Annotated in this window: 57 protein-coding genes and 1 pseudogene (2 of these 58 only partly in view); 26 read left to right on the forward strand and 32 right to left on the reverse strand. The window is 65.0% G+C overall.

Annotated features, from left to right (window positions below; all coding sequences use genetic code 11):
- A protein-coding gene (locus BSG17_RS04035) for a ferritin family protein (RefSeq protein WP_089821983.1) crosses the window boundary here: on the reverse strand, positions 1–113 show its 5' portion. Its footprint begins 385 nt before the window's first position; the window shows 113 of its 498 coding nt (coding positions 1–113); its start codon is at positions 111–113; the stop codon falls past the left edge of the window.
- Between the two features lie 185 nt (positions 114–298).
- Between BSG17_RS04035 and BSG17_RS04040 the strand changes: the two genes are divergently transcribed.
- On the forward strand, positions 299–664 hold the full coding sequence (locus tag BSG17_RS04040; RefSeq protein WP_089821283.1) for a DUF7979 domain-containing protein: 366 nt from the start codon (positions 299–301) through the stop codon (positions 662–664).
- 73 nt (positions 665–737) lie between these two features.
- Here BSG17_RS04040 and sufD read toward each other — a convergent pair whose 3' ends face one another.
- The 4 genes from sufD to BSG17_RS04060 form a co-directional block, all read right to left on the reverse strand.
- The gene (sufD, locus tag BSG17_RS04045) at positions 738–1,952 is read right to left on the reverse strand and encodes a Fe-S cluster assembly protein SufD (protein ID WP_089821285.1); all 1,215 of its coding nucleotides are present in this window, start codon (positions 1,950–1,952) and stop codon (positions 738–740) included.
- A gap of 1 nt (position 1,953) precedes the next feature.
- Positions 1,954–3,384, reverse strand: a complete 1,431-nt coding sequence (gene sufB, locus BSG17_RS04050; RefSeq protein WP_089821287.1) for a Fe-S cluster assembly protein SufB — start codon at positions 3,382–3,384, stop codon at positions 1,954–1,956.
- A gap of 26 nt (positions 3,385–3,410) precedes the next feature.
- Positions 3,411–4,325, reverse strand: coding sequence for an ABC transporter ATP-binding protein (locus BSG17_RS04055; RefSeq protein ID WP_089821289.1), 915 nt, complete (start codon positions 4,323–4,325; stop codon positions 3,411–3,413).
- Between the two features lie 188 nt (positions 4,326–4,513).
- The gene (locus BSG17_RS04060) at positions 4,514–7,204 is read right to left on the reverse strand and encodes a DNA-directed DNA polymerase (protein ID WP_089821292.1); all 2,691 of its coding nucleotides are present in this window, start codon (positions 7,202–7,204) and stop codon (positions 4,514–4,516) included.
- Positions 7,205–7,347: 143 nt separating this feature from the next.
- Here BSG17_RS04060 and BSG17_RS04065 point away from each other — a divergent pair, with 143 nt between their 5' ends.
- The 4 genes from BSG17_RS04065 (at position 7,348) to BSG17_RS04080 (ending at position 9,242) form a co-directional block, all read left to right on the forward strand.
- Complete coding sequence (locus BSG17_RS04065) at positions 7,348–8,022, forward strand: helix-turn-helix domain-containing protein (protein WP_089821294.1); 675 nt, start codon at positions 7,348–7,350, stop codon at positions 8,020–8,022.
- Between the two features lie 61 nt (positions 8,023–8,083).
- On the forward strand, positions 8,084–8,269 hold the full coding sequence (locus BSG17_RS04070) for a DUF7331 family protein (protein WP_089821297.1): 186 nt from the start codon (positions 8,084–8,086) through the stop codon (positions 8,267–8,269).
- Positions 8,270–8,317: 48 nt separating this feature from the next.
- Positions 8,318–8,794 (forward strand): DUF7322 domain-containing protein, encoded by a 477-nt coding sequence (locus BSG17_RS04075; protein ID WP_089821300.1) that lies wholly within the window; start codon positions 8,318–8,320, stop codon positions 8,792–8,794.
- A 25-nt stretch (positions 8,795–8,819) separates the two neighbouring features.
- Positions 8,820–9,242, forward strand: coding sequence for a DUF7346 family protein (locus BSG17_RS04080; protein WP_089821302.1), 423 nt, complete (start codon positions 8,820–8,822; stop codon positions 9,240–9,242).
- A gap of 24 nt (positions 9,243–9,266) precedes the next feature.
- On the opposite strand, the gene rad50 is transcribed toward BSG17_RS04080, so the two are convergent.
- From rad50 to BSG17_RS04100, 5 genes are all read right to left on the reverse strand, one after another.
- Positions 9,267–11,963, reverse strand: a complete 2,697-nt coding sequence (gene rad50 / locus BSG17_RS04085; protein WP_089821305.1) for a DNA double-strand break repair ATPase Rad50 — start codon at positions 11,961–11,963, stop codon at positions 9,267–9,269.
- Complete coding sequence (gene mre11 / locus BSG17_RS04090; RefSeq protein ID WP_089821306.1) at positions 11,960–13,243, reverse strand: DNA double-strand break repair protein Mre11; 1,284 nt, start codon at positions 13,241–13,243, stop codon at positions 11,960–11,962. Before mre11 ends, rad50 begins: the two co-directional genes overlap by 4 nt.
- Positions 13,240–13,437: a DUF7966 family protein gene (locus BSG17_RS04095; protein WP_089821309.1), complete on the reverse strand. Its 198-nt coding sequence runs from the start codon at positions 13,435–13,437 to the stop codon at positions 13,240–13,242. Before BSG17_RS04095 ends, mre11 begins: the two co-directional genes overlap by 4 nt.
- Positions 13,434–13,583: a DUF7966 family protein gene (locus BSG17_RS26740; protein WP_170864702.1), complete on the reverse strand. Its 150-nt coding sequence runs from the start codon at positions 13,581–13,583 to the stop codon at positions 13,434–13,436. The genes BSG17_RS04095 and BSG17_RS26740 overlap by 4 nt, the downstream gene beginning before the upstream one ends.
- 148 nt (positions 13,584–13,731) lie before the next feature.
- On the reverse strand, positions 13,732–13,992 hold the full coding sequence (locus tag BSG17_RS04100) for a MarR family transcriptional regulator (RefSeq protein WP_089821311.1): 261 nt from the start codon (positions 13,990–13,992) through the stop codon (positions 13,732–13,734).
- Positions 13,993–14,131: 139 nt separating this feature from the next.
- Here BSG17_RS04100 and pan1 point away from each other — a divergent pair, with 139 nt between their 5' ends.
- Positions 14,132–15,349, forward strand: a complete 1,218-nt coding sequence (gene pan1 / locus BSG17_RS04105) for a proteasome-activating nucleotidase Pan1 (RefSeq protein WP_089821313.1) — start codon at positions 14,132–14,134, stop codon at positions 15,347–15,349.
- 58 nt (positions 15,350–15,407) lie between these two features.
- Here pan1 and BSG17_RS26745 read toward each other — a convergent pair whose 3' ends face one another.
- Positions 15,408–15,545, reverse strand: a complete 138-nt coding sequence (locus tag BSG17_RS26745) for a hypothetical protein (protein ID WP_170864703.1) — start codon at positions 15,543–15,545, stop codon at positions 15,408–15,410.
- Between the two features lie 619 nt (positions 15,546–16,164).
- On the opposite strand from BSG17_RS26745, the gene nth reads away from it, so the two are divergent.
- Both nth and BSG17_RS04115 read left to right on the forward strand, forming a co-directional pair.
- Complete coding sequence (gene nth / locus BSG17_RS04110; protein WP_089821314.1) at positions 16,165–16,851, forward strand: endonuclease III; 687 nt, start codon at positions 16,165–16,167, stop codon at positions 16,849–16,851.
- A gap of 70 nt (positions 16,852–16,921) precedes the next feature.
- Complete coding sequence (locus tag BSG17_RS04115; protein WP_089821316.1) at positions 16,922–17,155, forward strand: hypothetical protein; 234 nt, start codon at positions 16,922–16,924, stop codon at positions 17,153–17,155.
- A 33-nt stretch (positions 17,156–17,188) separates the two neighbouring features.
- Here BSG17_RS04115 and BSG17_RS04120 read toward each other — a convergent pair whose 3' ends face one another.
- Positions 17,189–17,668 (reverse strand): DUF7321 family protein, encoded by a 480-nt coding sequence (locus tag BSG17_RS04120; RefSeq protein WP_089821319.1) that lies wholly within the window; start codon positions 17,666–17,668, stop codon positions 17,189–17,191.
- Positions 17,669–17,772: 104 nt separating this feature from the next.
- On the opposite strand from BSG17_RS04120, the gene BSG17_RS04125 reads away from it, so the two are divergent.
- The 7 genes from BSG17_RS04125 (at position 17,773) to BSG17_RS04155 (ending at position 21,905) form a co-directional block, all read left to right on the forward strand.
- Complete coding sequence (locus BSG17_RS04125) at positions 17,773–18,591, forward strand: DUF7319 domain-containing protein (protein WP_089821320.1); 819 nt, start codon at positions 17,773–17,775, stop codon at positions 18,589–18,591.
- A 63-nt stretch (positions 18,592–18,654) separates the two neighbouring features.
- On the forward strand, positions 18,655–19,242 hold the full coding sequence (locus BSG17_RS04130; RefSeq protein WP_089821322.1) for a plastocyanin/azurin family copper-binding protein: 588 nt from the start codon (positions 18,655–18,657) through the stop codon (positions 19,240–19,242).
- Positions 19,243–19,632, forward strand: coding sequence for a DUF7318 family protein (locus BSG17_RS04135; protein WP_089821324.1), 390 nt, complete (start codon positions 19,243–19,245; stop codon positions 19,630–19,632).
- Between the two features lie 3 nt (positions 19,633–19,635).
- Positions 19,636–20,436: a cytochrome b gene (locus tag BSG17_RS04140; RefSeq protein ID WP_089821326.1), complete on the forward strand. Its 801-nt coding sequence runs from the start codon at positions 19,636–19,638 to the stop codon at positions 20,434–20,436.
- A gap of 4 nt (positions 20,437–20,440) precedes the next feature.
- Positions 20,441–21,214 carry a cytochrome b family protein gene (locus BSG17_RS04145; protein WP_089821328.1) on the forward strand — a complete coding sequence of 258 codons (774 nt, stop codon included), beginning with the start codon at positions 20,441–20,443 and terminating at the stop codon, positions 21,212–21,214.
- A gap of 18 nt (positions 21,215–21,232) precedes the next feature.
- On the forward strand, positions 21,233–21,640 hold the full coding sequence (locus BSG17_RS04150; protein WP_089821330.1) for a DUF7315 family membrane protein: 408 nt from the start codon (positions 21,233–21,235) through the stop codon (positions 21,638–21,640).
- Positions 21,633–21,905 (forward strand): DUF7314 family protein, encoded by a 273-nt coding sequence (locus BSG17_RS04155; protein WP_089821332.1) that lies wholly within the window; start codon positions 21,633–21,635, stop codon positions 21,903–21,905. Before BSG17_RS04150 ends, BSG17_RS04155 begins: the two co-directional genes overlap by 8 nt.
- A 37-nt stretch (positions 21,906–21,942) precedes the next feature.
- On the opposite strand, the gene BSG17_RS28435 is transcribed toward BSG17_RS04155, so the two are convergent.
- From BSG17_RS28435 to BSG17_RS04205, 10 genes and pseudogenes are all read right to left on the reverse strand, one after another.
- Positions 21,943–22,152: a heavy-metal-associated domain-containing protein gene (locus BSG17_RS28435; RefSeq protein ID WP_089821334.1), complete on the reverse strand. Its 210-nt coding sequence runs from the start codon at positions 22,150–22,152 to the stop codon at positions 21,943–21,945.
- Between the two features lie 216 nt (positions 22,153–22,368).
- Positions 22,369–22,815: pseudogene (locus tag BSG17_RS04165) on the reverse strand (zinc ribbon domain-containing protein); the annotation flags it as partial.
- 318 nt (positions 22,816–23,133) lie between these two features.
- Positions 23,134–23,577, reverse strand: a complete 444-nt coding sequence (locus BSG17_RS04170; RefSeq protein WP_089821336.1) for a DUF7313 family protein — start codon at positions 23,575–23,577, stop codon at positions 23,134–23,136.
- A 40-nt stretch (positions 23,578–23,617) separates the two neighbouring features.
- Positions 23,618–24,307 carry an NAD(+)/NADH kinase gene (locus tag BSG17_RS04175; RefSeq protein ID WP_089821338.1) on the reverse strand — a complete coding sequence of 230 codons (690 nt, stop codon included), beginning with the start codon at positions 24,305–24,307 and terminating at the stop codon, positions 23,618–23,620.
- Between the two features lie 73 nt (positions 24,308–24,380).
- A complete protein-coding gene (locus tag BSG17_RS04180) occupies positions 24,381–25,685 on the reverse strand; it encodes a M28 family peptidase (RefSeq protein WP_089821340.1) in 1,305 nt (434 codons plus the stop codon).
- Between the two features lie 69 nt (positions 25,686–25,754).
- Positions 25,755–27,626 (reverse strand): asparagine synthase-related protein, encoded by a 1,872-nt coding sequence (locus tag BSG17_RS04185; protein WP_089821342.1) that lies wholly within the window; start codon positions 27,624–27,626, stop codon positions 25,755–25,757.
- A gap of 177 nt (positions 27,627–27,803) precedes the next feature.
- Positions 27,804–29,756 (reverse strand): asparagine synthase-related protein, encoded by a 1,953-nt coding sequence (locus tag BSG17_RS04190; RefSeq protein WP_089821344.1) that lies wholly within the window; start codon positions 29,754–29,756, stop codon positions 27,804–27,806.
- 136 nt (positions 29,757–29,892) lie between these two features.
- Positions 29,893–31,827 carry an asparagine synthase-related protein gene (locus tag BSG17_RS04195; RefSeq protein WP_089821346.1) on the reverse strand — a complete coding sequence of 645 codons (1,935 nt, stop codon included), beginning with the start codon at positions 31,825–31,827 and terminating at the stop codon, positions 29,893–29,895.
- A gap of 185 nt (positions 31,828–32,012) precedes the next feature.
- A complete protein-coding gene (locus BSG17_RS04200) occupies positions 32,013–34,265 on the reverse strand; it encodes an amino acid permease (RefSeq protein ID WP_089821348.1) in 2,253 nt (750 codons plus the stop codon).
- Positions 34,266–34,316: 51 nt separating this feature from the next.
- Positions 34,317–34,742, reverse strand: coding sequence for a universal stress protein (locus tag BSG17_RS04205; RefSeq protein WP_089821350.1), 426 nt, complete (start codon positions 34,740–34,742; stop codon positions 34,317–34,319).
- Between the two features lie 304 nt (positions 34,743–35,046).
- On the opposite strand from BSG17_RS04205, the gene BSG17_RS04210 reads away from it, so the two are divergent.
- Complete coding sequence (locus BSG17_RS04210) at positions 35,047–35,838, forward strand: Lrp/AsnC family transcriptional regulator (protein WP_089821352.1); 792 nt, start codon at positions 35,047–35,049, stop codon at positions 35,836–35,838.
- A 3-nt stretch (positions 35,839–35,841) separates the two neighbouring features.
- On the opposite strand, the gene BSG17_RS04215 is transcribed toward BSG17_RS04210, so the two are convergent.
- From BSG17_RS04215 to proS, 3 genes are all read right to left on the reverse strand, one after another.
- A complete protein-coding gene (locus tag BSG17_RS04215) occupies positions 35,842–36,645 on the reverse strand; it encodes a ZIP family metal transporter (RefSeq protein ID WP_089821354.1) in 804 nt (267 codons plus the stop codon).
- 265 nt (positions 36,646–36,910) lie between these two features.
- Positions 36,911–41,452: a glutamate synthase large subunit gene (gltB, locus tag BSG17_RS04220; RefSeq protein ID WP_089821356.1), complete on the reverse strand. Its 4,542-nt coding sequence runs from the start codon at positions 41,450–41,452 to the stop codon at positions 36,911–36,913.
- Positions 41,453–41,656: 204 nt separating this feature from the next.
- Positions 41,657–43,135: a proline--tRNA ligase gene (proS, locus tag BSG17_RS04225; RefSeq protein WP_089821358.1), complete on the reverse strand. Its 1,479-nt coding sequence runs from the start codon at positions 43,133–43,135 to the stop codon at positions 41,657–41,659.
- Positions 43,136–43,286: 151 nt separating this feature from the next.
- On the opposite strand from proS, the gene BSG17_RS04230 reads away from it, so the two are divergent.
- On the forward strand, positions 43,287–43,841 hold the full coding sequence (locus tag BSG17_RS04230; protein WP_089821360.1) for an HTH domain-containing protein: 555 nt from the start codon (positions 43,287–43,289) through the stop codon (positions 43,839–43,841).
- Here the strand turns inward: BSG17_RS04230 and BSG17_RS04235 are convergent.
- Positions 43,774–44,310, reverse strand: coding sequence for a DUF7984 family protein (locus tag BSG17_RS04235; RefSeq protein WP_089821362.1), 537 nt, complete (start codon positions 44,308–44,310; stop codon positions 43,774–43,776). The two genes, BSG17_RS04230 and BSG17_RS04235, sit on opposite strands and share 68 nt — an antisense overlap.
- A gap of 258 nt (positions 44,311–44,568) precedes the next feature.
- Between BSG17_RS04235 and BSG17_RS04240 the strand changes: the two genes are divergently transcribed.
- Positions 44,569–46,494, forward strand: a complete 1,926-nt coding sequence (locus tag BSG17_RS04240; protein ID WP_089821364.1) for a beta-CASP ribonuclease aCPSF1 — start codon at positions 44,569–44,571, stop codon at positions 46,492–46,494.
- A 44-nt stretch (positions 46,495–46,538) separates the two neighbouring features.
- On the opposite strand, the gene BSG17_RS04245 is transcribed toward BSG17_RS04240, so the two are convergent.
- Entirely contained in the window at positions 46,539–46,859 is a 321-nt protein-coding gene (locus BSG17_RS04245) for a hypothetical protein (RefSeq protein WP_089821984.1), read from the reverse strand.
- A gap of 184 nt (positions 46,860–47,043) precedes the next feature.
- On the opposite strand from BSG17_RS04245, the gene BSG17_RS04250 reads away from it, so the two are divergent.
- The 4 genes from BSG17_RS04250 (at position 47,044) to BSG17_RS04260 (ending at position 49,059) form a co-directional block, all read left to right on the forward strand.
- Entirely contained in the window at positions 47,044–47,820 is a 777-nt protein-coding gene (locus BSG17_RS04250) for a winged helix-turn-helix transcriptional regulator (protein ID WP_089821366.1), read from the forward strand.
- Positions 47,821–48,010: 190 nt separating this feature from the next.
- Entirely contained in the window at positions 48,011–48,460 is a 450-nt protein-coding gene (locus tag BSG17_RS04255) for a hypothetical protein (protein ID WP_089821368.1), read from the forward strand.
- Position 48,461: 1 nt separating this feature from the next.
- Positions 48,462–48,620 (forward strand): DUF7563 family protein, encoded by a 159-nt coding sequence (locus BSG17_RS28205; protein WP_449271711.1) that lies wholly within the window; start codon positions 48,462–48,464, stop codon positions 48,618–48,620.
- A 73-nt stretch (positions 48,621–48,693) separates the two neighbouring features.
- The gene (locus tag BSG17_RS04260) at positions 48,694–49,059 is read left to right on the forward strand and encodes a methylglyoxal synthase (protein WP_089821370.1); all 366 of its coding nucleotides are present in this window, start codon (positions 48,694–48,696) and stop codon (positions 49,057–49,059) included.
- A 6-nt stretch (positions 49,060–49,065) separates the two neighbouring features.
- Here the strand turns inward: BSG17_RS04260 and BSG17_RS04265 are convergent, their stop codons facing one another.
- Positions 49,066–49,863: an endonuclease III domain-containing protein gene (locus BSG17_RS04265; RefSeq protein WP_089821373.1), complete on the reverse strand. Its 798-nt coding sequence runs from the start codon at positions 49,861–49,863 to the stop codon at positions 49,066–49,068.
- Between the two features lie 79 nt (positions 49,864–49,942).
- Entirely contained in the window at positions 49,943–50,356 is a 414-nt protein-coding gene (locus BSG17_RS04270) for a DUF371 domain-containing protein (RefSeq protein ID WP_089821374.1), read from the reverse strand.
- Positions 50,357–50,681: 325 nt separating this feature from the next.
- Here BSG17_RS04270 and BSG17_RS04275 point away from each other — a divergent pair, with 325 nt between their 5' ends.
- The 4 genes from BSG17_RS04275 (at position 50,682) to BSG17_RS04290 (ending at position 54,348) form a co-directional block, all read left to right on the forward strand.
- Positions 50,682–51,593 carry a coiled-coil protein gene (locus BSG17_RS04275; RefSeq protein WP_089821377.1) on the forward strand — a complete coding sequence of 304 codons (912 nt, stop codon included), beginning with the start codon at positions 50,682–50,684 and terminating at the stop codon, positions 51,591–51,593.
- A gap of 81 nt (positions 51,594–51,674) precedes the next feature.
- Positions 51,675–52,673 (forward strand): signal peptide peptidase SppA, encoded by a 999-nt coding sequence (gene sppA / locus BSG17_RS04280; protein ID WP_089821380.1) that lies wholly within the window; start codon positions 51,675–51,677, stop codon positions 52,671–52,673.
- Between the two features lie 43 nt (positions 52,674–52,716).
- The gene (locus tag BSG17_RS04285; protein ID WP_089821382.1) at positions 52,717–53,826 is read left to right on the forward strand and encodes a DUF373 family protein; all 1,110 of its coding nucleotides are present in this window, start codon (positions 52,717–52,719) and stop codon (positions 53,824–53,826) included.
- 54 nt (positions 53,827–53,880) lie between these two features.
- On the forward strand, positions 53,881–54,348 hold the full coding sequence (locus BSG17_RS04290; protein WP_089821384.1) for a hypothetical protein: 468 nt from the start codon (positions 53,881–53,883) through the stop codon (positions 54,346–54,348).
- A 38-nt stretch (positions 54,349–54,386) separates the two neighbouring features.
- On the opposite strand, the gene BSG17_RS04295 is transcribed toward BSG17_RS04290, so the two are convergent.
- The 3 genes from BSG17_RS04295 to BSG17_RS04305 all read right to left on the reverse strand — a co-directional run.
- On the reverse strand, positions 54,387–54,572 hold the full coding sequence (locus BSG17_RS04295; protein WP_089821387.1) for a DUF7333 family protein: 186 nt from the start codon (positions 54,570–54,572) through the stop codon (positions 54,387–54,389).
- A 59-nt stretch (positions 54,573–54,631) separates the two neighbouring features.
- Positions 54,632–55,372: a hypothetical protein gene (locus BSG17_RS04300; protein WP_089821389.1), complete on the reverse strand. Its 741-nt coding sequence runs from the start codon at positions 55,370–55,372 to the stop codon at positions 54,632–54,634.
- A gap of 83 nt (positions 55,373–55,455) precedes the next feature.
- On the reverse strand, positions 55,456–55,613 hold the end of the coding sequence (locus BSG17_RS04305) for an aldo/keto reductase (protein WP_089821391.1). It continues 673 nt past the right edge of the window; the window shows 158 of its 831 coding nt (coding positions 674–831); its start codon lies beyond the right edge, outside the window — the gene reads right to left on this strand; its stop codon occupies positions 55,456–55,458.

The following is a 55,613-nucleotide window of genomic DNA, read 5'->3' on the forward strand; positions in this document are numbered from 1 at the left end:
AGCGACTGGTAGTGGTGGTAGGCGCGCGCCTCGACGACCTCCTCCAGCACGATGCCGATCTGGAGGAGGCGAGCGAGTTGGTGGTCGGAGGTGACCTGGTTGCCGACGCTCACGCGAGACACCTCTGGTTCGAGCGCGATACCTCGTTCATACACCACCTTCTGGGTGGCACCGACTTAACACCTCCACCTTTCGACTCCCATTTTTCACGCTGCGCTCGGTCGTCGGCCCGCTCGCTCGCGGTAGCCCGTTCACGTCCTCGACAAAGCATTTACTGGACCGTCGTCCAGTCTCGGCCATGTGTCCTCGAACCGCCCTCCTCGCTCTCCTCGTCGTTACGAGCGGCTGTCTCGGAGTCGCACCCAGCGACGACGGCACCGCGTCCACGGCGACGTCGACACCGACACAGACGACGGCCGGAGCGACCACCTCGTACTTCGACTGTCCGTACTACCTCTCGGTCGACACCGTCACCGAGACCGACGTCTCGCAGTCCGACCGCGTCGTCGCCTACGAGAACCTCACCGACGCACGCCGAGAGGAGTTCGACCGACTACTGGAGCACGAGAGCGTCGAACTCGAGACGCTCCCCGATCGGTGGAGTGCGCCGACGGTCGTCGAACACGGCGGCGCGCACTACGAAGTGGTGGCTTCGACCTGCTGACGCGTGACTCGATCCGAACCGAGCAGTCACTCACGACGGCTGAAAGAGAGAAAAACCGAACCGCAGAGCCGCGTTATCGGAGACGTGCGCTGATGAGTTCCTGCAGGTCCTCGCGGAACTCGTCGACCTCGATCTCCTCGAGGACGGGCACGAAGAAGCCCTCCACGAGCATGTTGCGCGCCTGCTCCTGCGGGATGGAGCGCGACTTCATGTAGAACAGGTCCTCCTCGTCGACCTGTCCGACCGTCGCCGCGTGGGACGCTTCGGTGTCGTGGTTGTTGATGATGAGCTTCGGAGAGGCGTCGGCCTCAGACTGGTCGGAGAGCATCAGCGTGTTCTCACGCTGGTAGGAGTTCGTGTCCCACGCGTCGCGACCGACGTCCTGGACACCCTCGTACACCGAGCGTGCCTCGTCGTCGAGGACGCCGCGGGTGACGAGGTCGGCCGTCGTGTGCTCTGCCTTGTGCCAGACGCGCGCGTTGACGTCGAGATGCTGGTCGTCGTGACCGAAGAACGCTCCGACGATCTTCGTCTCCGAGGAGTCGCCGTTGAGCTCCGTCTCGATGTCGCTGCGGGTGAGCCGCGAGCCGAGGTTCCCCTCGATCCAGTTGATCGTCGAGTAGACGTCGGCGTCGCCGCGCTTCAGCGTGTAGGTGTAGGTGTCCTCGTCCAGGTTCTGCAGCGACCCGTACTGAACGTAGGAGTTCTCACCGGCGACGATCTCGACGAGGTTCGAGAAGTACCGCTCGCCCTCGACGCCGCTCTCGCCGCTCTCGATGGCCTCGAGGATCGTCACCGACGACGACTTCTCGGTCACGACGAGCGTGTGGCTGAACAGCGACTTCGAGTTCATCTCGGCGCGGATCTTCACGTCCTCGGCGTCGACGTCTTCGGGGACGTAGATCAGCGTGCCGGTGGTGAAAAGCGCCGCAGACAGCGCAGTCAGGTAGTTCGTGTCGGGGGCGATGGTCGAGCCGAACGCCTCCTCGACGATCTCCTCGTGGCTGTCGAGCGCCTCGGTGAACGAGAGCACCTCGATACCTTCGGCGGTGACACGCTCCGTGGTGTCGGCCGCGTTCAGCGGGTCGACGAGCTCCTCGAAGTCGAGCGCCTCGAGGTTCGTCCAGCGACGACCGGGCGTCTGGATGACGTCCGGCAGCTCCAGCTCGTCGAGCGAGTCGAGCGCCTCGAGGCGGGCCTCGAGGAGCCACTCCGGCTCGTTCCGTTCGTCCGAGATCGTGCGGACGGTCTCCTCGGAGAGCTCCGCGGGAAGTGCCTTGCTCGACATGTTACCCGAGGCTCCCCTCCATCTCGAGTTCGACGAGGCGGTTGAGTTCGACCGCGTATTCGATGGGCAGTTCTTCCGTGATCGGCTCGATGAAGCCCGAGACGATCATCTGTTTGGCGTCGTCGTCGTCGAGGCCACGGCTCTGGAGGTAGAAGACGTCCTCGTCGCCGATCTTCCCGACGGTCGCCTCGTGGGCGACGTCGACGGTGGACTCGTTGATCTCCATGTACGGCATCGTGTCCGAAGTGGACTCGTTGTCGAACATGAGCGCGTCACACTCGACAGACGTCGAGGAGTTCTTCGCGCCGTTGGCGATGTGGACGAGGCCACGGTAGTTCGTCCGACCGCCGTCCTTGCTGATACTTTTGGACTCGATGGTCGACTTCGTCTCCGGGGCGTTGTGGTAGACCTTCGCGCCGGTGTCGATGTTCTGTCCCTCGCCCGCGAAGGCGATGGTGATGTGGTTGTCCGAAGCACCGCGGCCCTTCAGGATGGAGGCCGGGTAGAGCATGGTCGCTTTCGAGCCCATGCTGCCGGAGATCCACTCCATGCGGCCACCCTTCTCGACGATGGCGCGCTTGGTATTGAGGTTGTAGGTGTTCTTCGACCAGTTCTGGACGGTCGAATACTGGACGTGTGCGTCTTCACCGACGAAGACCTCGACGCCGCCGGAGTGCAGGTTGAACGCCGAGTACTTCGGCGCGCTGCAGCCCTCGATGTAGTGGACTTCGCTGCCCTTCTCGGCGACGATGAGCGTGTGCTCGAACTGGCCCATCCCTTCGGAGTTCATCCGGAAGTACGCCTGGACGGGCATGTCGACCGTCGTGTCTTCGGGGACGTAGACGAACGACCCGCCGGACCAGATGGCGCCGTGGAGCGCGGCGAACTTGTTGTCGCTCGGGGGGACGCACTTCGTCATGAAGTACTCCTTGACGATGTCTTCGTGTTCCTGGACCGCCTGGTCCATGTTCATGAAGACGACGCCCTTCTCCTCCCAGCGCTCCTGCATGTTCTGATAGACGACTTCCGACTCGTACTGCGCGCCGACACCGGAGAGCGCGTTCTTCTCGGCTTCCGGGATGCCGAGTTTGTCGAACGTGTCCTTGATGTCGTCCGGCAGGTCGGTCCAGTCGTCGACGCCGCCGCGGGTCTCGACGTCGGGGCGGATGTACGGGACGATCTCGTTGACGTCGACCTCCGAGAGGTCCGGCTGGCCGGGCCAGTCGGTCGGCATCGGCATCTTCTGGAACTGCTTCAGCGCGCGGAGGCGGCGCTCGAGCATCCACTCGGGTTCGTCTTTGTCCTCGGAGATGACCCGAATGGTCTCTTCTGTGAGGCCTTTGTCGGCCTGGAACGACGAGTTCTGCTCCTTCTTGAACTCGAAGCGAGCTTCCGTGTCGGTCTCTTTGAGGTGGTCTTGATCTGAGCTCATATGTTGTGTTCGTGGTTGCAGCCGTATTACGCTGTCTCGTAAACTTCCTGACGGACCCAGTCGTACCCCTTGTCCTCGAGCTCCTCGGCGAGGCTGGCGTCACCGCTTTTGACGACCTTGCCGTCGAGCATGATGTGGACGTGGTCGGGTTCGACGTAGTCGAGGATCCGCTGGTAGTGGGTGATCTGGAGGATGCCCGTCCCCTGTTCGTCACGCAGCGCGTTGATCCCGTTCGAGACGTCCTGTAGCCGGTCGATGTCCAGCCCGGAGTCGATCTCGTCGAGCACCGCGATAGACGGTTCGAGGATCGCGGCCTGAAGAACCTCGTTCTGCTTCTTCTCCCCGCCGGAGAAGCCGGCGTTCAGGTAGCGCTGGGCGAACTTCTCGTCCATGTCGAGCAGCTCCATCTTCTCCTTGAGGATCTGCTGGAACTCGGCGACGCCGACTTCTCCCTCGTCGACGTTGCCTTCCATCGGGGAGGTGTCGTAGCCGGACTCCTCTTCTTCTTCGGCCTCGTCGCCCTCGTCGTCCTCGAAGAGCTCTTCGCGCTCCTCGAGCTTGGCGTTGAGCGCCGTCCGCAGGAAGTTCGTCATGGTGACGCCCTCGATCTCGGCGGGGTACTGGAAGGCGAGGAAGATACCCAGTGCGGCCCGCTCGTTAGGTTCGAGTTCGAGGAGGTTCCACGTCAGTTTGTCCTCGGGGATCTGGAAGTCGTCGCCGAAGTCGCCCTCTTCGAGCTGGAGTAGAACTTCACCTTCGGTGACCTCGTAGGCGGGGTGGCCGGCGATGACCTTCGACATCGTCGACTTCCCGGACCCGTTGGGACCCATGAGAGCGTGGATTTCGCCGGAACGAACCGTCAGATCGACGCCCCGGAGAATCTGTTCACCGTCCTCCTCTGCGACCTCTGCGTGGAGGTTTTTGATTTCGAGTGTTGCCATTGTTGGTTCGTTTCCTCGTGTGCGAACGGTGGGGAGTGCCACCCATAATGCTTACGCATTCACCCCCTGCGAGTTTTTTGGTGGAGAAATTTATTTTCCGAATGTGAAAAGGGACTGAGGGCGTAGGTCAGATTCTCCACTCACCGCATGCGGCGCGAACGACCGGATTTCCGGTCACTCGCCGACCGTTACATGAAGCTTCCGAGCCCCGTCTGTTCCTGTCCGGACTTCACCTCGTCCCACGACACGCCCAGCGCCTCGATGACGCGTTCGATAGGACCTTTCAGCGTCTTGTCGAGCATCTTGTCCCAGTCGACCTCGAACTCCTCGGGGATCTGGTCCGCGTACTCGAAGCAGATGACGTCCGGGTTGCGCTTGAATTCGGCGTACAGGTAGTCGTGCTGAGGGTCGAACCCTTCTTCGGACTCCATCCGGCGGAAGAAGGAGGGGTGAACCTTCTCCAGGTACAGTCGCTTCGGCTTCGACCCGCGCTGGAAGTTGGTTCCGAGCATGAGGTTCGCGTACTTCGCGCCGCGGACCTGCGCTGTGTCCGTGTCGTAGTTCTCCAACCGCTTGCCGATGCCGCCGGGGATGCCGATGCGGTCGTACGCCATGTTGCCCTCGCGGAAGTCGTTGATGACGTCGTGGACGTAGTCTTTCACGACGTCGGTGTCTTCCCCGTGGACGATCATCTCCAGAACGTCTTTCTGGACCTCTTTCGTGATGGGTGCGATGTCCGAGCGCTTGTATTCGAAGCCGGTGATGTCGACGTCGTCGACGTCTTTCCCCTCCTTCCAGACGATGTGGCCGGCGTATCGCTTCTTTTTGCCCGCCTGGAAGAACCGTCGGTAAAGCTTCTCGAACTCGATCTGGAAGCGGTGCTCGTCGGCCCCGAGTTCCTCGCGCGCGAAGTCGTCGTACGCGGCGTTGATGTGTTCCTCGATCTCGAACGACTGCTCGATTGCCTGCTCCTTGGACACTCCCTCTCCAAGTTCTAACATGACTGAGTCCGTATCCCCGTAGGCCACCTCGTACCCGATCTCGTTGGCCGCCTTCTCGGTGAAGTTGATGACCTCCCTCCCTGTGGCGGTTACGGCCGCTCCCATCTCCTTGTCGTAGAGGCGGAACCGGTCCCATCCCAGAACACCGTATAGGGAATTCATAATAACTTTGACAGCCGACTGCTGCCGGTCGAACTGCTCGTACGCGGCGCTACTGGGGTCGTGTTCGTTTCGCAGCGCCTTCTTCTCCTCGCGTTCGGTGAGCAGCTCGTCGACCATCGACCGGATGATGCCGTCCGGTTCCTTCCGGAAGTGTGTCCCGTTGGGTGCGCGGAACGTCTCGCCGTCGTACGTCTCGGGGTCGACCTTCGTCTCCGGACTCGCGTTCGTCGTCACCATACACATCGGGTACAGCGACTTCAGGTCCAGCACGGTGACGTTCTCCTTGACGCCCGTGATGGGGTCGAAGACGGCCCCACCCTCGTAATCCTCGGATTCCGCCTGTCCCTTCGACGGGAGGGCGAAGTTCCCGTGGACCTTGTGGAGGACGTAGATGTCGACCGCGTCGCCCGGCGTCGGCGCGTCTTCGAGCAGACAGCCGACGAACGTCCGAACCTCGTCCCAGAAGGGGACGACCTGCTGTTTCCGGTCGATCTCGACGCAGAGTTCGACGTCACGGAGGTTGTACTCCAGCAACCGCTCGGGGTCCTGCTCCCAGAGGTCGCCGATGTCGCCCGAGTAGCGTTCCTTGCCGACGTCGAGTTCGAGTTCGCCGACGGCGTCGAGCCGATAGGATTCCAGTTCGGTGAACTGCGTCCGTTTGTAGGCGTACAGCAGGTCGAAGACGACGCGGCCTTTGATGTCGGGACCGCCCCACCCGCTGCGCCACACCTCGTCGACGCGGGAGAGCCGTTCGGCCGAGAGATCGTAGTCGCTCGTCGGGTTCAGCACGTCGAGACGGTCGAGGAAGTACGGCGCGTCGAAGTCCTCGAAGTTCCAGCCGCTCAGGACGTCCGGGTCGGTCTCCTCGACGTACGCGATGAACGCGTCGAGCATCTCGTCTTCGGCGTCGAACGTCCGCACGTCGACGTCCGGACCGTCGCGGAGCGGGTCGTAGTCGGGCAGCGAGTCGGGCCGCTTTCCCTCGCCGTCGGGAGCGACGTAGTGCCACGCGACGTACTCGTCGCGATAGGAGTCGTGGCTGGTGAGACAGACGATCGGCTCCTCGCCCTCCTCGGGGAACCCGTTTCGGTCGTCGACCTCGATGTCGAAGACGTTCACCCGGAGGTCGGCGTCGGCGTCGACCGGTTCGACCTCGGTGTGTGGGACCTGGAGCGTCCCGTCGTCGAGGCGGCGCTCGGCGACGCGGACGCCGCTACCGACGTCCTTGTCGATGAGAAAGCGGTTGGGAAAGAGGATGTCGGCCTCGTAGTGGTCGAACTCGTCTCGCATCTGCCCGACGTCTCGAGGCGTCCGGCCGAAGATCTTCGTCAGCTCGTCACCGCGGATGCTCTCGAACCCCTCCTCGGTGCCGGTGATCGTGTCACGGTCGAGTTTCTCGTCGGCGAGCGAGTCGGTCGGCGCGTAGAAGTACGGTCGAAAGCCGAGCACGCGGACGTGTTCGGTCTCGTTGTCCGCGGTCCGTCCGAAGAGATGGACGACGGGGTACTCGTCGGCACCCGCCCCTTCGATGGTGTAGTCGACCTGTGTGACGGAGATGTCGACGCTCCCCTCGGCGTCGGGGAACTTCATGTCGGCGGTGTCGACGACGTCGCTGACGTCCTGTCCGCCGTTGCCCGCGACGGCAGCAGCCTCCGCGCTGGGTCGGTCCTCGTCGTCGTCACCCCCCTCGAAGTCCACGAGTCCGCTCTGTTTCATGTTGCTGGTGGTTTGCGTGCGTACCTAAAAACCCCCGCGGTGTCGGTGGCGACGGACGAGAACGAACGGTGGCTACGGTGGCTGAACGACGGGCGGGTTGCCACAGCGGCTATACCGGTGGACACAGTTTCCACTGATAGGAGATGAGTACGATAGCTGAACTGCAGATTCCCGCCGCAGAGTTCGCGCTCTCGGCGACGTTCGATGCCGTCCCCGACGCCGAGTTCGAGGTCGAGCGGGTCGTTGCCTACGATCGCGACCGACTGCTCCCGTTCACGTGGGTCACCGCCGACGAGAGCGGTCGCGACGTACTCGACGAGGCGCTCCGAGACGACCCGAGCGTCGATCAGGTCGAACTGCTGACCGACCTCGACGGCGAGTGGCTCTACCGGATGGACTGGGTCGACGCGATCGACTTCCTCGTCCACGTCCTCAACGAGGAGCACGCGACCGTGTTGACGGCGTTCGGCGAAAGCGATAGATGGCTTCTCAGAGTGCTGTTTCCCGACCGCGACTCGCTGTCGCGCTCGTACGACTTCTGCGAGCAGACGGGGCTCTCGGTGGAGGTGACGAGCATCTACGAGCTGGACCAGCGACGGAGCGGACAGTTCGGGCTCACGGCCAACCAACTCGAGTCGCTAATCACGGCGTCCGAACAGGGCTACTACGAGGTGCCGCGAGGCGCGACGCTCACGGAGGTCGCCGACGAACTTGGTATCTCCCACCAGGCGCTCTCGGAGCGACTGCGTCGAGGCCACGGCCGACTCGTCCAGAACGCGCTCGTCATCGGCACGCAGGACGACGGCCTCTTCCGGTAGTGCGCAGGTTGACCGCATCCACAAGACATATACTATGATATGGCATACCACAGTCCACACCATGTCCGACCACGCCAACGACGAGCAGTGGGACAGTCCGGATGCCTCGCATCCAGAAGCAGAGACTGACGGGGTCGAGACAATCGAGACGTACGACACCGACAACGGCGTCGTCTTCTACGACTCGGAGAACCCGCTCGCGTGGCTTCAGGCGTCGGCGACGGTCCTCCTCGAAGAGGTCGCCTGAGCGGCGAGAAGCCGAATTCTTTTCCTCACCTGTCGCTTCTGACTAGCCGTGCCGACCGACCCGTGGCCCGACGAACCCGACGAGTTCGATCCGGAGGATCGGTGGGGAGACCCCGAAGCCGACCCGGAGGATCGGTGGGGAGACCCGGAGACGGAACTCGTCGAGAAGATCACCATCCCGGAGCCGTCGGAGCCGGAGCTTTCGGCCGCTGCCGTCGACAGCGCCGTCACCGGGCCGTTCTGGGCGAGCGTCGTGCTCGTCAACCTCGCCGTCTTCGCACTGAGTCTCGGACCGATGCTCATCTTCTTCCGCGGCGAGTGGCTGATCGGCCTCGGACTCGTCGGCGGGGGGACGCTCGCACTTGCTCGAACGTACCACCTCTACCGGCAGTTCAAACGCTCCACCGCCGACCGAGGAGAGCGCGCGGACGGCGACGAGGATGCTGTCGACGCATCTCGCGAGGGCGAACGCGCGAACACCGACACGGCGGCAGAGTCGGACGCCGCCCCCGAACGCAACCCCTAACCCGACGACGACCCTCGACCCGTCTATGCGCACCGTCCGCGACGCTATCGGCCGACGGCTCCTCCTCGTCAAGCAATCGAGCGACGCCAGTCGCGTCCGCGACCCCGAGACGGGCGAGGAGCGGTACGTCGACAACGACGAACTCGAGCTCGTCGACGGCGAGTCACCGCTCGTCACCGCCGCCGCGGGCGTCGACCCGGCCGTCCGTCGCGTGCTCACCGCCGTCCCGAACGAACGGGCGCTCGGGCTCCTCGTCGAACTCGCCGACCGCGGCCCGGTCCCCATCGTCGATCTGCTGGACAGCTACGACCTCTGTGAGTCGGATCTCCACGGACTGCTGACCGAGTTCCGTGCTGCCGGCCTCGTCGAGGAGGCGACCGTCTTCGGCGAACGGGGGTACGATGCGACCGACCTCGCCAGAGACGGCGTCGCCACGCTTCGGGACTGACACCGATGCCCGGCGAGTGCAGTCTCAGTCGTCGGGACTCGCCAGCGATTCGACTGCCGCGAGCGACGTTGCGTCCTCCCGCTCGACGGTCGAACGGTTGGTGGTGCTGTTCTTCTCGACGGTCACTAAGTCGTCGGCCGCGCCGACGAGCTCGTCGTCGTGGCTGACGATGATGATCTGACGAACTCCCAGGGTCCGCATCTCCGCGACGAGGTCGACGAGTCGGGAGACGTGTCCCGAGTCGAGGAACACGGTCGGTTCGTCGAGTATGAGCGGCGGGAGCGGTGCGGTCCCCTCGATACCCTCCGCCAGCAGCCGGTAGATGGCACAGCGGAGGCTCAGGTTGAACAGCGCCCGCTCGCCGCCCGAGAGCTGTTCGGGGTCGAGCGCCTGCCCGTCCTTCTGGAAGACGGTGAGTTCGTACTCGCCGTCAAGTCGAATCGTCGAGTAGGCGTCGTTGCCGTAGACGAGGTCGAACGTCTCGTTGAGCATCCGCTCGAGGCTCTCGACGTTCCGCTGACGGAGTTCTGCCCGAAGATCGCCGTACAGCCCCTCCAACTCTTCGGTCTCCTCGTGCAGCGATTCGAGCGCAGTCACGCGCTCGGCGACCGCCGCGCGCTGCTCGCTGAGTTGCTCTAACTGCTCGATAGCGTTGCTCACGCTACCGATGGCGTTCTGGAGTTCGTCGCGCCGGTCGGTCAGCCGCTCGAGTTCGGCTTCGACTTTTTCGAGGTAGTCGACCGCGTTCTGCTTCTGCGAGCGGGCCTGTTCGATCTGATCGTCGTCGACTGCCGCTTGCAACTCGTCGCGCTGGGATCGCTTGTCGGTGAGATGCTCCCGACGCTCGTCGTTCAGATCGTCGAGGTCCGTCCGCTTCTCGCGGAGGCGTTCGGCCGTCGACTCGGCGTCTCCGATCTGCTCGCCGAGGTCCGCGAGGCGTTCGACGTTCTCGCGTTTCTCCTCAACGGTTTCGAGTTGCGACTCGAGTTCGGTGACCGTCTCACGGGCGTCTTCCGCCTCGGTCGCTTTCTGTTCGGCGACGTCGCGGGTGTTCTCTGCCTGCGTCGCCAACTCTTCGGCCTCCTCGCGGAGCGTCTCGGCTTCTGCACGCTTCTCCTCGAGCGTCTCGGCCTTCTGTTCGGCGAGCTGCTCGACGTTGCTCCGGTTCGTCCGGAGCGACTCGAGTTCGGACTCTGTGTCGACGAGCTCTTCCGCGCGGTCGATCGCCGTCGCCAGCGACTCGCGTTCCTCCTGTAGCTCGGCGACCTCGGCTTCCAGCTCCGCGACGCGGGTACGGTCCTCGTCGAGCGTGTCGACGTGGGGCGACCCGTCGACCGGTTGGCCGCACTCGGGACATCTCCCTTCGTCGAGGAGGCGCTCGGCCTCGTCGACACGGTTCTGGACGGTTCGAAGCTCCGTCCGAACCTCCTCGACGTCGTCGCGCAGCGAGGAACGTTCCTCGCGCAACTCCGCGAGGTGTGTCGACGCGTCGCCCACGTCGACGTCCACCTCTGGCTCGTCGAACCGTTCTTCGAGTGTCTCGATCTCGTCGTCCATCCCGTCGAGTTTCGCGCGGAGGTCGTCGAGTTTCTCGGTCGCGCGTTCGACCTCGGCGTCGAGTTCGTCGGCCCGTTCCCGCTTGGCGTCTGCGCGCGACTGGCGGTCGTCGGCTTTGTCGCCGAGGTTCGTCGACTGGTTGTCGAGCGCCTGTGCCTGCATCCGCGCCTCGTTCAGTTCGTCGGAGAGGTCGGACTCGCGCTCGTCGAGGTCGGCGAGTCGGGTCTCGATAGCTGTCTCCGTTGCCGTCTCCAGCGTAGTCTTCGCGAGCACCTCCGAGACTCTCGATTCGAGTTCGTCTTTCCGTTCGCGCGTCTCGCTGATCTGCTCACGGAGACTGTCGCGTTCGCGCTCCGTCTCGGATATCTTCGACTCCAACGCGTCGATCTCCTCGGCCAACGCGTCGAGTCGCTCGCGCTTCTCCTCGTAGCTGTCGAGCGTCTCCTGTGCGTCGTCAAGGCTCTGTCGGGCTCGGTCTCTGTTCTCGCGGTAGCGTTCGAGGTCGTCGGCGACGCTCTTGAGCTCGCTCTCCAACTCGTTGAGCCGCTCGTGGAGGTTCTGGTCCTCTCGCTCCTGAATCTGGGCGTCGAGTTCGCCGAGCGCACCGCGTTTGTTCTCCAGGATGTCCTCGACGCCGAGTCGGGCCTTCCCCGCCCGTTCACGGTACTCCTCTAACTTGCCCAACTGGAGGAGATCGTCGATCATATCCTGTCGCTGCCGAGGCGTCGCGTTGATGAGCTTGTTCACCTCACCCTGCCGGACGTACGCGCAGTTGACGAACGCCTCCGCGTCCATCCGCAGGAGGTCGGTGACGAACTGCCGGACGTCCCGAGAGCCGTCGACCGTGACGTCGGGACCCTCGAGGACACATTTGGCTGTCAGGGTCCGTTCGCCGGACGACCGGAGTCGACGTTCGACGTGGTAGGAGCCACCGTCGTGAGTGAACCAGAGTTCGATCTCGGCGTCTTCCTCGCCGTTGGTGACGACGTCGTCGAGCGTCTCGTCGAGCGCTTTCGCGCCGTAGAGGGCGAAGAAACAGGCGTCCAGGAGCGAGGACTTCCCGCTTCCGTTCAACCCGTGGATGACTGTCACGCCGTCGTCGAGTCGGAGGTCGGCGTCGGCGTACGGCTTGAAGTTCTCGAGGCGGATGCGGTCGAATCTCACAGATAGTCCTCCATGGAGATCTGGCCGTCGGTCGCAGTCTCGTCTGTGTCCTCGTTCGATCCGTCTTCGAGGCCGTCGTCGACGTTACCGGCCTCGAGTTCGTCGTCGGTGACAGACTCGGCGGTGTCGTCGTGGTCGGGACTGGTGTCACCGGTGTCGTCGGCTTCGGATACCCGTGTGAACGCGTCTTCGTCCTCGACGAGCGCCTCCACGCGGGCTTTCACTTCCTCCCGGACCTTGCTGTCGGGCGTCTTGCTCGCACGGATGGTCTCGTCGACGTCGAGTGCGGCCTGCGAGAGACTGAGCTCGGAGATCCGCTCGCGGACGGCGTCGTCGGGGTCGGCGAAACTCACCGACACGTCCGTCTCGCTCGCCTCGAGTTCGCGGCGGTCTTTCACTCGAGCGATGAGCGCACCTCGGTCCGTCGCGAACTCCTCGACGCTCGCGGGCGTCACCGGGTCGCCCTCACCGGTGATCTCGACGATCGCCACGGCGTCGGTCAGGTCGTGTTGACGGAGCTGTTCGCGCACGCGTTCGATCCCTTCCCCTTCAGCGAGGTCGACGTTCACGAAGGCGAACGGACGCGTCTCCAGCGACCGACGGCGGATATCCACGTCCGGACCGAACTCGACGACGTTGTAGCCGCGTCCCGGTTCTTCACTCGCGCTCGCGCGCTCGGTCGATCCGCAGTAGGTGACCCACGTTCCGTCGACTTGTGCCTCGTCGGCCTCGTGGTTGTCGCCGAGGAGGACGGCATCGAAGTCGACGTTCGACTCGGTCAGCACCGTCTCGGTGTCCCAGTTCGCGTGCGCGAAAGGAGTAAAGAGTCCGTGGCTGACGAGCGCCGCGAAGTCGGCGTCGTGGGAGGTAAACTGGTACTCCAACTCGTCACGGCGCGACTCGGGGACGTGGTCGAGCCCGTAGAACACCGTATTGCCGAGGACGTACGGTTCTGCTCCGAGGCGGACAGCCAACCCGAGGTTCTCGAAGAGATCGAGCCACTGGCCGCCGCGGGTCGACTCGTGGTTGCCGACCACGGCGAGGAAGGGGATGTCCGCGTCGGCGAGCGTTCGGAGCACCGAGAGCGTGCCGAGGAGATCCTGCAGGTCGGGACGACGGTCGTGGAAGAGGTCGCCCGCGTGGACGACGGCGTCGACGTCGGCGTCGACGGCGTCCTCCACCAACTGCTCGAACGCGTCGAGGAAGTCCCGGCGACGCTCCGGCGAGTGGTACTGCTGATACCCAACGTGGGTGTCGCCGGTGTGTATCACCCGTGTCATCTGTCACCTCCTTGGCCAGCGCCCGGTAAAGGCGTTCCGCGACCGGAGTGAAAGTGGTGTCCGTCGTCCGGTCGCTCTCCCGCGGCGGCGCGTCGGTACGCCTCCAGCGTCGTCACCGTCTCGCGGCCGCGCTCGGCGAGCGTCGTCTGCCCCCGCTCGTCGGCCTGCCGAACGGCCTCCCGAAGCCGACTCACGCCGGTCGTGGTACAGAAGCCGCGTCGTCGACGGACGCGAGTGCGTCCGTAGCACGGTCGATACAGCGACGGTGCGACGGCGACTCCGTCTCGGAACCGTACGCGAGGGTTCGAAGGGCACGCTTGACCACGGTTGGGTCGGCCATCAGTGACACTGGTTGGTCGCGGCCCCGATGATAAACGTTCGTCTCGGCGACGGGATCGACGACGACAGAATACGTTACGATCCGTACGAACGACGCGGTGCGGCGCGAACGCCGATCCGACGTTCAGAATGACTGTCGGTAACGACGGTCAGAGCGACAGGCGGTAGAGTCGTTTTCGCGCGTCCGAAAAGGAAAAGCGCGACTCGACGACGTCCTCTTCCTCCAGTCGAGTGAGCGCGTAACGGACCGTCCGCGACGGGAGGAGCGTCTCCTCGCTCAGCTGACTCTGCGTCAGCGTGTCGTTGTAGTCGAGTACCTTCGCGACCAGTTTCGCACTCGGCGGGAGGTCGCGCACCGGCTCCCAGCGATCCGCCACCTCGTCCGCAGCGACTGCCTCGGAACTACTCATTCTTGCCTCACTCTGAGGCATACAGCGTAATAATAATTTCTATCGCGCTCTATTACTACAGAGCATAGATCGATGGTGACGACCGGCGAGCTGGGCCCCGACCCGAAGCCTCTTATCCGGCAGTGCCTTAGAAAGCGTGATGAGCGATACTGTGGACGACGTCGATATGCCTTACGAGGAAGAGTCGGCGTCGCAGCAGGAGAAGATCGAGGCCCTTCAGGAACGTCTGGAGATCCTGGAATCCCAAAACGAGGAGATGCGCGACAAACTCCTCGACGCTAACGCGGAGAACAACAAGTTCCAACAGAAGCTTGAGCGACTCACCCACGAGAACAAGAAGCTCAAGCAGTCGCCGTTGTTCGTCGCGACGGTCCAGGAGATCTCGGACGATGGGGTCATCATCAAACAGCACGGTAACAACCAGGAGGCCCTCACGGAGGTCACGGACGAGATGCGGGAGGAACTCGAGCCCGACTGCCGCGTCGCGGTGAACAACTCTCTGTCTATCGTCAAGAAGCTCGACAACGAGACCGACGTCCGCGCCCGCGTGATGCAGGTCGACCACAGCCCCGACGTCACGTACGAGGACATCGGTGGCCTGGAAGAACAGATGCAGGAGATCCGCGAGACGGTCGAGATGCCGCTCGACCGCCCCGAGATGTTCTCCGAGGTCGGCATCGACCCGCCGTCGGGCGTCCTCCTCTACGGCCCGCCGGGCACCGGGAAGACGATGCTCGCGAAGGCCGTCGCCAACCAGACCGACGCCACCTTCATCAAGATGGCCGGCTCGGAACTGGTCCACAAGTTCATCGGCGAAGGGGCGAAGCTCGTCCGCGATCTCTTCGAGGTCGCCCGCGAGAACGAACCGGCCGTCCTCTTCATCGACGAGATCGACGCTATCGCGTCGAAACGGACGGACTCGAAGACCTCCGGCGACGCCGAGGTCCAGCGCACGATGATGCAGCTGCTCGCCGAGATGGACGGGTTCGACGAGCGTGGCGAGATCCGCATCATCGCCGCGACGAACCGCTTCGACATGCTCGACCCCGCCATCCTTCGGCCGGGTCGGTTCGACCGCCTCATCGAGGTGCCCAAGCCGAACGAGGAGGGTCGTGAGATCATCTTCCAGATCCACACCCGCAACATGAACGTCGACGACGACGTCGACTTCGCGGAACTCGCCGCACTCGCCGACGACGCGTCGGGCGCGGAGATCAAGGCGATCTGTACGGAAGCCGGGATGTTCGCCATCCGCGACGACCGTACGGAGATCTACATGCAGGACTTCGTCGACGCCTGGGAGAAGATCCAGGCCGAGTCCGACGAGGACCCCGACGCCTCCCGCGCGTTCGCGTAATCGGCGTCACCGTTCTCTCCGTTTTCACGATTCGAGAGCGACAGCGCCGGCATGACGATCACGGAAGTGCGTAGAACACGAGGAACGGTAAGACGAAGAGGACAGCGAACAGGACGAGCAGTATCAGTCCGTAGCCGGCTCCGGTGCCGGCGACGGTCCACCACGAGTCGTGGTCAAGGGTCTCACGAAGGCTCATACCCGATGCGTTCGTCGGAGGCGCGTTAACTGTTTTCACCGCTACGACGACTCGACTACTCACCGTGGCGCGTGGCTTCGCGGCTGTCGTTTCCACGAGCAGTGCGGAACCAGGTTCCGCTGACGGCCGGCGCACAGCACCGGCGACGGAGCGAGTGGAAGCCAGCGAGAGTCGGAGGCTCTTGCGTGGCCGCGAATCACGCACGCGAAGTCTTCACGAGCGTGAGCGAGTGAAGGGCAGCGAGAGCTTTGCTCTCGCACGGGATGGGTGAGTGAACGGAGTGAACGAGCGAATCGGCTGAGGAGGGTGTGGCTGTTGCGGTGGGTGAGAGGGAAGGGGGACGCGTCACCGAAAGTTTCGCTTCCGGTTGCTCACGAGAGTGCTACGAGAGAGCCGCGCTCTTTCGAACCATTCACTCTCGCCCCGCTCTCGTCAGGCGAGGCGAAGTAACCATCACAGGCAACGCCGAGGAACCCAGCGAGTCGTAGACGACGAGAGCGTGTGGGCTTTCGAGATACTGTCCGACCCAAGGTAGGGCTCACAAAACGTGAGAACCCACGTCTGGAGACATCCACCTGACTCCGAACCACTCAACACACCCAACCCCGACCACGTATCCATGGGATCCCCACTCGACACGCGAGAGGAGCAGGTCGTCGAAGTACTCGACCGCCTCTACGACGCCTACCCGGACACAACCATCTCGCTCAACTTCTCGTCCCGACTCGAACTGCTCGTCGCGGTGATGCTCTCCGCACAGTGTACCGACGAGCGCGTGAACAAGGTGACCGCCGACCTCTTCGAGAAGTACCACTCGCCGGAGGACTACGTGAACGTCCCGCAGGAGGAACTGGCCGAGGACATCTCCTCGATCACCTACTACAACAACAAGTCGAAGTGGATCCAGTCGGCGTGCCGGACCATCATCGACGAACACGACGGCGCGGTGCCCGACACGATGGAGGAGTTGACCGACCTGACCGGCGTCGGTCGGAAGACGGCGAACGTCGTCCTCCAGCACGCCCACGACGTCGTCGAGGGGATCGTCGTCGACACGCACGTGCAGCGTATCTCCCGTCGACTCGGCATCACCGAGGAGGAGTATCCGGAGAAGATCGAGCAGGACCTCATGACCGTCGTTCCCGAGGCTGACTGGCAGCAGTTCACCCACCTGTTCATCAGCCACGGACGAGCGACCTGTACTGCCATCAACCCCGACTGCTCGGACTGCGTGCTCGAGGGTCTCTGTCCGTCCTCGAAACTCGACCACGAGGTCGACCTCGCTAGCGGCGAGTCGTGGACCTGACGGCCGCCGGAGGGCGTCGCCGGGAGGAACGGCCGGAACCCCTTTTTGACTGAGAGCCCAACGTGGCGGTATGCCCAAAGACGAGCACGGGATCGACCTCGAAGAGGACACCGACCTCGACGTGCAGGGCGACGACGCCGAGGGCAAAGAAGAGGCCGACGAAGAGCGTGAGGAGGAGATCGAAGAGGCCGAAGAGGAGCGTCGCGAGCAGGAGGTCGAAGAGCGTTCGGAGGAACGCGAGTGGGAGGCGGAGGAACAGGAGAACCCCGACAACCACCGCGACGGCGAACCGTTCCAGAGCTAACCTCGCCGCGTGCCGTCGGACCGACCGCTTTTTTCAGAGTACGTACCCAGTCAGATACCGGTAGACACCCAGCAGGTACGCTCCGATCCAGAACAGGACGTAGCCGACGACGCCGAGGCGGAGGCGACCCCGCCACGCACCCATATGTTCGTGGAGGTCGTCGAGGTCGACGTCCTGGCCGGGGTCCCGATAGAGGTTCGCCGCGCGTTTGGCCTGGAAGATACGGACGATCCCCGTGAGCGCGAAGACGAGCATCGCGTACGCCTGCAACCCGAGCACCGCGTGGAGCGCGGAGAGACCACTGAACTGTTCGAGCAGCCGCGGTACCATCCACGTCACCACCGGGATCGTGTTGAGCGTCAGGCCGACGACGATGAACTTGAGGTGGTAGACGAGCACGTCCCACGTCACCGTCTCGGCGTCGATCATGATCCACGCTCCGTAGAGATAGAAGGGGAAACTCGCCGTCACCATCAGCGCCGCCGCCGTCGCGATGGCCGTATCGCTTACCATCGGTCGTCCTAAGGAGGGGGGCGGGGTAAAGGGCCCGACTCTGTCCGGGTGAGCGGGCGACGCGGTCGGAAAGCGTTTACTGTCGTCGCCACCAAGGAGAGCCAATGGCAGACCCGTCATCCGCACCGACCGAGTCGGGCGACGAGGAGCGGTCGCCGGACGGTGCGAGCGAAGACGCCGAGTTGGCGGCGCTTCGCGCGCAGGTCGAAGAGAAGTACGACTTCGACGACTTCGGCCCGGACGATATGGCGGAGATGTCTCTCGAAGAGTGGGAGGCCGTCTTCGACGCCGACTCGTGGGTCGTCGGAGAGGAGCTGCTCGAACGGGTCGAGAAGGACCTCAAGAATCAGATCGCCCGTCGCGACGTCTTCGCCGTCGTCGAGCGCCACACCCGCGACGGAGAGAACGTGCTCGTCGCCTACTCCGACGAGGGGTACGCCGTCATCTACCCCGACGGGAGCGTCGAAGGCCGCGGGACCGTCCTCCGGGACGTGAAGCCGACGGTCGCGCTCTGTTCAATGGAGGAGTACGAAGTGGAAGAGCCGCCGGAGAACGTCTCGTTGCCGGACCCGGAAGACGTCCCCCAGGGGACCGGCCAACTCGGCAACAACATGCTGCAGGCCGTCGCAGCCATCCAGATCCTCGCGGGAGTCGGACTCATCGTCGCGTGGATGCCGCCGATCAGTCTCATCACGTCCATCATCGCTCCGACCGTGGGTTTCGTGTTCGTTCTCATCGGTCTGTTCCTCTTCGCGACGGTCGCGAACGCTCGACTCTCCGACCGGTTCCGTGCCGAAGAGTACCGAAACCGATTGCGCGCGGTCCGACTGGAGGGCGAAGAGCGGCCGGACTTTTTACCGCTCGACGACGAGTCCGAGTCGACCACGCGAGACGACCGAGAACCCGGCGTAGAAGGGTCCTGAGCCGGATCGGAGACGACGTATAGTCGGTGGGTTTAAGCGCACTCCATCCTGAGTCCAATCTGTATGAATAGGCGGGAATTTCTGAGAGCGGCAGGTGGTTCTGCCGCAGCCGCAGCCGCTACGGCTCAGTCCGCCGCCGCACAGGAAGGCGGGGGGAACGAGAGTGGCGGTGGCGGCGGGGGCGGCGGGTCGAAAACCGTCGCTGTCGGTCCGGGTAACTCGCTCGTGTTCGAACCCGCGGAGCTGTCGATCGCTCCCGGCACGACTGTCGAGTTCGTCTGGGAGTCAGACACGCACAACGTCATTCCGGAGTCGGTCCCCGAGGGTGCATCCTGGGAGGGTACCGGTCCGGAGAGCGAGACCTACGACACCGGCCACACCTACTCGCACACGTTCGAGACGCTCGGCACGTACGAATACTTCTGCGCACCCCACAAGTCGGCTGGGATGGTTGGTTCCATCACGGTGACCGAGAACCCCGGCAGCGGGGGCGGCGGTGAGAAGGAACTCCACGAACTCGGCGTCCCGATCCAGGCCCACTGGGTCGGTGCCTCGACGATCCTCGGTATCATCGTCACCATCGTGTACACCTTCTACATCCTCAAGTACGGCGAGTCGGCCAACACCGGCAACACCGGAGGTGGCGAATAGATGAGTTCGACAGGCAGTACGTACGGTGACATCCACCGCTACGAACCGGCGCGTGAGAGCACGGCGGCGGCCATCGCGATCGTCCTCCTGACGATCATCGAGGTCGTCTTCGTGTTCCTGTTCACCTACGGGTTCGTCTCCGGATGGGCGCTGACCGACACCGGGAACATGTTCCTCGGATCCGTCCTCGCGGTGATCTTCATCGACCTCGCGTTCATCCTCGCGCTGTACCGCAAGGAGTTCCTCCCCGACGTGATGATCGTCAAGAAGCGTCGACGCAAGTGGGAGGACCTCTACGTCCGGAGCGACCAGGACGACGGCGTCGAACTCGGCGGGTCCGACGCGTGGGACACCGTCAAGCGCGCGGTCTACCCCTACTACAAGAGGTAATCAATGAGTTTAGAGAAGAAAGACGACTACGACCACAAGGGCTGGATGAAGACGAAGGATCTGTCGCCCGTCGAGAAGACGTTCCTGACGACGCTCATCTGGCTCGACAAGCGACTCCGCATCGTCGACTATCTGGAGATACTCGAGACCCTCTACTACCGAGTCAACCTCCAGATGCCGAAGAGTCACACCGAACAGTACAACCTCGACAACAAGTTCTGGTACTGGTACCCCCTGTACACCCTCGGGTTGTTCTCGACGTTGGCCTACATCGTCGCCGCCGTCAGTGGCGCGTTGCTCGGGTTCTACTACTCGCCCGCACAGGGGAACCCCGAGGAGGCGACCGTCGCGTACAACAGTATCGCGTTCATCATGCAGGACCTCCAGTTCGGGTTCATGCTCCGTTCCGTCCACCGGTGGTCGGCACAGGTGATGGTCGCGGCGGTGTTCCTTCACATGCTCCGGGTCTACTTCACCGGTTCGTACAAGGAACCGCGCGAACTCAACTGGATCCTCGGCATCGTCCTCATCAGCCTGACGATGGTGTTCGGGTACACCGGCTACCTGCTCCCGTGGGACCAGCTGGCCTTCTGGGCCGGGCAGATCGGTGTCGAGATGTCGCTCTCTATCCCGCTCGCCGGCGAGTGGGTCGCACAGCTCCTGTTCGGTGGCTTCACGCTGAGTCAAGCAACGCTCCAGCGGATGTACATCATCCACGTCTTCCTGTTACCATTCGTGGTGACGACGCTCATCGCGATCCACATCGGTATCGTGTGGGTGCAGGGCATCGCGGAACCCCACTAAGACCATGACCGACAACGAACACGAACACACCGACGACGAAGAGATTCGCACCGACGGCACCGGCATCGTCGCACCGGACGACGAGACGCCGACGTGGCGCGAGCGCAAGGAACGGAAGACCGGACTCTCGCGACTAACCTACGAGTACTTCGAACGGTCCCGTCGCGAGGACCAGGACCTCCGGATGGAGTCCGACTACGTCGAACGCGACGTACTCGGCTTTCCGACGTGGCCCCACGAGACGGTTCGGAACCTCTCTATCGCCGCGTTCTTCGTCGGGATGATCTTCTTCCTCTCGGCGACGATGCCGCCGCACATCGGCGAACCGGCGAACCCCAGTAGTACGCCGGCGATCATCCTCCCCGACTGGTATCTCTACTGGTCGTTCGGACTGCTGAAGCTGAACCCACTGAACCCCGAACTGGCCATCCTCGGCGGGCAGAAGCTGATGGCAGACCGCACGTACGGCGTGCTCGCGAACGGCGTCGTCGTCGGTGCCATCGCCATCGTCCCCTTCCTCAACAAGGGGAGTGCACGACGGCCCGTCGAACAGCCGTTCTGGGCGGCAGTCGGGGCCGGCGGCGTCGTCTTCGCGCTGACGCTCAGCCTGCTCGCCGTCAAGAACCTGATGCCGATGAACGTCGACCTGCTGTTCGACTTGACGTTCCTCCTGCCGCTCGTCATCGGCTTCGTCACCTACGCGGTGCTGAAGACGATGCGCGAAGGATACATGTACGACCTCAACCGCCGCTACTACCGGCTCCGGCCGCCGAAGTAACGGCTCTCTCTTCTCTCTATGTCTGATCCCGACACAGCAGAGCGTCCGTCCGAGAGCGGTGCGAACGGTCCAGCCGATCGCACGGTCGACGACGGCGGCGGTGGCCGCGACATCGTCGTCCCGATGCGACTCTACAAGACCGTCACCGTCTTCTCGACGCTCATCGCGGTCGTCTCGGTCGTCGTGGGGTTCGTCCTGCTCGACGCGGCGACGCTGTCGATCAGTTTCCTCCGTCGAGCCATCGTCGGCCTCTTCGGCGCGCTCGGCGTCGGCGTCGCTGACGACGTTCTGACGGCAGTGCTCGCACTGCTCGGCCTGGGGATCATCGCCTTCGGCGCTGGCGTCTACATCGTCGGTACGCGCTTCCGTGCCCGCGGAATGGGAAAGTCTCAAGAGGACTCCGACGAAGAACCAGACAATGGCTGACGAGTTCATCAAGGGGCTCGGTATCTTGACGGGCGCCGGTCTCGCGTGGATGGTGCTGGCGTCGTGGTTCCAGACCCCCTCGTTCGGGAGTACCCGCCAACTCATCGCTGCACCGCCCGAGCCGTCGAACCTGTTCGACGCGCTCGCCATCGGGATGATCGACGTGTTCCTGTGGTTCGCACTGCTCGGTGCACTCACCTTCTGGGTGCTCATCCCGGCGGGCCGACAGGCACGGACGGTGTACCGCGACCGACGCTCGAACTGACCGCCGACCCTCTCCTTGCTTCCCTTTCACCGCGGAGCTACGTCCCAACTCGGTAGCCGAGCCGTTGGAGCGTCGCCTCGAGGTCTGCCGTCGCGACGTCGTCACCGACGAGCAGCTCCACCGCCCCGGTCGAGTGGTCTGCAGTCATACGGTGCACACCATCGAGACTCCGAAGCGTCCGCAGAATCGTCTCCTTACAGCCAGTACAGTCTATCGCCGTGACAGCGAGGCGTTCTCGGCGGCTCATACGGGCGATACGTGCCCTCCAACCACGGCGGTTACGAGCTACTGCGAGAGCCGCGCAGTTCCGCTCTCTCTGATACTTCCTCGAGGTCACGACGGTCACGAGTGAACTGCCGGCGAGCGTTCGTCCCCCCTTCACGGACACGGGCGACTCGGACGGAGTGCGACGCAGAGGCCCGAGTGGGGAACCCGACAGACGTGATGTGTGAACTACCCCACCCTACGGCTCGCCTTTCGGCTCGCGCTTGAGGGTGTCGTCAGAACTCGAAGAGTTCTGACTGCTAACCAGAAGTCTCTGACTTCTGGTGATGGGGCTTCCTGCTTCCACGACGCGCTTTGCAGGAACCGAAGTGGTCCCCGTAGGGAGCGCAGTCTCCACAGGCGTTAACGAATCGCGACGCGATTCGTTCGCACACCAGAAATCAAAGATTTCTGGGGACGTTGATTCGGAGCGTCCCGCTCCTAACCGCTTGATGCCGCGAGAAAGAATGTTCCACGCCGCGTTCCAGTCTCGATCTGCCGTGAAGCCACACGACGGGCACGAATGTTCACGTACCCACAGCGGTTTGTCAGTCGAGACACCGCACGCCGCGCACTCTTTGGTCGTCCCTGCCGGGTCTACCGCCACGAAGTGCGTTCCTTCGCGTTCGCACTTGTATTCAAGCACTACACACGCATATGATCTTGGGAATTGGCCTGTGGGCCGAGCGTCGAACGTGTCTGAGAACCGTGCGGCGCTATATCTCCTCCCTACTCGCTCCCTGCGCTACGCTTCGGTCGCTCCTTGAGGAAGGGGGCTTAGCGCCTACTTTCAGCTAACGACGAAAGCACGGCCGTCGCTCGTCGCCGTTCTCGACTCGAGTACTGAAGTCACTGCGAGACCCAGAGACACACGAGAATCGCTGTCCGTCTGCGGAAGGATCCCCGGAGTACGGTATCACTGGGGGAGTGCCGTCAGACGGCGTGAGAAAGGGAGTATCCGGTCTCAGACGATTAGGTTCCAGTAGTCGCTCACGAGGAAGAAGACGCTCTGGAACGCCGCGTAGAGCAGGACGACTACCGACGCGACGATGGCGGACTTGGGTCGTTCGAACTCGAGTCCGTTGCGGGCTTCGACCTTGCGGGCTTCGAACTCGAAGAAGTCGGCGACGAACATCCCGAGGACGAGCACCGACATCACCATCCCGCCGTGCGGTTCGGCGATCAGGAACGCGAAGGAAGCCAGGACCAGCAGGATCGACGTCACCGAGTGCGGTAGCCATCGCGAGAGGTCGCTGTCGTCGCCGCCGTCGGCCTGCTTCTGGTGTTTGTTGTGCGCGACGATCCGGGTGACCATGTTGGCGAGTACCAGCACCAGGATGGCGGCCTTCAGCAGACCCTCGACCGCCGCGAGCGCGTCGATGGGGACGAGGAACTGTAACGGTTGCATAGTAGAGTCTTCGGACGAGGACTCATTAGAGTTTTTCCAATCACTCCCACCGCATCGACGGCAGTCGCCACAGGTCGACGTGGTCAACAGCGGTCAACTGCACCGACTGGTGGGGGTCGATCGATCGGACGGTCTCCCCGTCGACGACCAACTCGACCGGGCCGTCGTCGCGTGCGACGGTCAGTGTGACGTCGCCGCCGGCGACCCACGTGTCCGACTGCGTCGAGAACGGCGAGACCGGGACGACGGAGAGACCGGTCCCCGGTTCGAGCACGGGTCCGCCCGCGGCGCGTGCGTAGCCGCGACTCCCGAGAGGCGTCGCGACGACGACGCCGTCGGAGCGGAACCGGTTCACGCACTCACCGCCGAAGGCGACGTCGTACTCGGAGATACGCGCCGGTTCGCTCGTGACCAGCATCGCGTCGAGGACACCGCGGGCGATCGTCGTCTCGCCGGTGGTCGCCGCGAAGACGGGGTGAGAACTCGATGTTCCGTCACCGGCAAGGAGACGCTCGACGCCGGTCTCAATGGCTTCGCGGGGCAGCGAGTACGGACCGAGCGCGGCGTCGGCGGGGAGAATCGGTACGTCGGGCCCGTCGCGAGCGACGTCGATGAACCGCGCTTCGCCGACCGGGAGGACGAGGTCGGCCGTCTCGACGTCGGCGAGCGTCGCTCCCGCGGCGTCGACCGTTCGGGCGACAGCTTCGTCACCCAGCACGGCGACCTTCACGGTGACTCCTCCCGTCCATCGTTCATCACCGGACGTATCGGCCGCGGGGGTAAAAGACTGCGTGATTCGGTCGTCAGTACGGCCAGTCGCCGGTGATCTTCATCCCCTCGGCGAGGTCCTCCGCTTCGAGCGTCGACGCCATCTCCTCCGGCGACCTGTGTGCCGTCTCGACGTCGTCGCCGGCGAGCTCGACCACCAGCTCGGTCAGCAGGATCGCCTGCTCGCGGAACGTCCGCTTCTCGAGTTTGTCGAGCGTGTCGGCGGCCGTGTGTGCCCACCCGCGATCCTTCGTCTCCGTCTCGGCGGAGACCATGTACCCCGGCACGCCCCACCGGACGAACGGCCAGTGGTCGCTGTGGGGGACGAGTTTCGGGTTCGTGCTGATCGGGTGGCCGAACCGGTCGGCGACGGTCTCGGCGGCGTCTTCGAGCGCGTCGAACCCGTGTGTGTCGAACTGCAGCGTCCGACCGCGGACCGTACAGTCGACGTTGACGACGGCCTTGACCCGCTCGCGGTCACACCGCTCGGACTCGTGGCTCGACCCGACGAGGCCGACCTCCTCCGACCCGAAGCAGACGAGGCGAACTTTCGTCTCCAGTTCGTCCTCGCGGGCGGCGAGCGTGCGAGCGAGTTCGACGACGGTGGCCGTCCCGGTGCCGTTGTCGGTCGCCCCCTCGGAGATGTCGTGGGCGTCGACGTGGCCCGTGACGAGCAGTTCGTCGTCGGTGTCGGGGCCGAGTTCGGCGTGGACGTTTCCGCTCGTCGCCCGCGGCGTCTCACAGTCGACCTCGACGGTGACCGTCTCGCCCGCGAAGCGCCGCGTGAGACGGTCGCCGACCTCCTTGCTCACGCCGACCGCCGGGATGTCGCCGATGGGGGCGTCGGCCGTACCGACGCTGCCGGTGATCGGGAGGCCACCCGCGGCGTTGTTAGCGAAGACGAACCCCGCCGCGCCGTTCTCGACGGCGTGGTAGTACTTCTCGCGGCGGTGGACGCCACGGTGGTAGTGGTCGGGGACGCTGGAGGAGACGACGACGATCCGGTCTCCGACGTCCGTCTCCTCGAAGTCCTCGGGGAGGCCGTAGCCGAGGTCGACGAGGTCGCCGTCGACGCTCGCCGCCGGACTCCGTGGGAGCGCGATGCAATCTTGGGTCGTCTCGCCGGCACGGACGGCGCTGTCGCCGCGCTCCCACCCTTGAATCTCGAAGGAGTCGATGGAGACGTCGCGCGCGCCGGCGGCGTCGAGCGCCTCGTGCGTCGCTTCGAGCGCCTCACGTTCTCCCGGCGAGCCCGCCATCCGGTCGCCGACGTCGACGAGTCGTTCGAGGTGGTTCCAGCCGACGTCGCTCGTGAAGCAGTCGCCGATCCAGTCGGTCATGGCCCTCTCTGGGAGGGGTCGTCGGGTAACGATTTCGGTCATCCGTCTCTCGACCGGCCGCCGGGACGGTCAGTCGGCGACGCTGCTCGCCAGTTTGGTGTCGGCGTCGTTCTCCTCCTCGTTCAGTCGGTCGAGGAGCGGCATCTGAAGGAACGTGACGAGCGTGTAGAGGTCCTTCATCCGGTCTTCGCCCCGTTCGTGCGCCCGGTAACACTGCTGGACGCCTTCCCAACTGAGGAACGGTAACGCCCTGATGCGTTCCTCGTTGTCGTCGATGACCTCGCGGACGAACGGATGCTGTCGGACGAGTTCGCCGTGGTTAGTCCACGGCCCGTCCGACCAGTGAGACTGGTCGTTGTCGCCGCCGAGATGTCGGCCGACGAAGTCGCGCCCGAGCTCGGTCGCCCATTGGAGCACGAACGGGTAGTGGACGGGGACGAGACTCCGACCGTGCGGGAGGTCGGCGAGCTCCGGACACAGCAGTTTCGTCGCCCGGTTGATGAGGTTGCCGCGGACCAGATGCTTCGGCGGGATCTTCAGGAACAGGTCGATGAGTCGGTTGTCGATGAACGGCGTCCCCGCGGGGAGCATCTGCGTGGTCGCGTGGTAGAAGAATCCCGACGTGCTGTTCGAGAGCGGATACCGACTGCAGACGGTCGCCTCGCGGAGTGAGGGGTACTCGACGCCGTGGTCGACGACGGTCCGCCCCTGCTGGACGACGTTGTCGTAGTAGATGTCTTCGGGGCTCCGCGACGTCGCCAGATACTCCGGCGCGGGCGCGGTTCGGTCCGCGACGTACTCGTCGAGGCCGCGGATGGGGCGTTCAACCGGCAGTTCGAACGACCCCAGTCCGCCGAGGTCGACGGTGGGCGTCCGGAGGTGGGTCGCCTTGAACAGCGTGTCGCCGTAGTGACCCGTGAACAGGAAGTCACACTCGGCCCTGAGTTTCTCGGCGAACCCGCCGGCGTGATGTTGGTTGAAGTAGCCGTCGAAGTTCGCGAGTTTCGGCGACGACTCGAGCGACCGGGCCTGATACGTCTCGTCGCGTTGGAGGAACTCGTACTCCGCGCCGACGACCTCCGCCGCACGACGAGCGATCTGTGCCTCGCGGTTCTCCCACTCGTTGAGGTGGTAGGTCCGGACCGGCTCGTCGAGGGCGTCGAACGCGGCCAAGACGAGCCGCGAGTCGCTCCCGCCGCTGAGCAGGAGACCGGTCGTCTCCTCGGAGTCCGTCCGCTCGTCGACGACGGTCTTCATCGTCTCGGCCAGTTTCGCGGCGAACGCAGAGCGGGAGGCGTCGACGGGGTCGTAGTGCGGCGTCCAGTAGCGCTCGGTGGTCGACGTCCCGTCGTTGACGTCGACGGTCAGCACGCTCCCCGGGTGGAGTGCCTCGACGTCTTCCAGCGGTGTCTTGACGCCGTACGGCCGTTTGAACGCGAAGTACTCGGTGAGATAGTCGACGTCGAGGTCGGTCGACACCGCCGGATGCAGCGGCAGCGACTGCAGACTCGTCGAGAACACCAGCGTGTCGCCCTCGTAGAGATAGATCGGTCGGGTCGACAGGCGGTCGGTGAAAAGCGAGAGCGTCCCCGCCTCGGCGTCGTAGAGTGCGCCGGCGAAGTTCCCGTTCACCCCCTCGAGGAAGTCGAGTCCGACCTCTTGGTAGCGTTCGGCGCAGTACGCCGCCGCGCCGTCGTCGACGGTCACGTAACCGTCGTCCGTGTCGTCGCCCCAGATGGACCCCCACAGTCGCACGACGACGTCGCCGTCCGCCGTCGCTGCCGCCTCTTCACTCGCCACTCCCGGATGGCGAACGCTGGCGACTCCGAGGCGGCGGTCGGTGAACGGGTCGGCACACTCGTCGCCGTTGTGTTGTAGATCGTCTACGAGAGCGTCGAGATGCGATGCGGTGGCCCCCACCGCACCACAGAGTCCGGTCATACTAGCCACGAAGTGCTGGAGACAGATAATAAAACAGGTGCTAAGCTCTCTTGCATGCCGAAAACGGTCTCTCATCGGACACTTAGAGGGGGCATACACACCGTAGCTCCGCTCGACGGCAGCGTCACTGACTCACACGGTACAGCGGCACGTGCGTCCCCAGGGAGTTGGTTCCGGTCAGTCGTTCGCGAGTCGACTCACCGAGCTCGCCCCGGGGATCGAGTCTCCCGACACGAAGGAGCCGCTCTGTGACGTCCGTTCGCGGTCGTCGACGTCGTGTCCCAACCGGTCGAGAAGCGGCATCTGGAGGAAGGTGACGAGCGAGTAGAGTTCTTTCATCCGGTTCTCGCCGGCCGCGTGTTCGTCGTAACACCGTTTGACGCCCTCCCAACTGAGGAACGGCAGCGACTTGATCCGCTCCTCGTTGTCGTCGATGACCTCGCGGACGAAGGAGTGCTCCCGGATGAGTCCGTGGTGGTCACTCCACGGTCCGTCCGAGCGCTGTGTCGACTCGTGGGGTCGGAACCGGCTGACGAGACCGCGGGCGAGTTCGCTCGTCCACTGGGCGGCGAACGGGTAGCTGATCGGGACGAGCCCGCTTCCGTGCGGGATCGACGCCAGTTCCGGCGAGAGTCGATCGGTCGCCCGGTTGATGAGGTCGCCTCTCAGGAGCTGTTTCGGCGGAATCTTCAAGAACAGGTCGACGAGGCGATTGTCGAGGAACGGCGTTCCCGCGGGGAGCATCTGAGCGGTCGCGTAGTAGAAGAACTGCGAAGTCCCGTTCGTGATCGGATACCGACTACAGACGGTCGCCTCGCGGAGCGAGAGGTACTCGACGCCGTGGTCGACGACGGTCCGCCCCCGCTGGACGACGTTGTCGTAGTAGACGTCCTCGGGGCTCCGCGCCGTCGTCAGATACGTCGGTTTGGGGGCGACCCGCTCGCTCACGAAGTCGTCGAGCCCCCGGATGGGCCGTCCCGTCGGGAGATCGAACGATCCCAGCGGGCCGAGATCGACCGACGGCGTTCGGAGGTGGTTCCCCTTGAACAGCATGTCGCCGTAGTGACCCGTGAACAGATAGTCACACTCGGCGCGGAACGTCTCGGCGAACCCGCCGGCGTGGTGCTGGTTGAAGTAGCCGACGAAGTTCGAGAACCGTGGTGCCGTGTCGAGCGACCGCGACTGGTACCCCTCGTCGCGTTCCAACAGCGTGTGCTCCGCGCCGACGACGTCGGCGGCGCGCTCTGCGACCCGCGCCTCGCGGTTCTCCCACTCGTTGAGGTGGTAGGTCCGGACCGGTTCGTCGAGGGCGTCGAACGCGGCCAACACGAGCCGTGAGTCGCTCCCGCCGCTGAGCAACAGGCCGTGGGTCGCGTCGTCGCGGGTTCGGTCGGCGACGACGCGCTTTATAGTCTCCGCGAGGCGCTCGACGAACTGCTCGCGCGGGGCGTCGACGGGGTCGTAGTGCGGCGTCCAGTAGCGTTCGGTAGTCGTCGTCCCCTCGTCGACGTCGACGGTCAACACGCTCCCCGGGTGGAGCTTCTCGACACCTGTCAGTGGCGTCTTGAGCCCGAACGGGCGCTTGAGGGCGAAATATTCGGTGAGGTAGTCCTCGTCGAAGTCCGTCGAGACGTCCGGATGCAGCGGCAGCGACTGGATGCTCGTCGAGAACACGAACGGGGAGTCTTCCGGGGTCGCGACGTCGGCGGCGTCCGACTCCGCAGAGTCGCCGCGGTAGTAGTGGATGGGTCGCGTCCCCATCCGGTCGGTGAAGAGCGAGAGCGTCCCCGCCTCGGCGTCGTAGAGTGCGCCGGCGAAGTTTCCGTTCAGTCCCTCGAGAAAGCCGATCCCGGCCTCGCGGTAGCGGCGTGCACAGTACGTCTCGGCGTCTTCCTCGACGGTCACGTAGCCGTCGTCCGTGTCGTCGCCCCAGATGGATCCCCACACTCGGACGACGACGTCTCCGTCCGTCTCCGGCCGTCGAATCCGTGTCTCGGGGTGGCTGACGCTCGCGAGACCGACGTCGTCCGTGCAGAACGTGTCGACCCGTTCGTCGCCGTTGTAGGCCAAGTCCTCTGCGAGTACGTCGAGGGAGGGCACGTCACCGACGGCACCACAGATTCCAGTCATAGATACGGAGTGTGTCCAGAACAACATAGTAAACAGTAGCTTACTGTTGTGAAACATTCACATGGGGAGCGAAGTACGCTCGCGGCGACGAGCAGCGCTCGAGAGTTCTGTCGATCGCGCTGTCGCCGAAAAACACTCAGTCGTTCACGAGCGGGTCGTCCGAGACCGGAGCAGTGAAACGAGTTCCCGAACCGCGTGCGGTGTCGTCCCCGTCTTCGGTCTTCAGTCGGTCGAGCAGCGGCATCTGGAGGAAGGTGACGAGCGTGTAGAGTTCTTTCATCCGGTTCTCACCCGCCTCGTGGGCACGGAGACACCGCTGGACGCCATCCCAACTGAGGAACGGCAGCGATTCGATGCGCTCCTCGTTGGCGTCGACGACCTCACGGACAAACGGATGGTTTCGGATGAGATTGTGGTGGTCGGTCCACGGACCGTCCGATCGGTAGGTCGACTCGGCGGGTCTGAACAGTTTGCCGAAGTCGCGGGCGAGTTCGCTGGCCCACTGTACGGCGAACGGGTAGCTGATCGGGACGAGCCCGCGGCCGTGGGGGAGGTCGGCGAGCTCCGGCGAGAGTAGTTCGGTCGCTCGGTTGATGAGATCGCCTCTCAGGAGCTGTTTCGGCGGGATCTTCAAGAACAGGTCGACGAGACGGTTGTCGAGGAACGGCGTCCCCGACGGAAGCATCTGGGCGGTCGCGTGATAGAAGAACTGCGACCCGTCGTTCGGAAGTTGGTGTGCACAGCAGATGGTTGCTTCGCGCATCGAGGGATATTCCACTCCGTGGTCGACGACGGTTCGGCCTCGCCGGACGACGTTGTCGTAGTAGATCGACTCCACATCGGTCGACGTCGTCAGATACTCCGGCGCGGGCGAAACGCGTTCGTCCACTAAGTCGTCGAGACTGCGCGTGGGCCGGTCGATGGGGAGATCGAACGATCCGAATCTGCCGAGATCGACCGTCGGCGTTCGGACGTGATCTCCCTTGAACACCGTATCACCGAAGTGTCCCGTGAACAGGAAGTCACACTCGTCGCGAAACGTCTCGGCGAACCCACCGGCGTGATGCTGGTTGAAGTAGCCGACGAAGTTCGCGAAGCGCGGTGCGGTGTCGAGCGATCGGGCCTGATACGACTCGTCACGTACCAGCAGCCGGTGGTCCGCACCGACGACGTCGGCGGCGCGTTCGGCGATTCGTGCTTCGCGGTTGCGCCACTCGTTGAGATGGTAGGTTCGCACGGGGTGGTCGAGCGCGTCGAAGGCGGCCAACACGAGCCGTGAGTCGCTCCCGCCGCTGAGCAACAGGCCGTACGTCGCGTCCTCACGTGTCCGGTCGGCGACGACGGCTTTCATCGTCTCGGCGAGTCGCTCGGCGAGTCGTTCACGCGAGACGTCGACTGGGTCGTGGTGCGGCGTCCAGTATCGCTCGGTGGTTGTCGACCCGTCGTTGACGTCGACGGTCATCACACTGGCCGGATGGAGCTGTTCGACGCCTTTCAACGGGGTTTTGAGGCCGAACGAGCGTCTGAACGCGAAATACTCGGTGAGATAGTCTTCGTCGAAGTCGGTCGAGACGTCCGGATGTAGCGGCAGTGACTGGATACTCGTCGAGAACACGAGCGGGGTGCCGACGGAGGCCGCGTCGGCGGCGTCCGACTCCGCGGAGTCGCCACGGTAGTAGTTGATGGGTCTCGTACCCATCCGGTCGGTGAAAAGCGAGAGCGTCCCCGCCTCGGCGTCGTAGAGCGCGCCGGCGAAGTTCCCGTTCAGCCCTTCGAGGAACTCTAGCCCGACCTCTCGGTAGCGGCGCGCACAGTACGTCTCGGGGTCCTCGTCGACGACGCTGTACCCCTCGTCGGTGTCGTCACCCCAGATCGACCCCCACAGTCGCACGACGACGTCGTCTCCACTCGTCCGCGACGTCTCCCGCGTGACGTGCGGGTGTTGGACGGCCGCGACGCCGGCACCCTCGGTAACGAACGAGTCGATCCGTTCGTCGCCGTTGTACGCGAGGTCTTCCGCGAGTTCGTCGAGCGACGAGACGCCACCGACGACGCCACAGATTCCGGTCATGGGAAAAACAGTGAATATCTGATAATATAGTAAATTGTAGATTATCGTCTCGTCTGTCACTGTCTGATCGCGCCAGACGGAGGTCGGAAGCCGAACGTTCGGTTGGTTTCGGCCGTCGGTGTCGACCCGACGGAACGACGTCTACGGGGCTCGCGACGCCTCTGACCGAAGGGCTGGTCGACGGTTCAGCCGAACAGTCGCTCTCGGAGCGAGCGAGAGCTGGGCCGTTCCGCCAGCAGCACCGACGTCTCCAACCGTTCGAGCACCGAGAGAGTCAGCGACCCACCGACGACGCGCGAGAGCAGTCCGGTCTCCGTGGCACCGACGACGACGAGCGTCCGGCCGGCGGCCGCCTCTTCGATCGCGGTCTCCACGTCGCCGACGTCGACGAGGAGGGTCGCGTCGTCCAGTCCGTGATCCGCGGCCCACTCGGCGAGGAACTGCCGACCGGCCGCTTCTCCCTCGTCGCCGGCGACGTACAGCACCGAGACGTCGGCGTCCACGGTGTCCCGCAGAGCGCGTGCGACCTCGGCGGAGAGGTCCGAGGAGTAACCGCCCGCGGTCGGCAACAGCACGTCCGTGGGGTCGAACTCGCGTTCGTTGAGCACGAGGAAGTCACACGGGAGGTCGTGCGTCAGTTCGTCGAGCGCTCCCTCGACACGTCCACCGGCCATCCGTGCGCCGCCGTACCCCATCACCACGGTGTCGACCTCGTGCTCTCGGGCCGCGTCGAACACCTCTGCGACTCCCTGATGCGAGAGAATCGTCCGCGTCTCGACGGGGACGTCGAATCGCTCTGCGTCCATTCGAGCGTCTGCGAGCAGTCGCTCCGAGGACGCCGTGAGCCCCCGACGTCGCTCGCTCGCGGCCTCGAGCGACGTCTGGTCCGGTACTTGGACGACGTGCGTGGCGAGTACAGACCCACCTCTGGCCTTCGCCAGCGCACCCGCGAGCGTCATCAGCGCTCGCTCGGTTCGCGGGTTCGAGAGGGCGACCATCACCGTCGGCGTCGCCATGTCGGAACCGGCCCCGTCCGGAGCGACCGTCTCGGCCGCACCGACGACGGAGTTGGGAAGCGTCGCCTTCTGCTGCAGGATGTGTCGACCGAGCAGCCCCTGCTCGCGCGTGTGTCGCCGTGCGTACGCGAAGTACCAGACGACTGCCCCGACGACGAAGACGGCGGACAGTGCGAGTTCACGACTCCCGACGAACGCGAGGAGACCGAGCGACAACACCATCCCCAGAAGCGGTGTGAGCGGATAGAACGGTACCTCGAACTCCGGGTCGTACTCGGGCGCGTCGGTCTCGCGGAAGACGATGAGTGCGGCGTTCATCAGCGCGTACACTACGAGGTGGAGCACGCTCGCCGCCTTCGCCAACACCTCGACGTCTTGGCCGAGCAGTGCGATGAAGACGATGATCATCGCCCCTGTGAGGAGGATCGATCGATACGGCGTCGCGTACTGCGGGTGGATCTCGTTGAGCCAGTTGGTGACGATCTTGTCGCGGCCCATCGCGAAGTTGATACGGGCCGACGCGAGGATCGACGCGTTCGCGCTCGATGCAGTCGCGAGCAGTGCCCCCGCGGTCACGATGGTGACGGCGACACCGGCGAGCCCGCCCGGGAACGCGACCTGCGTCGCCTGCGTGAGCGGTGCACTCTGACTCAGGTCCGGCCACGGGACGACTCCCAGCATGATACTCACGAGGATCGCGTAGAGCACCGTCACGATAGCGACGCTCCCGATGACCGCTAGCGGGAGGTTCCGCCCCGGGTTCTTCAACTCCTCGGCGACCGTCGCGATCTTCGCGTAGCCGAGGAACGAGACGAACACCAGGGCGGTACCCGGGAGGATCGCCCCGTACCCCATCGGTGCGAGTCCGCCGTCGCCGGCCAGCGTCGCGTAGTCGAACGACAGCCACCCCTGGACGGCAAACAGGGTGAGGATCAACAGGAGCAGCGAGACGATGACCGTCTGGACGCCGCCGGTCTCCTTCGCCCCGATGTAGTTGACGAGAACGAACACGACGCCGGCGATCAGCGCCCCAATCTGGATGTCGGTCAGGAAGAGGACGTCCGGAATCGGCGCGAGCGTCACGAGATACTGGCCGAAGCCGATGCTGTAGAACGCCGAGGCGAAGGCCAGCCCCATCCAGTCGCCCAGTCCGGCGATCGAGCCGAAGAGCGGTCCGAGCGCCCGGTTGACGTAGTAGTAGCCGCCGCCGGCTTTCGGCATCGCCGTCCCCAACTCCGAAACCGAGAGCGCGTTCACCATCGCGATGACGCCGCCGACGACGAACGAGACGACGACGATGGGTCCCGCCGCTCGGGCCGCGACGCCGGGGAGGACGAAGATGCCGGCTCCGATCATCGTCCCGATACCGATCGTCATCGCCGAGACGAGGCCGAGGTCCTTCGCGAGTTCCTCGTCGGTCACGCCACTCTCACCCCAGTTGCGACTCGGCGGGAGGAGTTCTGTGTCATCCGCTCAGACCTCCGTCGGGGTCGGCAGTGAGACGACCGGTACCTCCGGTTCCGTAACTAACTTGGCGGCGGTGTCGCCCGCGAGGAACCGGACGATCCGACTCCCGCTACGAGGCCGGAACGCGACGGCCGTCGCACCAACCTCTCCGGCCTGGTCGAAGATCGTCTCCACGAGGTCGGTTCCGTAGGCGGTTCGCGTGTCGAGCACGACCGACTCGCCGAGTTCGCGTTCGACGGTGGCGAGGAACGCCTCGGCGTCTGACCGACGCTTCTCTAACGGTGCCTTGTCGACCATGCCGCCTCCCTTCTCGATGACGTGGACGGCGGTGACGCGCTCGATCTCACCGAGATACGGTCGCAGTGCGTCGCAGGTCGCCGTCGCGTCCGATTCGCTCGCGACCGGAATCAAGACGTGCTCAAGTAGCGACATCGACGCCCCCTCCCGGTGCGCTCACACTCGGTGTCCGGGACCGATCTCCAGTCGTGCCGCGTGCTCGTCGCACCGTCGACTGAGTCGTCCCGACACGATCCGTTGACCGCGGCTCTCGCAGAGTTCTCCGTTTACCGTTGTTCATATCTGAGGAGTTTGGGCGAAGACGCATAAGCACTCCGGATAGAACCCTGAATACTGAATTTACCTGTTCAATATTTACTGATTACGCAATTCCTTGTTCCACGAACCTCAGCCAGAGACGGGGCGTCGGCGTCAAGTACCAGCATACGATACGGAGAGTATGGATTATCGGCTCGACGAGATCGACCGACGTATCATCTACGAACTGATGTGCGACGCACGGAACACGTCCGCTCCGACCATCGCCGAACAGGTGAACGTCTCTCCGGGGACGGTCCGGAACCGGATCCGTCAACTTGAGGAGCACGGCATCATCCGCGGGTACACGGTCGGGGTCGACTTCGAGCGAGCGGACGGGCATCTGACGAACCTCTACATCTGTAACGCCCCTATCTCCGAACGCAAGCCACTCGCTCGGGAAGCGAGCGCCGTTCCGGGCGTCATCAACGTCCGCGAACTGATGACCGGTCGCCGGAACCTGCACATCCTGGCCGTCGGCGAGGACACGGCCGCGCTCCGTCGGATCACTCGCGCGCTCTCGCGGTTGGGGATCGAGATCGAAGACGAGACGCTCGTCGAAGCCGAGACCAACAGCCCCTACCGTTCGTTCGGGCCCGACGACGACGTCCCGACGACGCAGGCGACGGACTTCATTAGTCTCACCGGAGACGCCAACGTCGTCGACGTGACGGTCAAGGCGGACGCTCCCATCGTCGGAAAGACGCTCGCGGAAGCCGTCCGAGACGAAACACTCGACGACGACTCACTGGTGATCGCCATCGAACGGGACGACCGCGTCCTGACGCCGCACGGAACGACCACAATCGAACCGGACGACATCGTCACGGTCCTCTCTCGGAGCGGCGACACAGACCGGATCCTCAAAGCGTTCGTCAGTTCCGACGAGAGAGACGTCTCTACCCCTGACTCCGAGGACGCCGAACGTCGCTGAGGCTCACCCCAGCGTCACGTCCAGATACAGCATCACGACGACGCCGAGCATCGTCCCCAGCGTCGCCGCTCGCTCGTGACCACGGGCGTGCGTCTCGGGGACGATCTCGTCGCTGATGACGAACAGCATCGCGCCGGCGGCGAACCCCATCGCGTACGGCAGCAGCGGCGTCGCGACCGTCACCGCGACGGCCCCGAAGACGGCGAGCGGGATCTCGACCAGCCCGGCGCGGATGCCGGTCAGCGCCGCGTAGAACAGTCGGTCGAACCCCGCGTTGATCGCGGCGATGGAGACGGCGAGCCCCTCCGGGATGTTCTGGATGCCGATGGCGAGCATCAACGCGAGCGCGTCGCCGACGTTGCCGGAGCCGAAGCCGACGCCGACGGCGAGCCCCTCGGGCATGTTGTGGATGGTGATGGCGACGATGAACAGCATCACCGAAGCGGTCCGTCCCTCCGTCGCGGGCGTGTCGGGCCGCGTCCGACCGGTGACGAGCACGTGGACGTGCGGTACCCAGCGATCCGCGCGGTCGAGGACGAGTACGCCGACGACGATGCCGACGATCACCGGGACGACGCCGCCCGCGTCGATGCCGGGGATGATGAGACTCGTGAAACTGGCGGCCAGCATGACGCCCGCGGCGAACCCGAGCATCGTGTCGAGCGCCTTGTCGGAGGGGTCACGCCAGACGAGGACGAGCACCGCTCCGAGGAGGTTCAAGAAGGCGATGACGACACCACCCAACAACCCCTGCATCACGGGGTTCGGACCGGCGAGTCCGAGAAAGAGCTCCGAGAACAGGCTCATGGCTGTTGTGTGCGGGGATCACTGATGTATCTATTCCCGACCGTCCGACGTGGTAATGGGTGGTTACTCGCCCCGACGGGCGGTGTTCGACTCGCACGCGACGAGACGCGTGCTCGACCGATGCCGCGGAGTAGTCGTCACAAACCCGCGGCTTCTGGGTCTCGCACGAGACACGTGCGCTCGGCAGGTGCCGCGGATTAGTCGTCACAAACCCGCGGCTTCTCCGTCGTGCGCGACGAGACGCGCACTGGTCAGGGGCCGCGGATTAGTCGTCGCCCGACGCGACCTCACCCTTCAACCGCGCGCCCGACACGGCGCTGGCCGCTTCGGGTAGCGTGTCGCGGACGTCCTCGCGGTCCTCCTCGGCGATGATCTCCGCGTAGGCGTCGGGCATCACCTTCACGAAGTTGACGACTTCGCCCGCCCAGTCGTCGAGCAGGTCGGTCGCACGGTCGCTGTCGGCGTACTCGGCGTGGTTCTGGACTAACCGGTGAAGCATCGCCTCGTCTTTCTCCGAGAGCTCCTCGTAGAGCGTCACCATCCCGGTGTTGAGGCGCTCGTCGAAGTCGCCGTCGGGGTCGTAGACGTAGGCGACGCCACCGGACATCCCGGCGGCGAAGTTCCGCCCCGTGTCGCCGAGGACGGCGACGACGCCGCCGGTCATGTACTCACAGCCGTGGTCGCCGACGCCCTCGACGACGGCCTTCACGCCGGAGTTGCGGACGGCGAAGCGCTCGCCTGCGACGCCGTTGATGTATGCCTCGCCCTGCGTCGCGCCGTAGAGCGCGACGTTGCCGATGAGGATGTTCTCGTCGGCGGTGTAGCCCGCCGTCTCGGGCGTCTTGACGACGACCTTGCCGCCGGAGAGCCCCTTGCCGACGTAGTCGTTGGAGGCCCCCGTGAGCTCCATCGTGACGCCGCGGGCGAGGAACGCTCCGAACGACTGGCCGGCGACGCCGTCGAACTCGCAGGTGATGGTGTCGTCTGCGAGCCCCTCGCCGCCGTAGGCCTTCGAGATGCGGTTCGAGAGCATCGCGCCGACCGCGCGGTCGACGTTCGAGATCTCCTCGGAGACGTGGACCGACTCTCCGCGCTCGAGTGCGGGTTCGGCCGCCTCGATGAGGTCGTGGTCAAGCTGAGTCTCCAGATCGCTGTGGGCTTGCTCCTGCGTCTTGGTGCGCTGGTCGCCCGCCGGCTGGGCGACGACGTCCGAGAGGTCGAGATGCTTCGCCTTCGGGTGGTCCGTCTCGCACTGGCGCAGATGCTTGGGCCGGCCGATCATCTCCTCGACGGAGGTGTAACCGAGCTCGGCCATGATCTCGCGCAGCTCCTGGGCCATGAACGTCATGTAGTTGATGACGTGATCCGGTTGACCGGGGAACCGCTGGCGGAGGTTCTCGTCCTGCGTCGCGACGCCGACCGGACAGGTGTTCTCGTGGCACTGCCGGGCCATCACACAGCCCGACGTAACCAACGAGGCGGTCCCGAAGACGTACTCCTCGGCGCCGAGCAGGGCGGCGACGGCGATGTCGCGGCCGGTCTTCATCCCGCCGTCCGTGGTGACGCGGATGCGGTCTCTGAGGTTCGTCGCACGGAGCATCTGGTTCGCCTCGGCGAGTCCGAGTTCCCACGGGAGCCCCGCGTTCTTGATCGAGGTCTTCGGCGACGCACCCGTCCCGCCGTCGTAACCCGAGATGTGGACCACGTCGGCGTTGGCCTTCGCGACGCCGGCGGCGATGGTACCGATGCCGGCCTCCGAGACGAGCTTCACGTTGATGTCGGCGTCGGGGTTCGCCGTCTTCAGGTCGTGGATGAGCTGTTTCAGGTCCTCGATGGAGTAGATGTCGTGCAGCGGCGGCGGTGAGATGAGGCCGACGCCCGGCGTGGAGTACCGGACGTGCGCGATCATCTCGTTGACCTTCTTACCGGGCAGGTGACCGCCCTCACCGGGCTTCGACCCCTGCGCCATCTTGATCTGGATCTCGTCGGCCGAGGTGAGATACTCGGAGGTGACGCCGAAGCGGCCGGAGGCGACCTGCTTGACGCTACACTCCTTCTCCGTGTCGAACCGTTCGGGCGGCTCGCCACCCTCGCCGGAGTTGGACTTACCGCCGATGCGGTTCATCGCGATGGAGTTGTTCTCGTGGGCCTCCGGCGAGAGGCTCCCGAGACTCATCGCGGCCGTCGAGAAGCGCTGGACGATCTTCGAGACGGGTTCGACCTCGTCGAGGTCAACCGGGTCGCGGTCGCTCTGGAACTCGAGCAGGCCGCGGAGCGACTGTAGCTCCTCGGTCTGGTCGTTGACGAGTTCGGCGAACTCCTGGTACTTCTCGTAGCTGCCCGAGCGGACCGCCTGTTGGAGCGTCCCGACCGTCTGGGGGTTCCACCCGTGGTGGATCCCGTCCGAGCGGTTCTCGAACTCGCCGTGGCGTTCGAGCGTCGGGTCGTCCTCGCTGCCGAAGGCGACCATATGTCGGGTAAGCAGGTCGTCTTCGATCTGCGGCAGACCGATGCCCTCGGTACGGATCTCGGTCCCCTCGAAGTACTCGCGGACCAGCCCCGAGTCGAGGCCGACCGCCTCGAAGATCTGGGCCCCCTGGTAGCTCTCGACCGTCGAGATGCCCATCTTCGCCATCGTCTTCAGCAGGCCGTCCTCGAGCGCCTTCTTGTAGGCCGAGATGGCCTCCTCCTCGTCTGCGCCGTCGGGGCCGGTGACGATGTCTTCGATGGTCTGGTAGGCGAGGTAGGGGTTGACCGCGTCGGCGCCGTAGCCGACGAGCGTCGCGACGTGGTGGACCTCCCGCGGGTCGCCCGACTCGAGGACGAGTCCGGCGTGGTTGCGCAGCCCGTTTCGGACGAGACTGTGGTGGACGCCGCCCGTCGCCAACAGACTCGGGATCGGGACGCGTTCTTCGCCGGCTGCGCGGTCCGAGAGCACGACGACGTCGGCGCCGCCCGCGATGGCGTCGCGGGCGTCCTCACGGAGGTTTTCGATGGCGGCTTCCAGCGACGTCCCCTTCTCGTAGGTCATGTCGACGACGGTCGCCGAGATGTCGCCGTCCAGTCCTTTGATCGCCTCCGCCTGCGCGTCGGTCAGCACAGGCGAGTCGAGGACGAGTTGACGGGCGTGTTCGGGCGTCTCGTCGAGCAGGTTGCGCTGGTAGCCGAGTCGCGACTCCAGCGACGTGACGAGCTCCTCGCGGATGTAGTCCAGCGGCGGGTTCGTCACCTGCGCGAACAGCTGCTTGAAGTAGGTGAAAAGCGACCGGTTGAAGTCCGAGAGGACGGAGAGCGGCGTGTCGTCACCCATCGACCCAACGGGGTCTTTCCCCTGCTTCGCCATCGGTTCGATGAGGTGGTTGAGTTGATCGTGCGTGTAGCCGAACGCCGCCTGATGGGCGCGGAGCGTCTCCACGCGTCCGCGGGTCGCGTAGTCGTCGCCGTCGGCGAGGTCCGAGAGTTGCTGCTGTTCCTCCTGTACCCACTCGCTGTACTTGGTGTCGACGAGGTCGTCGAACACCTCTTCGTCGGGGATGACGCGTCCCTCCTCGGGGTCGGCCATGAAGATCTCCCCCGGCTGGAGACGGCCGCGCTCCTTGATGTCCGCGGGGTCGGTGTCGAGCGCGCCGACTTCGCTGGCCATGACGAGTCGGTTGTCGGTCGTCACGTCGTACCGACACGGACGGAGTCCGTTCCGGTCGAGGACGGCAGCGACGCGGTCGCCGTCGGTTGCGGCGACGAGGGCGGGCCCGTCCCACGGTTCGACGAGGCTGGCGTGGTAGTCGTACCAGTCTTTCCGCTGGGCGTCCATCCGGTCGTCTCCCTCGAACGCCTCGGGGACGAGCATCCGGAGGACGTGCGGCAGGTCGCGTCCCGACTGCAACAGCAGTTCGACCGCGTTGTCGACGGAGGCCGTGTCCGACTGGTCGGCGACCGTGACGGGTTTGATCGTCTCGACGTCCGCTTCGGTCAGCGGCGAGTCGTCGGTGGGTTCGAGGTCGGTCTGGCGGGCGCGCATCCAGTTGACGTTGCCCCGGATGGTGTTGATCTCGCCGTTGTGGACGATGTTTCGGTACGGGTGGGCGAGATGCCACGCTCCGAGCGTGTTCGTCGAGAAGCGCTCGTGGACGAGCGTCAGCGTCGACTTCAGCCGTTCGTCGGTCAGGTCGGGGTAGTACGACGGGACCTGTTCGCCCTTCAGCAGTCCCTTGTAGACGAGCGTCTTGCGGTGCAGCGAACAGACGTAGAACCGACCGGAACCGGGGACATCGGCGTTTCCGACGGCGTTCTCGGCGGCGCGGCGGCCGACGTAGAGCGCGCGGTCGAACTCGTCGGTCGAGGCGGCGGAGTCGGTGGGCGCGACGAACACCTGAACGACGTCCGGTTCGGATTCGAGCGCGGTCGCCCCGAGATCGGTGTTGTCCGTCGGGACGTCCCGCCAATGGAAGACGTCGAGGCCGTGGTCGGCGAGCGCCGCCTCGAAGAGGTCGGTGACGGTCTCGCGGGCGTCGTCGTCGGTCGGCATGAAGACGGAACCGACGGCGTACGTCTCCGGGAGTTCGACGTCGAGGATGGCGTCGAAGAAGTCGTCGGGACGCTGGATGAGAACGCCTGCGCCGTCTCCGGTGTTGCTCTCCGCCCCGGTCGTTCCGCGGTGCTCGAGGTTCTTCAGCAGTGAGAGTCCGTCTGCGATGGTCTCGTGACTCGCGTCACCGTCGAGGTCGATTACGGCACCGACCCCGCAGTTGGCCCGTTCGTCAGTCGGGTCGGCGAGCCCGACATGGGTGTCTGAATGTGGCTTGGTCATAGGGGAATGCTAGAACTTCCCACTTATCAGCGTACCCCTGATAGGATAAGGGTGTAATAATGCCATATTAAGAGATATTAAGAGATTGTATCGAGATGGAAGAACATTACAGACTTGGGCAGTATATCTACAGTTGCTGACATCACTAGAGCGTTCGGAGAGCGGAGAAGACTGAGAGACCGCTCGTCGACCGGACGTCAGTGCTCAGTACGACTTCGCGAAGAAGGCCGTCTCGGTCGCCTCCTCCTCGCAGATGGCGCACGAACAGCCCTCGGCGACGGCGTCGAGTTTCCGGTCGTCGTCGTCCTCGAACGGGACCATCACGATCTCGGCGGCGATGGTCTCTTTGATCTCGGTCTCACACTCCTCGTTCCCGCACCACGGCGCGCGGACGTAGCCGCCGTGCTGGCCGATGGTACCGAGGATGTCTGCGCGGTCCTCCGCGTCGCGGACGTTCTCGTCGAGGTTCTCCTCCGCGCGGGCGTACAGTTTCGCGTACACCTCGTCGAAGTGGTCTTCGACGGCGTCGACGATCTCACTTCGGTCTTCGACGAGCTGTTCGCCGTCGGGACGGTGGACGACGGTGATCTCCTCGTCGTCGACCTCGTTCGGCCCGATCTCGAAGCGGACGGGGACGCCCTTCAGCTCCCACTCGTTGAATTTGAAGCCGGGGTTGCGCTCGTCGCGGTCGTCGAGTTCGACGCGGACGCCTGCCTCGGCGAGTTCGTCGCGGAGTTCCCGCGCGTAGTCGAGCACCTTCTCCTCGGTGTCCTCCTGCCAGATGGGGACGATAACGACCTGCTCGGGGGCGACTGTCGGCGGGACGACGAGCCCCTGGTCGTCGCTGTGAGTCATGATGAGTGCGCCGAGCGAGCGCCACGACAGCCCCCACGACGTCGTGTGAGCGGGACGCTCCTCCTCCTCTTCGTCCGAGAACGTGATGTCGAACGCGGCGGCGAAGGAGGTGCCGAGGTAGTGGCTGGTGCCGGCCTGGACGGACTTCCCGTCGGGCATCAGCGCCTCGACGGTCGTCGTCGTGTGCGCGCCGGGGAACTTGTCGTGTTCGGGTTTCTTCCCCTCCATGACTGGGATGGCCAGGTCGTCCTCGTACAGCGAGTGGTACTGGCCGAGACGGGTCATCGTCTCCTCGTAGGCCTCCTCTTGCGTCTCGTGGGCAGTGTGCCCCTCCTGCCAGAGGAACTCCTTCGTGCGGAAGAACGGCTTCGTGTCCGTGGCCTCCCAACGCACGACCGAACACCACTGGTTGACCCGAAGCGGCAGGTCGCGGTGACTGCGGATCCACTGGGCCATGTACGGGGCGATGATCGACTCGCTGGTCGGGCGGACCGCGAGCCGTTCTTCCAGTTCGTTGTGGCCACCGTGGGTGACCCACGCGACCTCGGGGTCGAACCCTTCGACGATGTCCTTCTCCCGTTCGAGGTAGCTCTCGGGGATGAACATCGGGAAGTAGGCGTTCTGGACGCCCGTCGCCTTGAACGCGCTGTCGAGGCTGTTCTGGATCGCCTCCCACAGCGCGTAGCCGCGGGGACGGGTGACGATGAAACCGCTCATCCCTTCGGGCCCGTAGTTCGCGAGGCCGGCCTTCTGGACCACCTCGGCGTACCACTCGCCGGTGTTGTACTCCTTCGACTCGGTTATCCCGAGCGCCTGGTCGTCGCTCATTGTCGGTCTCTTTCCCCACTGAACTCTTAAAGCACCCGAAGGTGTGCGAACGACCGTCCCGACGGTCGTCGCGGGCGGACAGTCCCACGGCGTGAGAACTATCACAAGGGTAGATGAGCGTGGGGCGCGTCTCTTCACTCGGTGGAGAGTGATGACACACACGACGGACGAACGACGGGCGGAACTGTGGGTGAACACCCCCGCCGACTCGGGGTACGAGCTGCTGGTCGACCATCTCGACCGACTCGAGGCGGCGGGGACCATCGACGACTACGTCGTCTACCACTGGGGCCACGACCTCGACGTCTCGAGCGACCGACTCCGGTCCGCGGAGGACCAGCTCGCCCGCGAGCGCATCGCCGCGTTCAAACAGTGGGCACAGGAGAACGACTGCACCGTCGCCGGTCTCGGGGAGCGGGTGACGGCCGGCGTCGGGCGGATGGGTCCGGAGTACACCGCGGAGCATCTCCCACCCGTCCTCCTCGCCGAGTACGTCGGCGACGACCTCGAACAAGTCACGCCCTGCTCGGGCGGTGCCGAGCACGTCGTCGAACGACTCGAGACGCTCGGTTCGACGGACGACGCGACACTGGCGGACTCGCCGCCGTCGACAGCGACGACGACGGAGCCAGACACAGCTACCGGTTCCGACCCGGCGCTGACCCGTCCGTCTCGCTGGACGCGGTTGGTCCGTCGCCTACGCTGAACGGACTTCGCCCTTCTTTCCACGACCAGCCCGGGAGCCGCGTCTGGAACCCCGCCGCGAGCGCCGCGTCGAGGTCGTCGACGCCGGCCGCCTCGTCGTCGTCGCCGTGGGTACGGACGTCGGCGACGTGGAACGTCGCCTGTGCGAGCAGCGCGAGCGGTTGCCCGCCCGCGATGGTCGCCGCGAGCTCGCGGCCGAGCACCTCGTCGACGACGAACCCGGGGTAGTCGCGGGCTACGTCGAGCTCTCGGAGGAGCCCGACGTAGCCCGCGACGTTGACCGCGACGTCGCCGTCGGCGAACACGACATCGACCTCGCGCCGGAACTGCGTCTCGGTGATCGCGTCGACCTCGGTCTCGAACAGCTCGCCCAGATGCGCGCGCGTCTCGTTGACGACGTCGACGACGACCGGTGTCCGGTCGAGAACCCACTGTCGCTCGGCCGCGACGGTGTCGGGAGTGACCTTCATACCCTGACGACGGGGCGACGCACCTTGCGCTTTGCGAAGGCTTTTATAATAACGGGGTTATACTGCCGACTAAGCGGGTTTTCACTGCCTCTTCCCGCAGTTGAGCGCCTATCCAACCGTATTGGAACAGTATGCTCTCTCAGACGGCCGGTCACGAACTCGCTGCGACCGTTCGAGGGTGTCCGTCCGACCCGACCTGTTTCGAGGGGGCAGAACCCCGACCTATCACACGACGAACCGGACGGGAAGTTTCGACATATGAGTTCAGTAGACAAGCAACTTGAACAACTGAAAGCAGAGATCGAGAGCGAACTACCGAGCGACATCACGGTGTCCGACGTCAAGTACGAAGGACCCGAACTCGTCGTCTACACGCGCCATCCGAAGGAGTTCGCCCGGAACGGCGACCTCATCCGGAAACTGGCGAGCAAGCTCCGCAAGCGAATCACGGTCCGCCCCGACCCCGACGTTCTCTCCGACCCCCGAAAGGCCGAGGAGCGCATCATGGACGTCATCCCCGAGGAGGCCGGCGTCACCGACCTCGACTTCCACGCCGACACCGGCGAGGTCGTCATCGAGGCCGCGAAACCCGGCATGGTCATCGGCCGCCACGGGTCGACGCTCCGGCAGATCACACAGGAGGTCGGCTGGACGCCCGAGGTCGTTCGCACGCCGCCCATCGAGTCGTCGACGGTCTCGAACGTCCGGAACTTCCTCAAACAGGAACGCGAGGAACGCCGCGACATCCTCGAGCGCGTCGGTCGGCAGATCCACCGCGAGGAGATGTCGCAAGACGAGTGGGTCCGCATCACCACCCTCGGCTGCTGTCGCGAGGTCGGCCGCGCGAGCTTCATCCTCTCGACGCCCGAGACGCGCGTCCTCATCGACTGCGGCGACAAGCCGGGAGCGGAAGGCGAGGTTCCGTACCTCCACGTCCCCGAGGCGCTGGGTGGCGGCGCGAACACCATCGACGCCGTCGTCCTGACGCACGCTCACCTCGACCACTCCGCGCTCATCCCGCTGCTGTTCAAGTACGGCTACGACGGCCCGATCTACTGTACGGAGCCGACTCGCGACCTGATGGGGCTCCTGACGCTCGACTATCTCGACGTCGCGACCAAGGAAGGCCGTACGCCGCCGTACGAGTCGGAGATGGTGCGCGAGGCGATCAAACACTGTATCCCGCTGGAGTACGGCGACGTCACCGACATCGCCCCCGACGTGAAGCTCACCTTCCACAACGCGGGCCACATCCTCGGATCGGCCGTTTCGCACTTCCACATCGGCGACGGCCTCTACAACGTCGCGTTCTCGGGCGACATCCACTACAAAGACACCCGCCTGTTCAACGGCGCGGTCAACGACTTCCCGCGCGTCGAGACGCTCGTCCTCGAGTCGACCTACGGCGGTCGCAACGACTACCAGACCGACCAGGAGGACTCCGAGCAGAGCCTCATCGACACGATCAACCAGATCTACGACGAGGGCGGAAAGGTGCTCATCCCGGCGTTCGCCGTCGGCCGGTCCCAGGAGATCATGCTCGTCCTCGAAGAGGCGATGCGCTCCGGGAAGATCCCCAGCATGCCGGTCCACCTCGACGGGATGATCTGGGAGGCGACGGCCATCCACACCACCTACCCCGAGTATCTCCGCGACGACCTCCGTGACCGCATCTTCCACGAGGACGAGAACCCGTTCCTCGCCGAGGAGTTCAACCACATCGACGGCGGCGAGGAGGAGCGACAGGAGGTCACCGACGACGGGCCGGCGATCATCCTCTCGACATCCGGGATGGTCACCGGCGGCCCCATCATGTCGTGGCTCCGCCACCTCGGGACGGACCCCGACTCGACGCTCGTCTTCGTCGGCTACCAGGCACAGGGGACGCTCGGTCGTCGCATCCAGAACGGGTGGGACGAGATCCCCGTCTCGGACCCCAACGACCCCGGCCGGTCGAGCACGCTCACGCTCAAGATGAACGTCGAGACGGTCGACGGCTTCTCCGGTCACGCCGACCGCAACGGACTCGTCAACTTCGTGAAGACGATGAACCCCCGACCCGAGAAGGTGCTCTGTGTCCACGGCGACGAACGCTCCGTACAGGACCTGAGCTCGTCGCTCTACCACGACTTCAACATGCGTACGTTCGCCCCGAAGAACCTCGAGACGTTCCGGTTCAAGTAGCCGATCGTCGTCGAAACGCGCCGAACGTGCGCGTCAGTCGCTTTCTACTCGCCGTCGACGTAGGCCAACTGCAGGTCCGAATCGGTCAGTCGCTCGCGGAGCAGCTCCTCACGGTCGCCGAGGAGACGGAACTCGAACTCGTCGTTCCCGCGGGACACCTGCATGTCGAGGGTCGTCACGTCGGCGGTGAACTCCCGTTCGACGACGTCCGGCTCCCAGTCGTCGCGGACGGCGGCCACGCCGTAGTCGGCGTAGGCGACGTGGGTGGACTCGGCCACCAACCCGTCGGCGTCGTACACGTCGGCGGAGATGCCCTCGTTGCTCTCGGTCTCTGCGATCTCGACGGTGTACGTCTCCATCGACATGCCCGACCGTTCGCTCGCCTGCCGCTTCAGTCTGCGGGCCGGCCGTCGCCGCTGCCCCCGAGTCGCGAACGAGAAGTCGGCTCGCTGCCACTCCGATCCGTGAACCGAACCACGAGACCTTTCTGAGTGACCTGCGAAGAGACCGATCGAACCGTCGGTTACGGACACGTCGACGGCTCCCACCATGACCAGACGCCTCGAACTCGCCGCCGTCGTGAGCGTGACTCTTCTCGTCCTCAGCTCCTGCCCGTTGCTGTTCGCGCTCGAACCGCACGCCGCCTCCCCGTCTCCGAACGTCGACCACGACGTCGACGCGGAGGTAGTCGACCTACAAGCGGCCGGCGACTGGACCGGGTCGACGCTCGTCACGACACCGCTGATGTCGACGACGTCCGACGTCGTCGCCCCGGTTCGGCACGCACTGACGCCGGTCGCCGTGTCCGTCCAGCAGGGTGCCGTCCAGTCGGGCGAGGTCGACCCGCTCGAGAACGATACGCGGAGGCGCATCTACGAGGCCGTCGAACGAGCGCCCGGGACGTACGTCGCGCGACTCGTCGAGCGGACGTCGATCCCGCGCTCGACGGTTCGCTACCACCTGCGCGTGCTCGCCGACGCCGGACTCGTGACGAGCGAGGCGGTGCGCGGTAAACAACGGTACGTCGCGTCGGGGGACGACGCCGACGCCACGCTCGCGGCCGCGTACACCGACGAGGCGACGGCAACTCTCCTCGACGCTCTCCGACGGACGATGCCGGTGACGGTGTCCGAACTCGCCGACGAGATCGACCGGACGCCCGGGACGGTGTCGCACCATCTCGACCGACTGGAGTCGGAGGGCCTGGTCGAACGCGAACGGGTCGGTAACGCGGTGATGAACACGCTCGCTGGCCCCGCCCGCGACGTGGTCGTCGACGGGTCGCCGGACGGAGACGACTACTCCGCCGTCCCCTCCGACGACTGATCGGACCGCGTCGGAAACGGCGGTGGCCGACTCTCACCCGGCGGTCGTCTGTTTTGACGAACCGGTCAGAACCCCCTTTGTTCTCTCCCCGAACCGTACACGTGGGGAGGGCGACTCCGACTGCCCTCTCGACCCGTAATAGAACTGTTCGACACAGACAACACCGCTGTGACCTCACAACACGACACAGATGACAAGATCCACGACGCGCCGAACGAGCGTTCGACACCGCCGCGCTAGTTTCGTCGCCGAACCGACGCACACCGCGCTCGAAGCCGAGGAACACGTCTTCACCGCCTACCGAGCGGTATCGACGCCGCACCGCCGGCCACTGTGGTTGGAACACACGATCCGCGTCGACCCGACGGCCGGGGCGGACGACGAACTCGTCCTCTCGGTCAGCGAGCGCTACTACGATCACGAGGCGAGCGCCGCCGGCAGCGGTATCGACTACGAGGTGTCCCGTCCCGTCCGCGGCTACCGGAAACCGCTGTCGCGTCGCGAACTCGGCCGCCTCGTCCGAGCCTGGTACGAAGACGCTCACCCCTCTCCCGACGAGGAGACGACCGGGCAGGAACGCGATCGCTCCGACGCGCCCGACCGTCGAACCGACGCGCCCGACCGTCGGGTGGTGGTGTGAGATGCGCTCGTGTCGGAACTGCGGTTCGGACGTCTCGGTGAGATACGTACGCGTGTTCGCGCCCGAGGGATTCGAGAACCCCCGGGTCTGTCCACACTGTGAGGACAAACTCCGCGACGGGGGGACCGTCCGCGAGGCCCGCTCGTCCCGGTCGGCCTGAGTGAGACCGGGCGACACCGTCGGGTCGTCCTACCACACGGGGTTTCAAGACTACGCGTCGCGAGTCGACTCCCATGAAACTCGCGCTCATCGCGCACGACGAGAAGAAGCCGGAACTCATCGAGTTCGCGCAGGAGCACAGCCGTCACCTCGAGGCGTTCGACATCATGGCGACCGGGACGACGGGGAAGAAACTGATGGAGGCGACCGAGCTCGACATCGAACGCAAGGCGTCGGGGCCGCTGGGCGGCGACATGCAGATCGGCGCGGAAATCGCCGACGGCGAGTGCGAGGCGGTCATCTTCCTGCGCGACCCGCTGACCGCCCAACCACACGAACCCGATATCTCGGCACTCATGCGCATCTGTGACGTCCACGACGTGCCGCTGGCGACGAACCTGTCGACCGCCGACGCGGTGCTGGCGAAGATCGCCGACTGAAGCCGGTCAGTCGGCCTTCGCGGGGTCGACGACGGTCTCGTCGACTTCGTCGACGCCGACCCGGTCACAGTAGTCGTACAGCGGACAGGCCTCCGGCCCGTCGAGACAGGCCGGTTTCCGCGCCGAACAGTACTCCCGTCCGAACTGGATCATCGCCGTGTGGCCGAAGCCGCATTTCTCGGGTGGAACGTCGCGTTCGAGAGACTGCCGTACTTCCTCGTGGTCGGCGTCAGCCGGTGCCAACCCCATCCGTCGGGCGATGCGGTGGACGTGGGTGTCGACGGGGAAGACGCCGCCGCGGCCTCCCGAGAACAGCAACACGCAGTCGGCCGTCTTCGGGCCGACGCCGTGGATCTCGAGGAGGCGGTCCCGGACTGTCCCGGGATCCTCCTCCCGGACGAACGCGTCGAACCCCTCGGCCCCGCCGAACTCCGCGACGATCTCCTCGGCGGCGCCGACGATCATCTCGGACTTCTGGTTGTACAACCCCGCAGACTGGATGGTCTCGGCCAGCTCGGACTGCTCGGCGTCCGCGAGCGTCGCCGCGAGGTCGCCGCCGCCGTAGCGGTTCAGCAGGCTGTCGTGGGCGGGCTGGCTAGCCTTGTCGCTCGTGTTCTGGCTGAGGATCGTCCGCACGAGACAGGTGAACGCGTCCTGTCCGCCGTAGGCTGTCTGCCAGTATAGTTCGCCGAGCGCGTCGACGACGGCCGCCGCACGGCTGTCGGCGTCTTCGGGTGCGAACTCGGTGTCGACGCCGCCGCTACCGACGCCGCCGCTGATGTTTTCGGCGGGTTCTTCGGGCATAGCTGTGTGTGCGGTCGGCGACCGCAAAAGTGCGCTGGCAAGGAAACGTCTCACTACCCCGCACGCCCGAAGCGGGTCGTTACTCGACCGAGACGGTCAGCGTCAACTCCGCACCGTCGGCGAGCGCGGCGACGAGTTCGCGGTCGAACCCCTCGGCGGCGGCGTCGGCGCGGATCATGAAGGTCCGGTCGTCGGTGTGGTCGCTCGTGCGGCCGACCATACTGCGGGCGTTCTCGAAGGAGAGCTCCGGGTGGCCGCGGCCGACGACGGTCTCGGTCAGACCGTCGACCTCGAACGTGGCGGTGACGGTCGCCTCCTTGTCCCGACAGGCGTCGACGAACGCGTCGTCGAAGTCTGCGGGAGTGCGGTCGGCGTCGACGGCGAGGATACAGTCGCCGGCCGGCGTGAGCCAGTCGTCGCTCGTCACCTCGAACGTGCTCGCGTGCTGTGCGGAGACGTGTTCGTGTCCGCGCGCGTGGACGACTTCTTCCATGTCCGAAGGTGGGAGGGTCGCCGGCAAAGGACTGACGTTCCGTCCCCGTGGGCGACGGGAGCGAACGCTCGGTAGTTTATATACCTCTCCGCAACAGTGTGAACGTCACACATGGCCGTGTCGAGCGGCGTGGTAGCCATTTTCACCCACCACCCCCACCGAAGTATTTATATGTCGGTCGTGTATATGTACGGGTACCAGAGCGCCTCCGGCGTTCCGGCGGCATCGCACGCAGAATGATCGGGAATTCTTATAATCGGCCGGTCGCACTTCGACGAGTAGCCGCCGCCACCGGAGCGGTGATGGTATCGAGGTTTGATTAAGCATGGCAGTAGTAGAAGAATTCGACATCGAAGAACTCGACGAGTCGAAAAACGTCGAACTCACAGACGAACAGCTCGAAAGCGGTTCTAAAGGAAAACTCATCAAGCTCGCCGGTCAGCTCCGCGACCGACGAAACGAGCTCAACCAGATGGCCTCCGAGCGCGCCTCCAAGCGCGACGACCTGAACGCCAAGACGCGCGAGAAGGTCGACGAGGCCCAGGAGCACCGCGAGAAGCGCGACGAGCTCAACGAGCAGGTCCAAGAACACAAAGAGAGCCGCAACGAGCTCAACGCGAAGGCCAACGAACTCTTCGACCAGGTCGAGGAGATGAAAGGCGACCTCGAGCTCGACGACGGGAAGGGGCTCGAAGAGCTCAAAGAGGAGATCGAGCAGCTCGAGTTCCGTCAGCAGACCGAGGTTCTCTCGACCGAAGACGAGCGCGAGCTCATCGAGAAGATCGAGAACAAACGCGAGCAGTACCAGCAGAAGAAAGACAAGGTCGACGACAGCGGTGAACTCGAGGAGCTCGTCGAGGAGGCCGAGGAGGTCCGTTCGGAGGCGTCCCAGCACCACCAGAAGGTGACGGAGCTCGCCGACAAGGCCCAGGAACACCACAACCAGATGATCGAGGCCTACCGCGAGGCCGACGACATCCGTGACAAGGCCGACGAGATGCACGAGCTGTTCGTGCAGGCTCAGGAAGCCGCCGACCGCCACCACGAGGACTTCGTCCGCGTCCAGAAGCGCCTCCGCGAACTCGACAAGCAGGAGGAGGAAGAGCGGAAGGACGAGCGCGCCGAGAAGCGCGAAGAGGCCAAGGCCGAGGCCGAAGAGATCTACCAGAAGTTCAAGGAAGGCGAAACCCTCGACACCGAGGACCTGATGAAGCTCCAGAAGACGGGGCTGCTCTAAGTTCGACGTTTTCGTCTCTCGCTTTTAGTTTTATACCGCCCGCGCCCCGAGCGGTAGCCATGAGTACACAGGTGAGCTGTCGTGGCTGACGGAGCGACCCACGTCGGGAGAGTCCTCGTCGTCCTCGCGGCGACGGTCGTCGCGGGCGTCGTCGGGTGGGTGCTGTTCGTCGGCTTCCCGACCGATCTGGCCGAGCTGTTCGGCGTCCTCTTGGTCGTCGGTACCGTCCTGTACGGTGCCAGACTCGGAAGTCGTATCGCGAGCCAGCGGTTCCCGGACTACAACGTCGCGGAGGTCGCCGTCGAGGGACCGATCTCGCGCGACGGGAGCCCCGGGTCGTTCCCGGCCCGTCCCGGCGGCGCGAGCGCCGACGAGATCGTCGATCTCATCGAGTCGGCCGACGCGGACGATCACGCGGAGGCGCTGCTCGTGAAACTCGACACGCCGGGCGGGGCGGTCGTCCCGAGCGACGACATCCGACACGCCGCGGCGGCGTTCGACGGTCCGACGATCGCGTACACGACGGACGTGTGTGCGAGCGGCGGCTACTGGATCGCCAGCGGCTGTGACGAGCTGTGGGCGCGCGACGCGAGCATCGTCGGGAGCATCGGCGTCATCGGCTCGCGTCCGAACGTCTCGGAGCTCGCAGACCAGCTAGGCGTCTCCTACGAACGGTTCGCCGCCGGGAAGTACAAGGACGCGGGTCAGCCGCTGAAGAAGCTCTCCGAAGACGAACGGGCGTATCTCCAGGGGATCATCGACGACTACTACGAGAACTTCGTCGAGCGCGTCGCGGAGGGACGCGACATGGACCCCGCGGCGATCCGCGATACCGAGGCGCGCGTCTACCTCGGCGAGGAGGCGCTCGCACTCGGGCTGGTCGACCACCTCGGGGCGCGCGACGACGTCGAGCGGCGAGTCGAGGACCTGCTCGGCGAGGAGGTGTCGGTCTCGACGTTCGAACCACAGCGGGGGCTGACCGATCGGCTCCGCGGCGGCGCGGCGACCGTCGCCTTCGCGCTCGGTGCCGGCGTCGCGAGCGCCGTGAGCCCGGACGACGGGTTCGACTTCCGCCTGTGAACCGACCGGGAGGGTTTTTACACGTGCCGACCACGCCACAGACGTGACCACGCTGGTCGTCTGTGTCGACCGCTCGAACGACATCAGTCAGAAGACCGGCCTCGAACTGCCCGTCTCGGGGTGGGAGGCGGTCCACGCGCTGGTGACGGACGTCGGGCTGGCAGATCCGGAGGATTCGAGCGTCAACTGTCTGCTCGAGTCGCTCCGCGTCGCACGCGACCTCCGGGACGAACAGGAGGACGCCGTCGTCGCCGTCGTCGGCGGCGTCGGTGACTCGCTCGTCGGCACGGACCGATCGGTCGCCGGCCAGCTAGACCAGCTCGTCGAGACGTACGACCCCGACTCGGCGATCGTCGTCATCGACAGCGCACAGGACGAACGGGTGGTCCCCATCGTGGAGAGTCGACTCACCGTTGATTCGGTCGACCGCGTCGTCGTCCGGCAGGCACACGACATCGAGTCGACCTACTACCTGCTGAAGCAGTTTCTCGGCGACGAGGAGCTCCGCTCGACCGTGCTGGTCCCGCTCGGTATCGGTCTCTTACTCCTGCCGCTGCTCCTCCTGCAGTTCGGCCCGGAGGTCGCGCTCGCGGCGCTCGCGTCGTTGCTCGGGGCCGTCCTCCTCTACAAGGGGCTGGCGATCGACGACCGGCTCGCGACGGCCGTCGAACGCGGTCGGGACGCGCTCTACTCGGGACAGGTGTCGATCGTCACCTACGTTGTCGCGGCGGGGCTGGCGCTCGTCGGCGTGTTCCTCGGCGCGCTCGCCGCCCAGGGGGTGGGGACCGACGCCGAGTACGTTCAGGTGCTCCTGTTCGCTTACCGGAGCGTCCCGTGGTTGGCGCTCGCCGCCCTCACCGCGAGCACGGGGCGACTGCTCGACGAGTTCATCCAGTCGGACGGGGCCGGAGCACCCTACCTCAACCTCCCGTTCGGCGTCGTCGCGGTCGGACTAGTCGTCCGCGGGTTCTCGGGGTATTTCCTCGAACAGGAGTCGGTCTTGGCACATCTCCGACTTCCGAACGGACTCGTCCTCACGCCGACCGAACGGCTCGCCGTCTTCGTCGTCTCCGGCCTCGTCGTCAGTCTGATCGGCGTCAGCGTCACCGCACGGATGAGCGACGAGACGCTCGACGACGTCGTCGACCAGTGAGCGGCCGACTGTGTACCCGCGCGGCTTTTGCCGGTCGGTGACCTCTGTTAACACGTGAAGTCGGAGACGGTGTACCGGGAGGTCCAACGGTTCCGCCAGCCGTCGCTCTGGCTTCTCGTCGTCGCTACGGCGTCCGTCTTTCTCGCGTTCGGCGTGAGCGAGGCACAGACGCTCGCCGCACGACTACTCTGTGTCGCCGTCGCAGTCGTGCTCGTCGTCGGTTTCGGAGCGACGCGGTTGACGACCGAAGTGACCGACGAGGAAGTGACCGTCAGTTTCCCCCCGTTCACGCACCGGAAGCGGATCTCTCTCGACGAGATCCGACACGTCGAACGTCACGTCTACCGTCCGGCGACGCCGCTCGGTCACTGGGGAGTCCACGTCGGACTCGGTTCTCCCCGGTCGTACAACGTCAGCGGCGAGGAAGGTGTCGAACTCGTCTACGGTGAGAACCGACGGCTCGTCGTCGGGTCGAGACGGCCGGAGGAACTCGTCGACGCCGTCCGTCGGCTGCAGCGATGACGTCGGTGACGCCGTCGATGTGTCGTCGGCGACGCGGTTCAGCGAACCGCGCGGTACTCGCCGTGTTTGATGCCGACGACGAGCGCGAGCACGCCGAACAGCGCGATGCCGACGCTGACGCCGATGCTTATGCCCGATGGCATCGGGCTGGTGACGGTTCCGCCGATGATGACGAGCAGTGGGACGGTGAACAGGAGGACCGTCTTCGGGAGATCGAACTCCATGTGTGAGACGGGGGACCGAACGGGAGTAAGCGTTACGCAGGCGGAACCCGTCGCTCCCGTCAGAGCCGGCCGGTTCGGGGCCGGACGACGTCTGCGAGCGTAACGACGACGCCGAACAGCCACCCCAGCGGGACGGCGAGCCCGAACCACATCGCGACGTAGGCGACACCCCGGAGGTCGAACCGCTGGCGGAGCAGGACGTCGAGCCCACCGACGGAGAACACGGTGTCGAGGAGCCGGACGGCCAGCGACTGACTGATCGGGAAGACCACGCTCGCTATCGACGGGGCGTAGAGTGCGGCGACCACCGGGGGGAGAAACAGTGCGGTCATCGCCGTCGGATCCGCGAAGAACACGCTCGTGGCTCGACCGCCGACCCGGCCGAAGACGACGGCGAGTGCGGCCGCCACCGTGGCGACGACGCTCGCGGCGAGTACCGCGAGAAAGCCGCTCTGTGAGAACCGCAGATGGGCGACAGCGGTGAGTCCGCCCCAGACGACGAGCGAGAGGAGACCGACGCCGAGGACGCCGAGACGGGTACCGGCGCTGTCGAGGCGGCGCGCGTGGAACCGTATCAGCATCCCGGCGAGGAGGAGCGGATAGCCGAAGACGACGAGCGGGAGGCCGACCGTCGCCCAGCCGACGTAGCCCGTCTTTTCCATCGTCGTCTCGGGGTGCCACTTCCCCAGCACGCGACTCGGATCGAGCTGTCTGGGAAAGAGTAGCTCCATCCACGTCGCGTGGAGACGTGCGAGATCGATCCGGATCGCACCGAGGATGCCCGGCCGTGTCGACTCCATCGACCAGGAGTGTCTGGTCGGACAACGTAAATGTATGTTTTTCCGAAACGAACGAGCGAGGCCGTTCTCGCCGGAGCGTCGCGCTACCAGGGAGCGAAGTCGGGGTCGACGCGACGGTCGGTCTCGTCCATCCCGTCGATCTTCTCGACGTCTTCGTCGTCGAGGTCGACCGCGAGCGACTCCCAGTTGTTGCGGATGTGGTCCTCGCTTGTCGCCTTCGGGATGGCCGTGACGCCCTTCT

The sequence above is a fragment of the Halogranum amylolyticum genome (assembly GCF_900110465.1).
GTDB classification, from domain to species: Archaea; Halobacteriota; Halobacteria; order Halobacteriales; family Haloferacaceae; genus Halogranum; species Halogranum amylolyticum.

What these genes read in the sequence shown, in the direction of transcription:
- BSG17_RS04040 (WP_089821283.1), top strand. Translation starts at nt 299, where the DNA reads ATGTGTCCTCGAACCGCCCTCCTCGCTCTCCTCGTCGTTACGAGCGGC.
- sufD (WP_089821285.1), bottom strand. Translation starts at nt 1,952, where the DNA reads ATGTCGAGCAAGGCACTTCCCGCGGAGCTCTCCGAGGAGACCGTCCGC.
- sufB (WP_089821287.1), bottom strand. Translation starts at nt 3,384, where the DNA reads ATGAGCTCAGATCAAGACCACCTCAAAGAGACCGACACGGAAGCTCGC.
- BSG17_RS04055 (WP_089821289.1), bottom strand. Translation starts at nt 4,325, where the DNA reads ATGGCAACACTCGAAATCAAAAACCTCCACGCAGAGGTCGCAGAGGAG.
- BSG17_RS04060 (WP_089821292.1), bottom strand. Translation starts at nt 7,204, where the DNA reads ATGAAACAGAGCGGACTCGTGGACTTCGAGGGGGGTGACGACGACGAG.
- BSG17_RS04065 (WP_089821294.1), top strand. Translation starts at nt 7,348, where the DNA reads ATGAGTACGATAGCTGAACTGCAGATTCCCGCCGCAGAGTTCGCGCTC.
- BSG17_RS04070 (WP_089821297.1), top strand. Translation starts at nt 8,084, where the DNA reads ATGTCCGACCACGCCAACGACGAGCAGTGGGACAGTCCGGATGCCTCG.
- BSG17_RS04080 (WP_089821302.1), top strand. Translation starts at nt 8,820, where the DNA reads ATGCGCACCGTCCGCGACGCTATCGGCCGACGGCTCCTCCTCGTCAAG.
- mre11 (WP_089821306.1), bottom strand. Translation starts at nt 13,243, where the DNA reads ATGACACGGGTGATACACACCGGCGACACCCACGTTGGGTATCAGCAG.
- BSG17_RS26740 (WP_170864702.1), bottom strand. Translation starts at nt 13,583, where the DNA reads ATGGCCGACCCAACCGTGGTCAAGCGTGCCCTTCGAACCCTCGCGTAC.
- BSG17_RS04100 (WP_089821311.1), bottom strand. Translation starts at nt 13,992, where the DNA reads ATGAGTAGTTCCGAGGCAGTCGCTGCGGACGAGGTGGCGGATCGCTGG.
- pan1 (WP_089821313.1), top strand. Translation starts at nt 14,132, where the DNA reads ATGAGCGATACTGTGGACGACGTCGATATGCCTTACGAGGAAGAGTCG.
- BSG17_RS26745 (WP_170864703.1), bottom strand. Translation starts at nt 15,545, where the DNA reads ATGAGCCTTCGTGAGACCCTTGACCACGACTCGTGGTGGACCGTCGCC.
- nth (WP_089821314.1), top strand. Translation starts at nt 16,165, where the DNA reads ATGGGATCCCCACTCGACACGCGAGAGGAGCAGGTCGTCGAAGTACTC.
- BSG17_RS04115 (WP_089821316.1), top strand. Translation starts at nt 16,922, where the DNA reads ATGCCCAAAGACGAGCACGGGATCGACCTCGAAGAGGACACCGACCTC.
- BSG17_RS04120 (WP_089821319.1), bottom strand. Translation starts at nt 17,668, where the DNA reads ATGGTAAGCGATACGGCCATCGCGACGGCGGCGGCGCTGATGGTGACG.
- BSG17_RS04125 (WP_089821320.1), top strand. Translation starts at nt 17,773, where the DNA reads ATGGCAGACCCGTCATCCGCACCGACCGAGTCGGGCGACGAGGAGCGG.
- BSG17_RS04130 (WP_089821322.1), top strand. Translation starts at nt 18,655, where the DNA reads ATGAATAGGCGGGAATTTCTGAGAGCGGCAGGTGGTTCTGCCGCAGCC.
- BSG17_RS04135 (WP_089821324.1), top strand. Translation starts at nt 19,243, where the DNA reads ATGAGTTCGACAGGCAGTACGTACGGTGACATCCACCGCTACGAACCG.
- BSG17_RS04140 (WP_089821326.1), top strand. Translation starts at nt 19,636, where the DNA reads ATGAGTTTAGAGAAGAAAGACGACTACGACCACAAGGGCTGGATGAAG.
- BSG17_RS04145 (WP_089821328.1), top strand. Translation starts at nt 20,441, where the DNA reads ATGACCGACAACGAACACGAACACACCGACGACGAAGAGATTCGCACC.
- BSG17_RS04150 (WP_089821330.1), top strand. Translation starts at nt 21,233, where the DNA reads ATGTCTGATCCCGACACAGCAGAGCGTCCGTCCGAGAGCGGTGCGAAC.
- BSG17_RS04155 (WP_089821332.1), top strand. Translation starts at nt 21,633, where the DNA reads ATGGCTGACGAGTTCATCAAGGGGCTCGGTATCTTGACGGGCGCCGGT.
- BSG17_RS28435 (WP_089821334.1), bottom strand. Translation starts at nt 22,152, where the DNA reads ATGAGCCGCCGAGAACGCCTCGCTGTCACGGCGATAGACTGTACTGGC.
- BSG17_RS04170 (WP_089821336.1), bottom strand. Translation starts at nt 23,577, where the DNA reads ATGCAACCGTTACAGTTCCTCGTCCCCATCGACGCGCTCGCGGCGGTC.
- BSG17_RS04180 (WP_089821340.1), bottom strand. Translation starts at nt 25,685, where the DNA reads ATGACCGACTGGATCGGCGACTGCTTCACGAGCGACGTCGGCTGGAAC.
- BSG17_RS04185 (WP_089821342.1), bottom strand. Translation starts at nt 27,626, where the DNA reads ATGACCGGACTCTGTGGTGCGGTGGGGGCCACCGCATCGCATCTCGAC.
- BSG17_RS04190 (WP_089821344.1), bottom strand. Translation starts at nt 29,756, where the DNA reads ATGACTGGAATCTGTGGTGCCGTCGGTGACGTGCCCTCCCTCGACGTA.
- BSG17_RS04195 (WP_089821346.1), bottom strand. Translation starts at nt 31,827, where the DNA reads ATGACCGGAATCTGTGGCGTCGTCGGTGGCGTCTCGTCGCTCGACGAA.
- BSG17_RS04205 (WP_089821350.1), bottom strand. Translation starts at nt 34,742, where the DNA reads ATGTCGCTACTTGAGCACGTCTTGATTCCGGTCGCGAGCGAATCGGAC.
- BSG17_RS04210 (WP_089821352.1), top strand. Translation starts at nt 35,047, where the DNA reads ATGGATTATCGGCTCGACGAGATCGACCGACGTATCATCTACGAACTG.
- BSG17_RS04215 (WP_089821354.1), bottom strand. Translation starts at nt 36,645, where the DNA reads ATGAGCCTGTTCTCGGAGCTCTTTCTCGGACTCGCCGGTCCGAACCCC.
- gltB (WP_089821356.1), bottom strand. Translation starts at nt 41,452, where the DNA reads ATGACCAAGCCACATTCAGACACCCATGTCGGGCTCGCCGACCCGACT.
- proS (WP_089821358.1), bottom strand. Translation starts at nt 43,135, where the DNA reads ATGAGCGACGACCAGGCGCTCGGGATAACCGAGTCGAAGGAGTACAAC.
- BSG17_RS04230 (WP_089821360.1), top strand. Translation starts at nt 43,287, where the DNA reads ATGACACACACGACGGACGAACGACGGGCGGAACTGTGGGTGAACACC.
- BSG17_RS04235 (WP_089821362.1), bottom strand. Translation starts at nt 44,310, where the DNA reads ATGAAGGTCACTCCCGACACCGTCGCGGCCGAGCGACAGTGGGTTCTC.
- BSG17_RS04240 (WP_089821364.1), top strand. Translation starts at nt 44,569, where the DNA reads ATGAGTTCAGTAGACAAGCAACTTGAACAACTGAAAGCAGAGATCGAG.
- BSG17_RS04245 (WP_089821984.1), bottom strand. Translation starts at nt 46,859, where the DNA reads ATGTCGATGGAGACGTACACCGTCGAGATCGCAGAGACCGAGAGCAAC.
- BSG17_RS04250 (WP_089821366.1), top strand. Translation starts at nt 47,044, where the DNA reads ATGACCAGACGCCTCGAACTCGCCGCCGTCGTGAGCGTGACTCTTCTC.
- BSG17_RS04255 (WP_089821368.1), top strand. Translation starts at nt 48,011, where the DNA reads ATGACAAGATCCACGACGCGCCGAACGAGCGTTCGACACCGCCGCGCT.
- BSG17_RS28205 (WP_449271711.1), top strand. Translation starts at nt 48,462, where the DNA reads ATGCGCTCGTGTCGGAACTGCGGTTCGGACGTCTCGGTGAGATACGTA.
- BSG17_RS04260 (WP_089821370.1), top strand. Translation starts at nt 48,694, where the DNA reads ATGAAACTCGCGCTCATCGCGCACGACGAGAAGAAGCCGGAACTCATC.
- BSG17_RS04265 (WP_089821373.1), bottom strand. Translation starts at nt 49,863, where the DNA reads ATGCCCGAAGAACCCGCCGAAAACATCAGCGGCGGCGTCGGTAGCGGC.
- BSG17_RS04270 (WP_089821374.1), bottom strand. Translation starts at nt 50,356, where the DNA reads ATGGAAGAAGTCGTCCACGCGCGCGGACACGAACACGTCTCCGCACAG.
- BSG17_RS04275 (WP_089821377.1), top strand. Translation starts at nt 50,682, where the DNA reads ATGGCAGTAGTAGAAGAATTCGACATCGAAGAACTCGACGAGTCGAAA.
- BSG17_RS04295 (WP_089821387.1), bottom strand. Translation starts at nt 54,572, where the DNA reads ATGGAGTTCGATCTCCCGAAGACGGTCCTCCTGTTCACCGTCCCACTG.
- BSG17_RS04300 (WP_089821389.1), bottom strand. Translation starts at nt 55,372, where the DNA reads ATGGAGTCGACACGGCCGGGCATCCTCGGTGCGATCCGGATCGATCTC.